The organism is Bacillus sp. SIMBA_154, assembly GCF_046536015.1.
Classification (GTDB): Bacteria; Bacillota; Bacilli; order Bacillales; family Bacillaceae; genus Bacillus; species Bacillus pumilus_P.
Window position 1 is genome coordinate 1 of the sequence record NZ_JAWJBV010000007.1, and the last position, 57,671, is coordinate 57,671.

53 protein-coding genes and 1 pseudogene are annotated in these 57,671 nt (G+C 42.8%); 36 read left to right on the forward strand and 18 right to left on the reverse strand.

Going from position 1 to position 57,671, the window contains the following annotated elements:
* Nucleotides 1-866, reverse strand: an 866-nt coding sequence (locus R0K30_RS11450) for a collagen-like domain-containing protein (protein ID WP_486304017.1), incomplete at its 3' end; no start/stop codon positions are given.
* A 183-nt stretch (nucleotides 867-1,049) separates the two neighbouring features.
* On the opposite strand from R0K30_RS11450, the gene R0K30_RS11455 reads away from it, so the two are divergent.
* A complete protein-coding gene (locus R0K30_RS11455) occupies nucleotides 1,050-2,066 on the forward strand; it encodes an LLM class flavin-dependent oxidoreductase (protein ID WP_099727848.1) in 1,017 nt (338 codons plus the stop codon).
* 37 nt (nucleotides 2,067-2,103) lie between these two features.
* Here R0K30_RS11455 and R0K30_RS11460 read toward each other — a convergent pair whose 3' ends face one another.
* Nucleotides 2,104-2,724 (reverse strand): acetate uptake transporter, encoded by a 621-nt coding sequence (locus tag R0K30_RS11460; protein ID WP_099727847.1) that lies wholly within the window; start codon nucleotides 2,722-2,724, stop codon nucleotides 2,104-2,106.
* A 142-nt stretch (nucleotides 2,725-2,866) separates the two neighbouring features.
* Here R0K30_RS11460 and R0K30_RS11465 point away from each other — a divergent pair, with 142 nt between their 5' ends.
* Nucleotides 2,867-3,688, forward strand: a complete 822-nt coding sequence (locus R0K30_RS11465) for a uroporphyrinogen-III synthase (protein WP_410610764.1) — start codon at nucleotides 2,867-2,869, stop codon at nucleotides 3,686-3,688.
* A gap of 39 nt (nucleotides 3,689-3,727) precedes the next feature.
* Here the strand turns inward: R0K30_RS11465 and uptA are convergent, their stop codons facing one another.
* Genes uptA through R0K30_RS11480 form a run of 3 tightly spaced genes read right to left on the reverse strand, consistent with a single transcriptional unit; the run spans nucleotide 3,728 to nucleotide 5,676 of the window.
* Entirely contained in the window at nucleotides 3,728-4,330 is a 603-nt protein-coding gene (gene uptA, locus R0K30_RS11470) for an undecaprenyl phosphate transporter UptA (RefSeq protein ID WP_099727845.1), read from the reverse strand.
* Between the two features lie 52 nt (nucleotides 4,331-4,382).
* Nucleotides 4,383-5,264, reverse strand: a complete 882-nt coding sequence (galU, locus tag R0K30_RS11475) for a UTP--glucose-1-phosphate uridylyltransferase GalU (RefSeq protein WP_099727844.1) — start codon at nucleotides 5,262-5,264, stop codon at nucleotides 4,383-4,385.
* A 4-nt stretch (nucleotides 5,265-5,268) separates the two neighbouring features.
* Nucleotides 5,269-5,676, reverse strand: coding sequence for a GtrA family protein (locus R0K30_RS11480; protein ID WP_230030253.1), 408 nt, complete (start codon nucleotides 5,674-5,676; stop codon nucleotides 5,269-5,271).
* A gap of 164 nt (nucleotides 5,677-5,840) precedes the next feature.
* Between R0K30_RS11480 and R0K30_RS11485 the strand changes: the two genes are divergently transcribed.
* Nucleotides 5,841-6,071, forward strand: coding sequence for an excisionase family DNA-binding protein (locus R0K30_RS11485; protein WP_099727842.1), 231 nt, complete (start codon nucleotides 5,841-5,843; stop codon nucleotides 6,069-6,071).
* Nucleotides 6,072-6,114: 43 nt separating this feature from the next.
* Here R0K30_RS11485 and R0K30_RS11490 read toward each other — a convergent pair whose 3' ends face one another.
* From R0K30_RS11490 to R0K30_RS11515, 6 genes are all read right to left on the reverse strand, one after another.
* The gene (locus tag R0K30_RS11490; protein ID WP_230030252.1) at nucleotides 6,115-7,215 is read right to left on the reverse strand and encodes a Ger(x)C family spore germination protein; all 1,101 of its coding nucleotides are present in this window, start codon (nucleotides 7,213-7,215) and stop codon (nucleotides 6,115-6,117) included.
* A complete protein-coding gene (locus R0K30_RS11495) occupies nucleotides 7,212-8,309 on the reverse strand; it encodes a GerAB/ArcD/ProY family transporter (RefSeq protein WP_099727840.1) in 1,098 nt (365 codons plus the stop codon). The genes R0K30_RS11490 and R0K30_RS11495 overlap by 4 nt, the downstream gene beginning before the upstream one ends.
* Before the next feature lie 12 nt (nucleotides 8,310-8,321).
* The gene (locus tag R0K30_RS11500; RefSeq protein WP_249705533.1) at nucleotides 8,322-9,809 is read right to left on the reverse strand and encodes a spore germination protein; all 1,488 of its coding nucleotides are present in this window, start codon (nucleotides 9,807-9,809) and stop codon (nucleotides 8,322-8,324) included.
* A 78-nt stretch (nucleotides 9,810-9,887) separates the two neighbouring features.
* Nucleotides 9,888-11,225, reverse strand: coding sequence for a (Fe-S)-binding protein (locus tag R0K30_RS11505; protein WP_410610769.1), 1,338 nt, complete (start codon nucleotides 11,223-11,225; stop codon nucleotides 9,888-9,890).
* On the reverse strand, nucleotides 11,222-12,628 hold the full coding sequence (glcD, locus tag R0K30_RS11510) for a glycolate oxidase subunit GlcD (RefSeq protein ID WP_327925202.1): 1,407 nt from the start codon (nucleotides 12,626-12,628) through the stop codon (nucleotides 11,222-11,224). The genes R0K30_RS11505 and glcD overlap by 4 nt, the downstream gene beginning before the upstream one ends.
* Before the next feature lie 77 nt (nucleotides 12,629-12,705).
* The gene (locus R0K30_RS11515) at nucleotides 12,706-13,839 is read right to left on the reverse strand and encodes a CdaR family transcriptional regulator (RefSeq protein WP_099727836.1); all 1,134 of its coding nucleotides are present in this window, start codon (nucleotides 13,837-13,839) and stop codon (nucleotides 12,706-12,708) included.
* Nucleotides 13,840-13,964: 125 nt separating this feature from the next.
* On the opposite strand from R0K30_RS11515, the gene R0K30_RS11520 reads away from it, so the two are divergent.
* On the forward strand, nucleotides 13,965-14,543 hold the full coding sequence (locus R0K30_RS11520) for a branched-chain amino acid aminotransferase (protein ID WP_099727835.1): 579 nt from the start codon (nucleotides 13,965-13,967) through the stop codon (nucleotides 14,541-14,543).
* 71 nt (nucleotides 14,544-14,614) lie between these two features.
* Here R0K30_RS11520 and R0K30_RS11525 read toward each other — a convergent pair whose 3' ends face one another.
* A complete protein-coding gene (locus tag R0K30_RS11525; RefSeq protein WP_410610772.1) occupies nucleotides 14,615-15,376 on the reverse strand; it encodes a DeoR/GlpR family DNA-binding transcription regulator in 762 nt (253 codons plus the stop codon).
* A 149-nt stretch (nucleotides 15,377-15,525) separates the two neighbouring features.
* Between R0K30_RS11525 and R0K30_RS11530 the strand changes: the two genes are divergently transcribed.
* The 10 genes from R0K30_RS11530 to R0K30_RS11575 all read left to right on the forward strand — a co-directional run bounded on the left by R0K30_RS11530 (nucleotide 15,526) and on the right by R0K30_RS11575 (nucleotide 27,656).
* Entirely contained in the window at nucleotides 15,526-16,332 is an 807-nt protein-coding gene (locus R0K30_RS11530) for a tyrosine-protein phosphatase (protein ID WP_099727908.1), read from the forward strand.
* A 24-nt stretch (nucleotides 16,333-16,356) separates the two neighbouring features.
* The gene (locus R0K30_RS11535; RefSeq protein WP_410610775.1) at nucleotides 16,357-17,895 is read left to right on the forward strand and encodes a glycoside hydrolase family 10-like protein; all 1,539 of its coding nucleotides are present in this window, start codon (nucleotides 16,357-16,359) and stop codon (nucleotides 17,893-17,895) included.
* Between the two features lie 161 nt (nucleotides 17,896-18,056).
* On the forward strand, nucleotides 18,057-19,199 hold the full coding sequence (locus tag R0K30_RS11540; protein WP_230030248.1) for an acyl-CoA dehydrogenase family protein: 1,143 nt from the start codon (nucleotides 18,057-18,059) through the stop codon (nucleotides 19,197-19,199).
* 42 nt (nucleotides 19,200-19,241) lie between these two features.
* Nucleotides 19,242-20,879 (forward strand): AMP-binding protein, encoded by a 1,638-nt coding sequence (locus R0K30_RS11545; RefSeq protein ID WP_410610777.1) that lies wholly within the window; start codon nucleotides 19,242-19,244, stop codon nucleotides 20,877-20,879.
* 8 nt (nucleotides 20,880-20,887) lie between these two features.
* On the forward strand, nucleotides 20,888-22,237 hold the full coding sequence (locus tag R0K30_RS11550) for an acetyl-CoA carboxylase biotin carboxylase subunit (protein ID WP_099727830.1): 1,350 nt from the start codon (nucleotides 20,888-20,890) through the stop codon (nucleotides 22,235-22,237).
* Nucleotides 22,234-22,449: an acetyl-CoA carboxylase biotin carboxyl carrier protein subunit gene (locus tag R0K30_RS11555; protein WP_410610780.1), complete on the forward strand. Its 216-nt coding sequence runs from the start codon at nucleotides 22,234-22,236 to the stop codon at nucleotides 22,447-22,449. The genes R0K30_RS11550 and R0K30_RS11555 overlap by 4 nt, the downstream gene beginning before the upstream one ends.
* Before the next feature lie 12 nt (nucleotides 22,450-22,461).
* Nucleotides 22,462-23,370 carry a hydroxymethylglutaryl-CoA lyase gene (locus tag R0K30_RS11560; RefSeq protein ID WP_099727828.1) on the forward strand — a complete coding sequence of 303 codons (909 nt, stop codon included), beginning with the start codon at nucleotides 22,462-22,464 and terminating at the stop codon, nucleotides 23,368-23,370.
* Nucleotides 23,371-23,382: 12 nt separating this feature from the next.
* Nucleotides 23,383-24,165, forward strand: coding sequence for an enoyl-CoA hydratase (locus tag R0K30_RS11565; protein ID WP_099727827.1), 783 nt, complete (start codon nucleotides 23,383-23,385; stop codon nucleotides 24,163-24,165).
* A gap of 18 nt (nucleotides 24,166-24,183) precedes the next feature.
* Nucleotides 24,184-25,707 (forward strand): acyl-CoA carboxylase subunit beta, encoded by a 1,524-nt coding sequence (locus R0K30_RS11570; protein WP_099727826.1) that lies wholly within the window; start codon nucleotides 24,184-24,186, stop codon nucleotides 25,705-25,707.
* Between the two features lie 17 nt (nucleotides 25,708-25,724).
* Nucleotides 25,725-27,656, forward strand: a complete 1,932-nt coding sequence (locus R0K30_RS11575; RefSeq protein ID WP_410610783.1) for an AMP-binding protein — start codon at nucleotides 25,725-25,727, stop codon at nucleotides 27,654-27,656.
* Nucleotides 27,657-27,685: 29 nt separating this feature from the next.
* Here the strand turns inward: R0K30_RS11575 and cysI are convergent, their stop codons facing one another.
* The 3 genes from cysI to R0K30_RS11590 form a co-directional block, all read right to left on the reverse strand.
* On the reverse strand, nucleotides 27,686-29,404 hold the full coding sequence (gene cysI / locus R0K30_RS11580) for an assimilatory sulfite reductase (NADPH) hemoprotein subunit (RefSeq protein ID WP_099727824.1): 1,719 nt from the start codon (nucleotides 29,402-29,404) through the stop codon (nucleotides 27,686-27,688).
* A 32-nt stretch (nucleotides 29,405-29,436) separates the two neighbouring features.
* Entirely contained in the window at nucleotides 29,437-31,254 is a 1,818-nt protein-coding gene (locus R0K30_RS11585; protein ID WP_230030243.1) for an assimilatory sulfite reductase (NADPH) flavoprotein subunit, read from the reverse strand.
* Between the two features lie 208 nt (nucleotides 31,255-31,462).
* Entirely contained in the window at nucleotides 31,463-32,890 is a 1,428-nt protein-coding gene (locus R0K30_RS11590; protein WP_230030242.1) for an aldehyde dehydrogenase family protein, read from the reverse strand.
* 200 nt (nucleotides 32,891-33,090) lie between these two features.
* Here R0K30_RS11590 and R0K30_RS11595 point away from each other — a divergent pair, with 200 nt between their 5' ends.
* Genes R0K30_RS11595 through R0K30_RS11605 form a run of 3 tightly spaced genes read left to right on the forward strand, consistent with a single transcriptional unit; the run spans nucleotide 33,091 to nucleotide 34,722 of the window.
* Nucleotides 33,091-33,516: a DMT family transporter gene (locus R0K30_RS11595; RefSeq protein WP_410610786.1), complete on the forward strand. Its 426-nt coding sequence runs from the start codon at nucleotides 33,091-33,093 to the stop codon at nucleotides 33,514-33,516.
* Between the two features lie 12 nt (nucleotides 33,517-33,528).
* The gene (locus tag R0K30_RS11600; protein WP_099727820.1) at nucleotides 33,529-34,215 is read left to right on the forward strand and encodes a Crp/Fnr family transcriptional regulator; all 687 of its coding nucleotides are present in this window, start codon (nucleotides 33,529-33,531) and stop codon (nucleotides 34,213-34,215) included.
* Between the two features lie 21 nt (nucleotides 34,216-34,236).
* The gene (locus R0K30_RS11605; protein WP_410610789.1) at nucleotides 34,237-34,722 is read left to right on the forward strand and encodes a DMT family transporter; all 486 of its coding nucleotides are present in this window, start codon (nucleotides 34,237-34,239) and stop codon (nucleotides 34,720-34,722) included.
* Between the two features lie 10 nt (nucleotides 34,723-34,732).
* On the opposite strand, the gene R0K30_RS11610 is transcribed toward R0K30_RS11605, so the two are convergent.
* Entirely contained in the window at nucleotides 34,733-36,139 is a 1,407-nt protein-coding gene (locus R0K30_RS11610; RefSeq protein ID WP_410610791.1) for a phospholipase D-like domain-containing protein, read from the reverse strand.
* Between the two features lie 161 nt (nucleotides 36,140-36,300).
* On the opposite strand from R0K30_RS11610, the gene R0K30_RS11615 reads away from it, so the two are divergent.
* The 5 genes from R0K30_RS11615 to R0K30_RS11635 all read left to right on the forward strand — a co-directional run bounded on the left by R0K30_RS11615 (nucleotide 36,301) and on the right by R0K30_RS11635 (nucleotide 40,894).
* On the forward strand, nucleotides 36,301-37,077 hold the full coding sequence (locus R0K30_RS11615; RefSeq protein ID WP_410610793.1) for a MurR/RpiR family transcriptional regulator: 777 nt from the start codon (nucleotides 36,301-36,303) through the stop codon (nucleotides 37,075-37,077).
* A gap of 129 nt (nucleotides 37,078-37,206) precedes the next feature.
* Nucleotides 37,207-38,121 (forward strand): 1-phosphofructokinase, encoded by a 915-nt coding sequence (pfkB, locus tag R0K30_RS11620; RefSeq protein WP_410610795.1) that lies wholly within the window; start codon nucleotides 37,207-37,209, stop codon nucleotides 38,119-38,121.
* 12 nt (nucleotides 38,122-38,133) lie between these two features.
* A complete protein-coding gene (locus R0K30_RS11625; RefSeq protein ID WP_256499628.1) occupies nucleotides 38,134-39,549 on the forward strand; it encodes a PTS fructose transporter subunit IIC in 1,416 nt (471 codons plus the stop codon).
* A gap of 14 nt (nucleotides 39,550-39,563) precedes the next feature.
* Complete coding sequence (locus tag R0K30_RS11630; RefSeq protein WP_230030238.1) at nucleotides 39,564-40,022, forward strand: PTS sugar transporter subunit IIA; 459 nt, start codon at nucleotides 39,564-39,566, stop codon at nucleotides 40,020-40,022.
* A 2-nt stretch (nucleotides 40,023-40,024) separates the two neighbouring features.
* The gene (locus R0K30_RS11635) at nucleotides 40,025-40,894 is read left to right on the forward strand and encodes a class II fructose-bisphosphate aldolase (protein WP_249705543.1); all 870 of its coding nucleotides are present in this window, start codon (nucleotides 40,025-40,027) and stop codon (nucleotides 40,892-40,894) included.
* A 41-nt stretch (nucleotides 40,895-40,935) separates the two neighbouring features.
* Here R0K30_RS11635 and R0K30_RS11640 read toward each other — a convergent pair whose 3' ends face one another.
* Entirely contained in the window at nucleotides 40,936-42,456 is a 1,521-nt protein-coding gene (locus R0K30_RS11640; protein WP_256499627.1) for an MDR family MFS transporter, read from the reverse strand.
* Between the two features lie 158 nt (nucleotides 42,457-42,614).
* Between R0K30_RS11640 and R0K30_RS11645 the strand changes: the two genes are divergently transcribed.
* From R0K30_RS11645 to R0K30_RS11665, 5 genes are all read left to right on the forward strand, one after another.
* A complete protein-coding gene (locus R0K30_RS11645) occupies nucleotides 42,615-43,046 on the forward strand; it encodes a MarR family winged helix-turn-helix transcriptional regulator (protein ID WP_367308231.1) in 432 nt (143 codons plus the stop codon).
* Nucleotides 43,047-43,405: 359 nt separating this feature from the next.
* Nucleotides 43,406-45,007 (forward strand): ribonuclease YeeF family protein, encoded by a 1,602-nt coding sequence (locus tag R0K30_RS11650; protein WP_410610800.1) that lies wholly within the window; start codon nucleotides 43,406-43,408, stop codon nucleotides 45,005-45,007.
* 16 nt (nucleotides 45,008-45,023) lie between these two features.
* Nucleotides 45,024-45,323, forward strand: coding sequence for a contact-dependent growth inhibition system immunity protein (locus tag R0K30_RS11655; protein WP_099728395.1), 300 nt, complete (start codon nucleotides 45,024-45,026; stop codon nucleotides 45,321-45,323).
* Between the two features lie 390 nt (nucleotides 45,324-45,713).
* The gene (locus tag R0K30_RS11660; RefSeq protein ID WP_410610802.1) at nucleotides 45,714-45,950 is read left to right on the forward strand and encodes a structural protein; all 237 of its coding nucleotides are present in this window, start codon (nucleotides 45,714-45,716) and stop codon (nucleotides 45,948-45,950) included.
* Between the two features lie 66 nt (nucleotides 45,951-46,016).
* Nucleotides 46,017-46,520 (forward strand): hypothetical protein, encoded by a 504-nt coding sequence (locus tag R0K30_RS11665; protein ID WP_099728394.1) that lies wholly within the window; start codon nucleotides 46,017-46,019, stop codon nucleotides 46,518-46,520.
* Nucleotides 46,521-46,611: 91 nt separating this feature from the next.
* Here R0K30_RS11665 and R0K30_RS11670 read toward each other — a convergent pair.
* Nucleotides 46,612-47,291: pseudogene (locus R0K30_RS11670) on the reverse strand (transposase); the annotation flags it as partial.
* Nucleotides 47,292-47,431: 140 nt separating this feature from the next.
* Here R0K30_RS11670 and R0K30_RS11675 point away from each other — a divergent pair.
* The 9 genes from R0K30_RS11675 (at nucleotide 47,432) to melA (ending at nucleotide 57,640) form a co-directional block, all read left to right on the forward strand.
* On the forward strand, nucleotides 47,432-49,504 hold the full coding sequence (locus R0K30_RS11675) for a BglG family transcription antiterminator (protein WP_410610939.1): 2,073 nt from the start codon (nucleotides 47,432-47,434) through the stop codon (nucleotides 49,502-49,504).
* Between the two features lie 15 nt (nucleotides 49,505-49,519).
* Entirely contained in the window at nucleotides 49,520-49,786 is a 267-nt protein-coding gene (locus R0K30_RS11680) for a PTS sugar transporter subunit IIB (protein ID WP_099728392.1), read from the forward strand.
* A 25-nt stretch (nucleotides 49,787-49,811) separates the two neighbouring features.
* The gene (ulaA, locus tag R0K30_RS11685) at nucleotides 49,812-51,074 is read left to right on the forward strand and encodes a PTS ascorbate transporter subunit IIC (protein ID WP_230030234.1); all 1,263 of its coding nucleotides are present in this window, start codon (nucleotides 49,812-49,814) and stop codon (nucleotides 51,072-51,074) included.
* Between the two features lie 18 nt (nucleotides 51,075-51,092).
* Nucleotides 51,093-51,785 (forward strand): D-allulose 6-phosphate 3-epimerase, encoded by a 693-nt coding sequence (alsE, locus tag R0K30_RS11690; RefSeq protein WP_410610806.1) that lies wholly within the window; start codon nucleotides 51,093-51,095, stop codon nucleotides 51,783-51,785.
* A gap of 186 nt (nucleotides 51,786-51,971) precedes the next feature.
* Complete coding sequence (locus R0K30_RS11695; RefSeq protein ID WP_410610808.1) at nucleotides 51,972-53,012, forward strand: LacI family DNA-binding transcriptional regulator; 1,041 nt, start codon at nucleotides 51,972-51,974, stop codon at nucleotides 53,010-53,012.
* A 217-nt stretch (nucleotides 53,013-53,229) separates the two neighbouring features.
* Nucleotides 53,230-54,486, forward strand: a complete 1,257-nt coding sequence (locus R0K30_RS11700; protein WP_099728388.1) for an ABC transporter substrate-binding protein — start codon at nucleotides 53,230-53,232, stop codon at nucleotides 54,484-54,486.
* A 30-nt stretch (nucleotides 54,487-54,516) separates the two neighbouring features.
* Nucleotides 54,517-55,449 (forward strand): carbohydrate ABC transporter permease, encoded by a 933-nt coding sequence (locus R0K30_RS11705; protein ID WP_249705545.1) that lies wholly within the window; start codon nucleotides 54,517-54,519, stop codon nucleotides 55,447-55,449.
* On the forward strand, nucleotides 55,449-56,279 hold the full coding sequence (locus R0K30_RS11710; protein WP_410610811.1) for a carbohydrate ABC transporter permease: 831 nt from the start codon (nucleotides 55,449-55,451) through the stop codon (nucleotides 56,277-56,279). Before R0K30_RS11705 ends, R0K30_RS11710 begins: the two co-directional genes overlap by 1 nt.
* 29 nt (nucleotides 56,280-56,308) lie before the next feature.
* Nucleotides 56,309-57,640: an alpha-glucosidase/alpha-galactosidase gene (melA, locus tag R0K30_RS11715; protein WP_410610813.1), complete on the forward strand. Its 1,332-nt coding sequence runs from the start codon at nucleotides 56,309-56,311 to the stop codon at nucleotides 57,638-57,640.
* Nucleotides 57,641-57,671 lie beyond the last annotated feature (31 nt).

Consider the following 57,671-nt stretch of genomic DNA (forward strand, 5'->3'; position numbering starts at 1 on the left):
CCAGTTGGTCCCGTAGGGCCAGTATCTCCGGTTGCGCCAGTTGGTCCAGTAGGGCCGGTATCTCCGGTTGCACCAGTGGCTCCAGTGGCTCCAGTAGGGCCAGTATCTCCGGTTGCGCCAGTTGGTCCAGTAGGGCCGGTATCTCCGGTTGCACCAGTGGCACCAGTAGGGCCAGTATCTCCGGTTGCGCCAGTTGGTCCAGTATCTCCGGTTGCACCAGTAGGACCGGTATCTCCGGTTGCACCAGTGGCACCAGTCGGACCAGTATCACCGGTGGCACCAGTAGGGCCGGTATCTCCGGTTGCACCAGTGGCACCAGTCGGACCAGTATCACCGGTGGCACCAGTAGGGCCAGTATCACCGGTTGCGCCAGTTGGTCCAGTAGGGCCGGTATCTCCTGTTACACCAGTTGGTCCAGTCGGACCAGTATCACCGGTTGCACCAGTGGCTCCAGTAGGACCGGTATCTCCGGTTGCACCAGTGGCACCAGTAACTCCCGTTGGACCAGTATCACCAGTGGCTCCAGTAGGACCAGTAACTCCGGTTGCACCAGTGGCACCAGTAGTAGGACCGGTATCTCCAGTTGCACCAGTAGCGCCAGCAGATCCGGTGGGTCCTGTAGGCCCTGTAGGCCCAGCGGGACCTGGGGGGCCTCTTCGTCCACCCCTTTGAATTGGTTTGGATTGTTTTTCTCCTTTTGCACTGTGACAGGGAGGATTTCCTTGAAGTCTATTTTGTTTCGAAAGTTCTTGTTTGATAAATGGACAGTCTCTTCTTTGAGGACGGTCATGACGTGATCTTTTGTAATGAGGCTGCTCATGATATTTACCGCAAAAGGGACATTTGTGATCGAATTGATTGTACAAATTGCCCATCTCCTAAAATTGATATTTCATTCTATGAGCAAATTTTTAAATCGGAAGTAAAACCTAGAAATTCATCATTTCGAAAATCATCGAATCAAATGATTTAAAAGTTAAACGATTTTATGTTATGGTGTTGAAAGTATGAAACTAGTATGATTTTTGACAGAAATGGGGACATCATTTATGAGTCAATCAGTTTTACAGCGCACTGCATATTCCGTTTTAAATTTATCCTCTGTAACAGAAGGCGGCACCATTAAAGAGTCTTTTGAGCATAGTATGGATCTAGCAAAAAAGGTGGAGAAGTGGGGCTATCATAGATACTGGCTTGCAGAACATCACAATATGGAAGGGGTTGCGAGTTCTGCAACGTCTGTTTTGATTGGATATATTGCGGGAGGAACCGAAAAAATTCGGGTGGGTTCTGGCGGTATTATGCTTCCAAACCACTCATCACTTATCATTGCAGAGCAGTTTGGAACACTTGAGACATTGTATCCGGGGAGAATTGATTTAGGTCTTGGCAGAGCACCGGGAACGGATCAGTTAACGGCAAGAGCTCTCAGACGTAATCTTCATAATGGAGAAGATTTCCCGGAGCAGCTTGAAGAGCTTCGGCAATATTTCAAACCGACCGGTCAGGTCAAAAAACATGTAAGGGCCGTTCCAGGTGAGGGACTGGAGATTCCCATTTGGCTCCTTGGTTCAAGCGGTTTTAGCGCAAGGCTTGCAGGAGAACTTGGGCTGCCATTTGCCTTTGCTGCACATTTTTCACCTAAAAATACAATTCCTGCATTAGAATTGTACAGACAATCATTTAAACCTTCTGATGTGTTAAAAGAGCCTTATGCCATGGTGGGTGTGACGGTTTTTGCTGCTGATCAAACAGAGCGAGCTGAATATTTGGCAACCTCCCATTATCAGCGGTTTTTGAGTCTCATTCGCAATACTCCAGGAAAACTCAAGGCCCCTGTTGACAGTATGGATGGCCTTTGGAGTCCTTATGAAAAAGCGATGGTTGATGAACAATTAAGTTCGACAATGATCGGGGATAAACAAAAGGTGAAAAAAGAATTGGAAGCCTTTATTGAAGCTACTCAAGCAGACGAAGTCATGATTAATTCTGATATGTTTGATCATCAAGAAAGAATGCGCTCTTATGAAATCATCGGAGAGATATTTCAAGAGGAACAAAAATAAGCATCAAAAAGAACTGCACAGAGCAGTTCTTTTTGATTTATGCTTTTATAAAAATGCGAAATGGTTGTCCAACTGGCAGCACAGTACGGCCAAAATGTGTATTGAGGACAACAGCTGCTGAACCATAAAACGAAAGCAGGGAAATGATCAGTTCTGAAACGCCTGCAATAGTATGGGTCACATCGTACATCACACCAAACGAGCTAAGGGAAAGACCGATAAATAAGAAATCAATAAAGACGAAAATCAAAAATAACACTTTATGTGTTTCCATTGCACCGATCGTCATAAACAAGCTGAAAATCAAATAACCAATAAAAGCAAAACCTAGTTGTTTTGGATCCGCAGCTCCCGCAAGCGTTTTCCCAAAAACGCCAGCTTGAATGAGCCAAGTCGTTCCAACGCCCATCCAAAAAAGACCGAATGCGCCAAAGGCAGTGGCACCAAAAGTATTCTGATGCTTTGAATCTTGTATGGACGCAATAAGCTGCGCGATTCCTCCAAGGAAGATAGCCCAAGGTAAAATAAGGGAAGTGCCATCTGTGATTCCTAGTTTTTGTGAGGACGCAACGAGCGTCACCATTGCTAAACCAAACAAACCAAGTGGTGTTGGGTCTGCAATTGATAATCGAATTGCTTGAACATTCTGTTTTTCCATAATGACCTCCTACAATTTGCACTTACAAAAGATACTCGAATTCCACAGAAACGTCAAGCTCTTTTTTAGTAGACACTTGCAACCTCTTCCAAATAAATCTATATTTAATACATATCATATGTAATAGAAAAAGAGGGATAGAATGAGTAAAGGCTTAGCTGGAAAAACGATTGCCATTTGTGGAACGAGAAAAACAGAAGAAATGCGTACACTTGTTGAAAAGCAAGGAGGACAAGCCGTTATTCGCTCTCTTCAAGGAACAGTGTTTTTAGCCAAAGAGGAGTTAAAACCAGGCATCGAAACCTTTGTGAAACAAGGGGCTGACTGGGTGATTTTAACAACAGGCATCGGCACAAATACATTAATTGAGAGTGCAGAAGAACTAACTCTCGGAGAAGCATTTATGAACATTTTATCAAAAGCCCACATCGCTTCAAGAGGGTACAAAACCTTTGCTGCTCTCAAAAAATACGGAATTCAGCCAGATGTTTCGGATGAAGATGGAACCGTTCGTGACCTCATCTCAAAGCTTGAAGACAAAGAGTTTCAAGGCAAACGGGTCATGGTTCAGCTTCACGGCGAAAATGCGCCAGCTCTCATGCAGTTTTTACATGATAAGGGGGCAGATGTTTTGCCGCTATTACCCTATCAGCACACGCCTCCTGAACCAGAGGCTGCTGAAACCTTGCTTCAAGAAATGAAAGGTGGGAAAGTCCATGCCGTCTGTTTTACGACCGCTGTCCAGGTTCATGCCTTTTTTAAACTAGCAGAAGAATGGGGCAGAAAAGAAGAACTGCAAAATCTATTTGAGCAGCAAGTACTGGCAGTGGCTGTCGGAAAAGTAACAGCTGAAGCTTTAAAAGAAGAGGGAATAGACCGCATTCTTGCCCCGTCACTTGAGAGAATGGGTGCAATGATTATGGAATTATCCCAATATATGAAAAAGCAATCGACACCCTCATAGCAAAAACGCCTTTCACAGAATCAGTGGAAGGCGTTTTCGTTAGATTGTCCGTTTTCGATTTGTACGCATTTTTTTTAGCATGAAATACAGAACGATAAGGACGATGGCGATGGCCATAATAGGTGTTGTATAAGTGTGAGCAACGCTTTGAATGTGATCCCACTTTGTCCCGAGCTGCATCCCGAGATAGATAAATAAGATGGACCAAGGGATAGCGGCTAATCCCGTCAAAAGAACAAATTTGAAAAATGGCATCTTGGCAATGCCGGCTGGAATCGAGATGGCATGGCGCACAACAGGGATAAAGCGCGCTGTAAACACCACACCTGTTCCATATCGGTCAAACCATCGCTCTGCAGTGGCAATATGATGCTCATGGATGAATAAATATTTTCCGTACTTTGTTAAAAAAGGTCTTCCGCCGTAAAGACCAATCCAGTAAATAAAGCACTGAGCAAGCGTGCCTCCAATGACCCCAGCAATAACAGCCCCAACAAAACCAATGGTTCCTGTTGATACCATATATCCGCCATAAGCAAGGACAATTTCACTCGGAATAATTTCAATCATGAGTCCAAGTGCAACACCTACGTAACCAAGGCTTGTCAGCCATGTTAAAATTTCATTAAAAAAGGTTCCCATTCATTTCACACTGCCTTTAAATACGATTTTCTTCAAGCATTCTTATAAGAGCCTATGCTTGTTTTGCTTCTCTCATGAGTATGCTTTCTATATATGCTAGCATGGCTGGTCTCATATCATGACGCATTAATCCAATTTCAGTCGCTGCCTTAAAACAGCCAAGCTTATCTCCAACATCAAATCTCAAACCATCTAATCGTCTAGCATAAATGGGTGATTGATGTGCAATCTCTTTCAGAGCGTCTGTCAGCTGTATTTCGTTACCAGCACCTCTGTCGATTCTTTCTAACACAGAAAAAATCGATGGGGTTAAAAGATACCTGCCCATCACGGCTAAATCGGAAGGTGCCTCATGAATGGCTGGCTTTTCCACCAAGTCTGTGACTTCAAACACATGCCCTTCTAATCTAGCTGGTCTTATCATACCATACTTACTGACATCTAGACGATCTACTTGCTGAACACCCATTACCTCTGTTTGTTTGTCTTCATAGACTTCCATGAGCTGAGAGAGGGCGGGCTTGTCTGATACCATCACATCATCACCTAAAAGAACAGCAAAAGGATCATTTCCGGTAAAGTGACGTGCACATAACACTGCATGTCCGAGACCTAGAGGTTCCTTCTGACGAATATAATGAATATTGGCCATATCCGCAATATGCTTGATTTCAGCCAGCTGTTCCTTTTTCCCTTTTTCGAGTAAATTTTGCTCTAGCTCAATGGACCGGTCAAAGTGATCTTCAATCGATTTTTTATTCCTTCCTGTAATAATGAGGATATCTTCAATGCCTGATTGAACTGCCTCTTCGACAATATATTGAATGGCAGGTTTATCGACGATGGGCAGCATTTCCTTCGGCTGTGCTTTAGTCGCTGGTAAAAAACGTGTGCCTAACCCGGCTGCTGGTATAATGGCTTTTTTAATGTTCATTGAATCATCGCTCCATTTCTGATTGTTGATTTTCTGTTTGAAAGACCCAAACGCGGCTTCCAGTAAAAGTGATCATAAGACCAAGAAGGGTGCCGACCAATTTACTGATGAATAATGAGAAATCTGCTAGTTGCATGACATATAAGACGAAGTAGGTAAGAAAACACGCTGCCCCATTGACAGTCATCCATTTGATCCATTCCCACTTGTCAGCTTTCTTTTTCACTTGAAATGTCCATTTTCGATTCCAAAAATAGCTGTTCATCATCCCTGCACTATAGGAAAGGCACTGCGCGAGGAAGGGGGGTACAAAGCAGGCCGTTAGAAAGAAGAAAAAGATGAAGTCAATGAGCGTATTGCCTGCTCCTACAATTGAAAACGCGGCATAGGTTCGAATGTTTTTCCTTGTCATGTGAAGAATGGTCACCTCCTATAAATTGTGTGTATTAATACTGTACAAAAGGGAGTTGACGAATCAGTGAAGAAAAGATGAAAAAAACATGAACAGGCTGTATCCGTTTTTCCAGCAGCTCGTGATATAATTTGTAAGATGAAACGAACTGGTGGTGCACATACATGTATTTAACAATCGCAGAAACAGCTGAATACCTAGAAGTATCAGAAGCGTATATTGAAAAATTAATCCAGCAAAAAAAGATCCGCTACGTATTTGATGGGGAATCTTACCTGATTTATCAAGGGCAGTTTCAAACACATATGAAGCAGCTTGAACAATACAAAGAGCTCGTCCAAGAGATCTTAAATGAACCGATACCTGATGACCCGGATGTAAAAGATGAAGATTAAAAAAAGACTGTCTGAGAAGGGAAGACCCTTTTCACAGTCTTTTTTATTGGCTAACTCCTGTTTGGACAACCTTCATCTGGCATTTGATTTGTACATCCGCATCAGGGTAGATTTCCTGCCATTTCTCAGGTGTCATTGCTTTGTCTTTAGAACGATACCTCAGACCAAGTCCAAGCGGATCTATTTTTTGCCTTTTAAATGACTGAACAAGGTCTTGTCCTTGCTGAGCCACACGCTTCTCAATTTCTTTTTCGACATGCTGCAAGATCGAAGGTGAATCAATTTTTTTGGACTTCATGAATTCTTTTAATTCACCTTTAAGCTTGATGTCAATGGTGATGTGAGGCTTTTTTGTGAGATTTTCAGTTGGTTTGATATGATAGGACGCATGTGATTTGATATTTTCAATGACGACATGGGTCTTCGCCTTATCATTCAATCGAAATTCATAAATGCCGTTTTTATGATTTTCAATCATGGCTTTAAATGCAAACGTTTTTTCTCCAGGGATATGACCTACCATTTTTTCTTGATTAAAAAGTGCGACACCAGAGACTTTGATGGCATTACTTGTTTTTTTGATGTAAGGGAGGTATGCATCAACACCTTTTGCAAGCATCTGGTTCATAAAAATGTGCTGATTGGTGACCGGTTCATTGCCATTTCGCATATTTTGAGCTAACAGGTCTGAAATATACATACCAACATTTAAATTGGTTTGATTCATTTTTGTGTGCAAGACATCTTCAACCTCTCCTTCAACGATTGCAAAAACTTGTCTTGACCCAATAATAGGGTCGCGGTAAATGTAATTCATCAAATCAATCATCCCGACTTCTTTTGCTAGCTTTTCACTAATTAAAATAACAAGCACTTGTCCCATGACAACTGGGAAGGGGGATTTTTCTGAAACGAGAAACTGAATATTACTAATGGTATTTGACTTAGCGCTTAATATTTGATAGTTTCCTTGCTCTTCACTTTTAAAGACTGGGAAGACAAAAAAGCCCTTCATTTCTCCATCTTCCACTAAATCAAATCCTGCCGCCTGAGAGATATTTAATTCATCTAAAAGGCGAGGCTGTGCACAGCTAGTTAAGAAAAGACTAAATAACATGAGACCCACGAGAACATAATGTTTCATGCTCGTTTTTTCACCCACCTTTTTTTCAGCATCAATCCAATAATCATACATACAATCAATCCATATACAAGCATGTATCCGCTGTATTCCACCCATTTGTTAAAGGATTCAAAAGAGGTAGCTCCGACAAAAAACGAAAACATTACCAAAATAAGAACGCTGAGAACAATTAACGTGATACGCTGACTCGTATGAAATACTTGTTTCGCCATTCTGCTGGCTGCCCATAATGGAATGGCGATATTTGGTATAACTAGTAGAAGCCATAGGGACACTTCAATAAATTCAAAGCGCTGGATAAAGGGAAGTTTCACGATGCTAGTTAACGTCAATGTCGGCCATTTCGTGAGTTCAAGCTGAGCACTTGAGTAATACGCAATAGATACGAGAAAAACAAGCAAATTGAGGGATGTGGTCAATAATGCCCCCATATGGGCGAATTTTTGAGACGTTTTTGCATTTTTAATAAAGGGATAATAGACAAGCAGCGTTTCAAAACCAAACATGGATAAAGAGGCATCTTTGACTCCCGCCATGATTTGCGAGAAAGAATGATCAAACATTGGGAACATAAAGCGAATGTGACTATATTTCATGACATAAAAGCAGATAAAGGTCATCCAGTACGTTAGGACAATGCTAAAGTAAGCCCAGCCAGCGATTGTTCTAAAACCGCCAGTATGTATGTAATAGACAAGCAGCAGCAATACAGACGCAAACAAAAGACCGGGGATTTCTTTAAACAGCCACACATGGATCACATCCATATAATGGACGAGAACGGTCAACGACAAAAATGAAAAATAGAAGATATAGAGAATATTGAATAATTGCCCAATCCATTTGCCAAACACGTATTGTGTAATATCACCAAATTCATTAGAAGGGGCCTTGCGAAACATAAAATAAATCAGAAAAATCATCAGATTAACGCTGATGCCGGAAATAAGAATGGCGATCCAGCCATCATTATTCATTGAACGAACAAGATTCGTTTGAAAATTTAAAATGCCGACACCTACTTGATTGGCATTGATGAGAAAAAACACAAAAAAAGGGGAGATTTGAAATTTTTCTTTAACAGAAGAGCCCATACTTTCACTTCCTTATTCGTAAAAATCATTTTTCCCCTTCCGGCCTTGCTTAGGCTTTGGCTGGTGAATGGTTCTATTTTCTCCACGTAAATTATCCGGTCTTTTATTCAAAAAGCGGAGCTGAGGACGAATCAAGCTGCCCTTTAAATCAGCCAGACGAAGTGGATAAATAGGTTCTAGATAAGGCCGGCCAATAGAGGTTAATTTCATTAAATGGGTAAGAAGAAAAGATCCCATCATAGCAATTCCTAATGCACCCCAAATCTGTGCCGAGAAAAGAAAAGGGAATCTCAAAAGCCGAATGGTAGTCCCCATTTTGTATATAGGTGTGACAAAAGAGGCAAGAGCAGACAGGGCGACAATAATGAGTAAGATATTGCTTGTTAAGCCTGCTGCCACCGCAGCCTGCCCGATGACAATCCCTCCAACAATCCCAAGTGTCTGTCCGACCTTTGCTGGCAGGCGAGACCCGGCTTCTCTAAGTAATTCAATGGAAATCTCTAAAAATAATGCTTCGATAATCGGCGGAAATGGGACAAGATAGCGTGAGGCCACAATCGTTTCTAATAAATCCTTAGGAATCAGTTCATAATGAAAGGTTAAAACGGCTACATATAAAGGCGTCGCAAAAATAGAAAATATCACTGCAAATATACGTAATAGCCTAAAGCAGGAGGCGGCAATCCATGACATGTTATAATCTTCCATTGTTGAAAAATACTCAAGTAAAATCGTCGGGGCAAGCAAGACATGAGGCGACCCATCTACCATGATGGCAATTTTTCCTTCCGTAAGACCTGAAGAAACTCGGTCTGGTCTTTCTGTATTTAAGAACAATGGAAAAATCGTATTGGACACATCATAAAGCATTTGAGCCAGATAATTCGCATCTAAAATTTGATCATAATCGACGTCCTCAATTCGCTGAAGAACGGTTTCTATGTTTTGCGGGTTGGCGATTTCTTCGATATATAACACGGCTACTTTTGTTTGAGTAAGGGTGCCAACGGTCTTTTCGGCCACTTTGAGGTCCGGCGTCGGAAGCCGTCGCCTAAGCAAGTTTAAGTTGGTATCCAGAACCTCAACAAACGCTTCCTGTGCACTAATAATGCCAAATTCAATCTCAGGTGGACCCACTTGTCTGCCTTTTTTTTCTTCAATCGGCAAAAGAAGCGTTTTAGCCCAGTCCGTCTCGAGTCGAATGGCAATACTGCCTCGATGAAGGGCTTGTTCCACTTCTTGAAGGTCACTCGTGATCACAGCCTGTTCAATCGGGATGTGTTCTTTTAGCTCCTCCAGAGTGGGTGTCAGATGCAATTGTTTGATGAAGGGCAGAATTTGTTCATGTAGTAGATTTCCATTGATTAAGGATCGAAAAAAAGAAATTCGATAAAGAAAACCTTCACTGCGAGATAACTCATTTGTAAAATCAGAGGAACGCGATAATGCCTCAAATACTGAATTCGGGTCCTTCTGATGTTGTTTGTTTTTTTTCAGCATTTGAACCATCTACTTCCGCAATTTGCATCTATTATCCAACCAATCGTCTGAAGATATGCATGAAAAAAGCGTTCAGCTTTATGAGCTGGACGCTTCTTTTCTATATTGGACGGCTTCTAATAATAAGTCAGCGAGATGAACAGCCCTCATGCTGGGCGAGTGCCCTGAGCGTTTGATCCCTGCCACCATTTGCAATTGACAGCCTGGATTAGATGTGACAATGGCAGCAGCCGTTGTTTGACTTGCTTCCGTCATTTTATGATCTAAAATTTGCATCGACATTTTTGGCTGCAAGATGTTGTAAATTCCTGCCGAGCCGCAGCAGCGATCTGCATCCTTCATTTCTTTGAACGAAACACCATGAATAGCCTTCATGAGCACCCTTGGCGCACTTTGTACACCCATTCCATTCCGTAAATGACAAGAGTCTTGATAGGTGATGACTTGCTCAGGCAAAGCCAAAGGAATGCGGTGATGAAACGCCAGCTCCACTAGAATGTCTGATATATCCATGATTTTCTTTGAGAAGGCTTCACTTCGCTTTTGAAAAGCCGGATCATCGTGAAGCAAATGATCGTAATCACTTAAAAAGGCACCACATCCGCCCGCATTCATGACAATCGCATCTACATCCGTCTCCTCAAAGGCTTCAATATTCTGCTTTGCTAACTGTTTCGCTTGCTCTTTTTCTCCACTATGGCCATGAAGCGCTCCGCAGCACGTCTGAATAGGAGGGACGACAACGTCGCAGCCTGACAGCTGCAGAAGCTGGATCGTCGCTTCATTTGTACTGGAAAAAACCGTGTCCATTAAACAGCCAGAAAAAAATGCTACACGTTTTCTTGCTGGGCTGGTGGCTTTGTATTCATTCAAACGGCTTTTCTTTTGACGCGGCACCTTTGGGAGTGCCTGTTCCATCAGCTGTAAATGCGAAGGAAGCACCTTCAGCATGCCAGTCTTACGGGCAGCAGTTTGCAGACCAGATGTTTGATAAAATCGAAGAAGACCTGCAGCTTGCCGCATACGGCTTTGTGAAGGGAAAAGACCTTTAAAAACAGCATGCCTCATCAATTTAACAGGAAACGATTGTTTTTTATGCTGCTGAATGATGTCTCTTGCATCTTCAAGTAATCGCCCATACTTGACGCCAGAAGGGCAGACCGGTTCACATGCACGGCAGCCAAGACAAAGATTAAGTGAATGTTCGACATCTTCATCTGGTTCAATCACACCGTCTCTTACCGCCTTCATTAAAGCAATTCGGCCGCGGGGAGAGTGCGTTTCTTGTTGTCCGGATTCAATATAGGTAGGGCAGGAAGGGAGGCAGAAGCCGCAGCGCATACAATTGAGCAGCTCCTTTTCATCCATTTGCTGCTGGAATTTTTGCTGAATCTCTTTTTGTTTAGAGGAATTCATGAGACCACCACCCGCTTTCTTGCAGTCCCAAACACTTTATCAGGGTTCATGATATTTGCAGGGTCAAGTGCCTGTTTAATCGCTCTCATTGCCGCGATTCCTTCTTTTTTGACCTTTAGCTCCAAATAAGGAGCTTTCATGAGACCAACGCCATGTTCTCCGGTAATGGTGCCGCCAAGTGAGACCGCTTTTTCAAAAATGGCTTGAAAGGCTTCTTCCACACGTTCCATTTCTTCTTTGTTTCTTGCATCTGCTGCACAAGTGGGGTGTAAGTTTCCATCACCTGCATGCCCAAACGTACAAATTTTCACCTGATACTCTCGCGCAATTTCTTCGATCGCACGCACCATGTTGGCAATTTCAGAACGAGGTACTGTGGCATCTTCTAAAATCGTTGTGGGGCTTAACCGGGCAAGGGCAGATAAAGCAGAGCGTCTCGCCGTTAAGAGCGCACTTGCCTCTTCTTCAGAATGTGCGATATTGACGCTTTTTGCACCGTGCTTCTGACAAACTTCTGCGATTGTTTGCATATCACGGGAAACCGCCTCAGGATTGCCGTCCTGTTCGATTAATAGCACCGCTTGAACGTCAGTAGGCAGACCAATTTTCGCAAAATCTTCAACGACTTCAAGAGTTGGCTGATCCATAAATTCTAATGTGGCGGGGATGATCCGCTCTGCAATAATGGCCGAGACAGAAGTAGCGGCTTCCTCTAGGCTTTCGTATAAGCAAAGCATCGTTTGTTTTGTTTCTGGAAGCGGCAAGAGCTTCAGCGTTGCTTCTGTGACAATCCCTAGCGTTCCTTCTGAACCAACGAATAAACGGGTCATATCATATCCAGCCACGTCCTTTGCGAGCTTGCCGCCTGTTTTGATGATGTCACCGTTTGGCAGAACCACTTCAAGACCAAGGACATAATCTCTTGTCACACCATACTTTAAGCCTCTTAGACCACCTGAATTTTCATTAATATTTCCGCCTAATGTGGAGATTTTCATAGAGCTTGGATCAGGTGGATAGAAGAGACCTCTTTCCTCTACTTGGCGAATGAGCTCCTGCGTAATCAAGCCAGGCTGCACCGTTGCGGTGAGGTTTTCTTCGTCTATTTCTAATAATTGGTTCATTCTTGTAAACAGCATCACAAGGCCGCCTTTTGCGGGACAAGTTCCTGCGCAAAGATTGGTTCCTGATCCTCTTGGCACGATCGGCACGTTGTATAAGGTGCAAAGCTGGACTATTTGCTTTACTTCCTCGGCTGTGTGAGGACTCACGATGGCATCTGGCATATGCTGAAAATTCGGTGTCGCATCATAAGAGTAGGCAAGACGATCCGCCTTGCTGTCTTGTACATAAGACGCACCGACAACCTTTTTTAATTGATTTGAAAATTCAGAATCTAACATGTACATGCACTCCCACTGATTTGACGTATCATTTCTTCCAGTATAAAAAAAGAACCGCATCATGCCTATGGACGATTCTACAAAATATCGGACTGTTTTTTTGATTTTTTTGTATCATGATCTAACAGCATCAATGCTAAATAAAAGAGCATCGCATCTTGCATGCGCTTTGGATCAAGTGTCGTTAAATCTTGGATGCGTTTTAACCTGTAATGCAGCGTATTAATATGTACATGCATCGCTCCAGCTGTATATTTCAATGAGTAATCCGATGTCATGAGTACCCGCAATGTTTTCACCAGCTCAGGATAGGGGAGAAGGGGCGCAATCGTTCGATCAAGGAACACTTCTTTCGTTTCCTGACTAACTTCCTCGATAAAAAGCTCAAGCGTCAAATCTTCATCAAACACAATCGGTGTATCAGCATGCGCCAATTTTAATGCACGAAAGGCTTGATGAAAGGATTGCTTCATCAAATGAGAAGCTGCTGGTTTCCCCGCACCAATCAATATCTTCGAGGTGGACAGCGCTGAGAGCGAGGCATGCATGTGAAAAAGGCGCTGCTGCAAAGCGTCACGATCTTCCGCAGTTGTTTGCAGCATGAGCAAAAAACGCGCATGTCCCCAGCGCACGATGATCTCCTGCTTGGTGAGATGCAGCACAGCCTTCATCGCTTTGTATTGATCCTGTTTCATAAATGATTCATCCTGACAATCGATCAGGACAACCGCACGCTGCTTTTGAACATCAAGCTGAAGCCGCTTCGCCTTTTCAGTGATATCAATGGATGTCTCCGGCAGATGAAGCCAGTCGAATACAAACGCTTCTAGCTGCCGTTCATCTGTTTCAGACTCTTGAAAAAATTCATGTTCTTGTATGAGCAGCTCTGTCATTTTTCGTAATATTTCGCCAAAAGGGGACACATGTACAGGGTCTCCTGTCATCCCAATTACACCAATGACCTCTTGCTCAAAGTAAATAGGCAGATTGATGCCAGCTTTGACGCCTTTCATATGCTGTTCATCATTCTTTGTGAGGATTCGTTTCTGCCCTTCCAAGGACGTAACATATGCCCCTTCATGAAATTGACCAATGCGCGCTGGATCTGTTGCCGCAATGATGGTACCGTTTGTTTGTGCGATGATGACTTCCTCAGTCAGCACTTTTTTGACCTCGTCTACGATTTTTTCTGCCAGTGTCATTGTGAGCAAAACGTACCCCTCCGAGATGTTTCTTTTTACACTATGATACCATCATCTACTGGGACATATCTTTCTTTTCGTGTGTTATGCTAAAATAATAAACGCAAATGAAGTAGATGAAAGGAGACATAGCCATGTCATTGCAAAATCGCTTACAAGATTTATTGAAAGAAGGGCAGGCGCTGACAGACTTTGAATATGACGAAGCGGCGCGTCACAATTGGGCGTTAGAAGGTGCAAGAATAAAGGAAGAAGCACGCTTTGGCGATGTATATATAGAGCGTGTGGACAAGGAATCAGAGGATTTGATTCAAACGGAAGCCTCCTCATTTTTAAACACACCGCTTACATATGTAAAAACACAACAAAAAGAATTCATTTATATCGAATCGAAGTGGTTTGATGTGGTGAAAGTCGATGGATTAGCCATTGAATGGGACGAAGTGTTTCAAACGTATACCGTGTTATTCGGATTAAAACGTCCTAAAAAAGACACAGGCATTCTAAAGGAAATGCTGTCGCAATTAAATGGTGCTCAGCTTCAATTTAATGGACAAGATGGCTTATTTGATGTGAATTTACAGCTTCTTGAGCTTGAGGACATCCAAGAAGATACGTCTTTCATCGACGTCATCTCGGCAGTGTACCGATTTTTATTCCACTTCATTATACAGCTTGAGATGAACGAATCAAAAAACGGCTCAAATTCCTGAGCCGTTTTTTTTAGCAGCCTTTCTTTTCTCCGTTTTGGACCGTAGAAAGCTGTTACTAGCCTTCGTGTCTCCTAAGTTGCTGAAGGCGTGACAAACCGCACATCATGCTCTTTTCCATATTGAAGATAATCTTCATTTGGCTGCTTATTGGTCACGACGACATCAATATCTTGTAAATCACAAAACGTGGTCAGTGCATAATGATCGAATTTACTGTCATCGACTAATAAAAACGTTTTTGCACTTTTTTGAACGAGTGTTTTTTTAATATCCGTTTCAAGCGGGGAAGAATTCGTGACCCCGTGATCAATGGATAAACCAGTTGACGCAATAAATGCTTTATTGACATTATATGCTTTTAGACGTTCTACACTTTGATAGCCAACGAAAGAATTCGTTTTTCGCTCAAGCATCCCGCCAGTCGAAAAGATGGTGAGATTCTCAAAAGGCATCGCCTGTGTAATGAAATCTACGTTATTTGTCACAACGGTCACCTGTTTTTCCGTCAAATACGGAAGCATCTCGAGCGTCGTCGTACCAGAATCAACAAAGATCATATCGCCATTTTCGACAAAAGCGGCGGCGGTCTGACCGATCAATTGTTTTTTACTCAGCTGACGTGTCTTACGCTCTTGATACACCACTAACGTTGAGTGGTTCACAGCCACACCGCCATATACTTTCTTTAGTACGCCGGATTCAACCAATGTTTGAACATCCCGGCGTATCGTGTTTTTGGAGACGCCAAAATGCGCCACTAGCTCATCAAGTGAGGCAGATTCCTGGTCAAACACGTACTCTTTGATTTGCTGGATCCGTTTTGTTTTTATCATGCTACAATCTCCAATCAATCCGAATGTCTTTTTTTCATTATACCAATAATTCCTCTTACATGATGATCCGTCATCTGCTTCTCTTTTCTCCTTTTCTATAAAAGCGTATGATAGAGAAAGGAATGATGAAGGAAAGGACTTTAACTTCTATGAATCAGTCAAACAACCCATTTTCAAAGCTTGCAAATTTTAGAGAAGTAGGGGGACTTCAAACAACAGACGAGATGGTGATCAAGCCGGGAATGCTTTATCGATCCGCAGATTTATCCCGTCTGACAAAACACGATATCGCGATGTTCTCGAAGCTTGGGATTCAAACCGTTTGTGACCTCCGTACAACCTCAGAACGTAAATCACATCCACCAAAGATCAAGGAACACGACAAAATCGTCCATATCCCTATGCAGCCTGACAGTATGATGCCTAGTAAATGGACCATGTTTCGTATGCTGGTAGCAGAAGCAAAGTCTCTATCATTTACGCCGATCATGAAAGATTTATATCAAAGTATGCTCACCGAACGAAAAAAAGAGATTCAGCAGTTGTTCACATTACTGTCAGATGAAAAAAATTATCCGCTGATGCTTCACTGTACGAGCGGAAAGGACCGTACGGGTTTTTTATCTGCCCTTATTCAATTAGCTGCCGGTGTACCGGTACATATCGTTTTAAGTGAATACATGCGTTCAAATGAAGGAGTGCAAATGCTTGTCAAAAGGCAGGAACGATTTGTCCGAATGATGAGTTTATACCGGGTATCAAAAAAGCAAATTCAGCCGCTGCTTGGTGTGCAGCAAGATTATCTTGAAGATGTGCTAAACGAGATGATGGATACATACGGGAGTGCAGAGCGGTATTTAATCGAAGCCTGCGAAGTACCTGAAGCTCAGCTCAAAGCAATGAAAAACATCCTGCTTACACCATCTGCTGGCATTCCATCACAAATCGCAGAATAAACTTGATATGAGGTGATGCAAAACATGCTGAAAAAGATCAGTATGATGTTTCTGACAATGACTTTGATGTTTATATTCTTATTGATTCCATCTAGCAGTCTAGCTCGTCCAATGCCAAAAGGGAAGCTTGAAAGCAGCAGAGAGATGCGTGCGGTTTGGGTCGCATCGGTTTATAACTTGGATTGGCCTTCAAAGAAAGGACTGTCTGCCGCAGACCAGAAACAAGAGTTCATCCATCTGTTAGATGAGATTAAAGCGATGAATATGAACGCCATCATCATGCAAATTAAACCAACAGCAGATGCCTTTTACCCTTCGGCATTCGGACCGTGGTCAGAATATTTGACCGGGACGCAAGGGAAAGATCCTGGATATGACCCGCTTCAATTCATGATAGAAGAAGCACATAAACGCGGCCTGGAATTTCATGCTTGGTTTAACCCTTATCGAATCACAATGAATCATACAGACCTCAGCCGATTATCAGCCGATCACCCAGCAAGAAAACATCCTGATTGGACTCTTGCTTATGGAAATCAGCTTTATTACAATCCAGGCATTCCTGATGCTCAGGACTTCATTGTAGGCGGCATAGAAGAAGTAGTGAAAATCTATGATATTGATGCGGTGCATATGGATGATTATTTTTACCCGAATAAAATTGCTGGTGTGCCATTTCCAGATCAAGAAACATATGAAACATATGGAAAAAAATCATTCCCGCATATAGAAGATTGGCGAAGAGATAATGTGAACCAATTGGTGCAGCAAATCAACGAAACCATTAAGAAAGAAAAGCCGTATGTGAAATTTGGCATTAGCCCGTTTGGTGTATGGCGCAATATAAAAGATGATCCAACTGGTTCAAACACCACAGCGGGGATGACCAATTATGATGATTTGTATGCTGATACAAGAGAGTGGATTCAGCAGCACAATATCGACTATGTCACCCCGCAAATTTACTGGAGCATCGGCTTTCAGGCAGCCGCCTATGATGTGCTGACGAAATGGTGGTCAAATGAAGTGAAGGGAGAGCCCGTTCACCTATACATTGGTCAGGCGACTTATAAAATCAATCAGAACAGTGATCCCGCTTGGTCTGATCCCGAGGAATATTTTCGCCAAATCGAGCTGAACAGGGAGTCTCCACTCGTGCAGGGAAGCATGCATTTTAGTCTAAAGGATATCAATCGTAACCCTTTGAATGTAAAGGATCGATTAATAGAGGAGACATATAGCAAACCGGCTCTCATTCCAGAAATGCCGTGGCTTCATCAGAAAGCTCCAAAAAAACCAATCATCCAATCTGTGAAAAAGACAGCAGATGGCGCGGCTTTACAGATCAAAAATGACCCACATTCTACTGCATCCTATTATGCGGTCTATCGATTGACGAATAAAGGGACGTATGAATTACTGCAAACGGTCAGAAAAGAAAAAGGCACGATGACACCTGTCAAAGACCTTTCAGTGAAGCAGAAGAAGAGTGCTACCTACAAAGTAACGGCTCTTAATCGCCTTCATCATGAAAGTAAGCCTTCTACAAAAACAGTAAAATAACGAAAAAAAGCATGAATGAGAACTTTCTTTCATTTATGCTTTTTTCATTTCCTCTTTTTTTCTACTAATCTTATTTTAATTTTCTGAATTCAATCAAGCTTGGCATGAAGCAGCTACTTGATTAATAAATATGATAGAGAAGAGACAAAGGGGGAAGCAAGATGGACTTTGAATTAACGAAAGAACAACAAATGATCCGTCAGATGGTCAAAGAATTCGCAAAAGCAGAAATTGCACCGCTCGCTCAAACGATTGATGAACAGGCAGTATTTCCTGTCAAAACATTTCAAAAAATGGGGGAGCTAGGCTTTATGGGCATACCCTTTCCAGAAAAATATGGAGGCTCGGGTGGAGATACGATATCGTATGCACTGGCTGTAGAAGAAATCGGAAAACAGTGTGCCAGTACAGGTCTTAGCTATGCCGCTGCTGTCTCCTTAGGTGCAAGCCCGCTTTATTATTTCGGTACAGAGGAGCAAAAGATGGATCACCTTGTCCCGCTAGCATCTGGAACAGCACTCGGTTCCTTCGGATTAACAGAACCAAACGCAGGTTCAGATGCAAAAGGAACGAAAACAAAAGCGATCAAAGACGGACAAGAATACATCATCAGCGGGGAGAAGTGCTGGATCACAAATGCCAATTTTGCCAGAACCATTATCGTCACCGCTGTTACGGATCATGATGAGCACGGCCGCCCGGTCATCTCAGCCTTCATTGTTGAGAAAGGACAAAAAGGGCTATCAATTACAAATCCATATGACAAAATGGGGGTGCGCGGATCAGATACGGCTGAAATCATTTTAAACGAAGTGCGCGTACCAGCGCATCATATATTAGGAGACCCAAACAAAGGATTCAAGCAGTTTTTATATACATTAGACGGAGGACGAATTTCGATTGCCGCCCTTTCTGTTGGAATCGCGCAAGCGGCACTTGACGCCTCGCTTTCCTATGCAAAAGAAAGAAAGCAATTTGGTCAGACCCTCTCATCCTTTCAAGCCATTCAGTTTAAGCTGGCGGATATGGCGATGCAAATAGAGCTCGCAAGACAAATGGTATGGAAAGCCGCTTGGCTGAAAGATAACGGCAAGCCGTTTACAAAGGAAGCAGCCTATGCCAAGCTTTTCGCTTCTGAAATGGCGACAAAAGCAAGTCTTGATGCAGTCCAAATTCACGGCGGAACAGGCTACATGAAAGAATGCGGTGTTGAACGACTCGTGAGAGATGCCAAGCTGATGGAAATCGGAGAAGGGACATCTGAAATTCAGCGGCTCGTCATCGCAAGACAACTGTTAGCGTAACACCGCAATGAAAACGCTTACTATTTGTGAGGGAGGAAAGCAATGATGTCGATTCAGCCACAGACGATCGGCTCCCTATTAAGAGAAAAAAAGGAGCAGCACCCAGAACATGAAGCCATTGTTTATCCAGAACGTTCTTTACGTTATTCATACGAAGCGTTTTATAGAGAGGTCAAGGAAACAGGTAAAGGTCTAATGGCAATAGGGGTTCAAAAGGGGGATCATCTCGCCATCATGGCACCAAATGTACCTGAATGGCTCATTCTGCAATTCGCCTGCGCCTCCATTGGAGCTGTTCTTGTCACCGTGAATACGAATTTTCAATCACAGGAACTCGCTTATTTACTAAAGCACTCTGATAGTAAAATGCTGTTTATCGTAGACGGGGTCAAAGAGACATCCTATGTCAGAATGATTGAAGAGCTGATCCCGGAGCTTCAAACAGCTCATCAAGATGAGATCACATCCGCATCATTTCCTTATTTAAAAAGATGCGTATATATTGGCCAGCACGTACCAAACGGCATGCGCAGCTGGGACAGTATTCAAGTTGCTGCCAAAAGAACCGCAGATCATGAATGGGAGAAACGAATGGATGCGCTGCTGCCTGATGATGTGATAAATATGCAATATACCTCGGGCACAACCGGCTACCCAAAAGGAGTCATGCTCAGCCATACCAACATCGTCTGCAATGCCAGCCAAATCGCAGATTGCATGAAGCTCACCCAACAAGACCGAATGTGTATCCCAGTACCCTTCTTTCATTGCTTTGGCTCTGTGCTTGGCGTGCTTGCTTGTCTGACAAAAGGAGGAACGATCATCCCAGTTGAATCTTTCCATCCAGAGCGTGTGCTGCAAACAGTTGAAATAGAAAAGTGTACCGTTCTTCACGGCGTCCCGACGATGTTCATCGCAGAGCTGGATCATCCGAATTTTCTCCATTACGATCTGTCCACATTACGAACGGGTATTATGGCCGGCTCACTTTGCCCATCCCATGTGATGAAGGCAGTCATTGAAAAAATGGGAATGAGGGAGCTCACGATTGCCTATGGTCAGACCGAAAGCTCTCCTGTCATTACCCAAACAAGAACCGATGATTCATTTGAAAGACGGGTTCAAACGGTCGGTCGGTCGCTTCCTCACATCGAAGTGAAAATCGCCAGACCAGGCACGTCGAGTGAGGTGCCAAGAGGAGAGCAGGGGGAACTGTGTACAAGAGGCTATCATGTCATGAAAGGCTACTATAAAAATGAAGAAGCAACAAATGAAGTCATTGATAAGGACGGGTGGCTTCATACGGGGGATTTAGCTGAGATGGATCATGACGGCTATGTGAAAATCACAGGCCGCCTGAAAGATATGATCATCAGAGGCGGAGAGAATGTGTATCCAAAAGAGATTGAGGACGTTCTTTACACTCATCCGGCCATTCTTGACGCACAGGTCGTTGGCATTCCTGACGAGACATACGGAGAAGAAGCAGCCGCATTCATTCGGCTCAAACAAGGGAGTACGGTCACGATTGAGACATTAACCAGCTATTGTCAGTCCCAAATGGCACGCTACAAAATCCCGAAATACTTTTTCATTACAGATGAGTATCCAATGACCGCCTCAGGAAAGATTCAAAAATTTCGACTGAAAAAGCAGGCGCTTGATCTAATAAAGGAGTGAAGTCAGAGATGTTTCAACAAGTACTGATCGCCAATCGAGGCGAAATAGCTCGTAGAATTATTCGGACCTGTAAACGGCTCGGGATCAAAACAGTCGCCGTTTATTCAGAGGCAGATCAGCATGCACTTCATGTGCAAGAAGCAGATAGCGCATTTCCGATCGGAGGCGCAAAAGTATCTGAAAGCTATTTAAATGTGGAGGCAATCATCAAGGTTGCCAAACAAACAAATACAGATGCCATCCATCCTGGATATGGTCTTTTATCAGAAAACGCCGCTTTTGCTGAGCGCTGCCGCAACGAAGGAATGGCCTTTATTGGACCATCTGCACACGTCATCCAGCAAATGGGGAATAAAATTGAAGCGAGAAAAACGATGGAACAGGCGGGCATCCCAATCGTTCCGGGAGTTTCAGCTCCACTGCATGACGCAGATGAAGGGGTCAGTAAAGCGCAGTCACTCGGTTATCCGGTCATGCTAAAGGCATCAAGCGGAGGCGGCGGGATTGGCATGCAGCTCGTTCGAAATGACGAGGAGCTGTACAGAGCGTTTGAAGGAAATCAAAAAAGGGCGCAAAGCTTTTTCAATGATGGTACTTTGTATATGGAAAAGGTGATTGAACACGCGCGGCACATTGAAATTCAAGTCCTCTTTGATTCCTTCGGCCACGGGGTTCACTTATTTGAACGAGACTGCTCACTCCAGAGAAGACACCAGAAAATTATTGAAGAAGCACCAGCCGCCTGTCTCGATGACTCAGTGAGACTTCAAATGGGGCAAATGGCCGTCAAAGCAGCCAAAGCGATTGGCTATGAAAATGCAGGAACGATTGAATGTTTAGTCGATCAAAATCAACAATTTTATTTCCTAGAAATGAACACGAGATTGCAAGTAGAGCACCCTGTCACTGAAGAAATCACAGGAATTGACCTTGTCGAGGAGCAGCTGAAAATCGCTGCATCAGAGCCGATTTCCTTCAATCAGGAGGATATTCATCAAATCGGGCATGCCATCGAAGTCCGAATCTATGCTGAAGATCCAGTCACATTTTATCCATCACCAGGTACAATCACTACACTTTCTGCACCAGCCGCCCCGTATATACGCCATGAGTCAAGTGTGACAAGCGGGAGCGTCATTACCCCATTTTACGATCCAATGATTGCAAAAATGATTGTTTACGGTGATACAAGAAAACTAGCAATAGAACGATTAAAAGCAGCATTACAAGCATATGAAATAGGAGGGATCAAAACGAATTTACCACTTTTAAGGGAAATGGCCGGATCATCTGCGTTCTTACATGGAAGGATCACAACCGATTTTCTGATGAAAAAAAGGGAGGAAAACCGTTCATGAAAACCGTCACGATACAAATGGCCGGGAACTTATGGAAGCTTCTTGTGACACAAGGTGATGAAGTGCAAAAAGGACAGGAAGTCGCCATCTTAGAATCGATGAAAATGGAGATTCCGATCGTTGCAGAAGAGGAAGGTGTGATCAGCAAAGTGTATAAGGCAGAGGGTGAATTTGTCGATGAGGGAGAGGTGCTACTGGAGCTGACAGAATAGGAGGGAAGCCAAATGGCATTACCAAAAAGTGTGCTTATCAGAGAGGTCGGCCCGCGGGACGGACTGCAAAATGAATCAGCTTGGCTGGACACAAACGAGAAGCGAACATGGATTGATTTACTCGCGGCAGCCCATCTCCCTTATATTGAGGTCACATCATTTGTCCATCCGAAATGGGTTCCAGCCTTAAAAGACGCCAAACAATTAGCCCAATCCTTACACAAAAAAGACGATACCACCTATGCCGCACTTATTCCTAATGAAAAAGGCTTAGCCTATTTCTTTGAAGCAAATCTTGATGTAGGCGCTATGTTTATCTCTTCGAGTGAAACACATAACAAGAAGAATATGAATCAATCCATACATGAAACCCTTCCTGTCATCAAACAAATGACAGCAGATTTAAAAGCAGAAGGACGAAATACTCGCGCATATATTTCTACCGTGTTTGGCTGCCCTTATGAAAAACAAGTGTCAATGGATCAAGTGCTGCGGTTAACGGATATTCTGCTCTCCTACGGCATCGATGAAATATCACTCGGTGACACCATCGGAGAAGCCCATCCGCTGCAAGTAGAAAGACGATTAGACATTTTACTAGAGCGTTTTCCTGCTGATAAAATCGCTCTTCATTTTCATGATACGAAGGGGATGGGTCTTGCGAATATATATACGGCATTAAAGGCTGGAATCACGATATTTGATTCCTCTAGCGGCGGGCTTGGCGGCTGTCCATATGCACCTGGCTCTAGCGGGAATGTGGCGACAGAAGATGTGGTGCATATGCTTCAAAAACTGGGGATTGAAACAAATATCGACCTTCCTGGATTGATTAAAGCAGCAGAATGGATTGAAACAAAAGTAGATCGAACCCTGCCTAGTCACTGCTTACGTGCTTTTCACTCTCATACTACTTCATAAAGGATGAATGACATGACATCATTGGTCAATTTTTCGATACAAGATGAGCAGATTGGCATCATGACCTTAAACAGGCCAGAACAAGCGAATTCCCTATCTGCTGCGATGCTCGAGGAGATTAATCAAACCATTCAAGCAATCAAACACGATGAAAGCATCCGCTGTTTGCTCATAACAGGAGCTGGCTCTAAAGTCTTTTGCGCAGGAGCAGATTTAAAAGAACGACGATTGATGACAGAAGAAGAAGCCAAAGAAGCCGTTCTTACGATTCAGCAAACCTTTACTGAGATTGAAGCCCTGCCTATACCTGTCATTGCCGTGATGAACGGACACGCACTCGGCGGAGGTCTTGAGCTAGCGCTGGCTTGTGATCTTCGCATCGCAAGAGCCGAAGCCAGGCTCGGCCTGCCAGAAACAGGACTAGCTATCATACCAGGGGCAGGAGGGACGCAGCGTCTCCCGCGCCTCATCGGACTCGGTAAAGCAAAGGAACTCATTTTCACAGGGTCTTCATTACAAGCAGAAGAAGCCATTCAAATTGGGCTGATTGAGCACATCTCTTTAGCAGATGCTCTCATGAATGACGCCATTTCTCTCGCAAAACAAATCTCTAAAAACGGACCAATTGCTTTAAAAGAAGCGAAACAAGCGATTCAAATGAGCCTTGATCACGCTTTACGTACAGGTCTGATGAAAGAATACGAAGCCTATGTACGGCTCATTGATACAGAAGATCGAATGGAAGGTCTTCAGGCTTTCCAAGAAAAACGAACGCCTCATTACAGAGGCAACTAGCAAGAAAGGGGAATGGACATGATCGAAGAATATGAAGTGAAAAAACAGCGGATTGTAAAAGGCGGCGCCGAACGATACCATCAAAAAAACAAAGAAAAAGGAAAATTGTTCGTCCGTGATCGGCTCCAGTTATTATTAGATCAGGATTCTTTTATTGAGGATGCGATGTTTGCCGAATGTCAAGATGAACATTTACCAGCAGATGGTGTCGTCACAGGGACGGGACGCATGAATGGACAAACCGTATGCCTCATGGCAAATGATTCTACCGTCAAAGCGGGATCATGGGGCGTCAAAACGGTAGAAAAAATCATTAGAATCCAAGAAACAGCCGAGAAGCTCAACTGTCCGATGCTGTATTTAGTCGATTCAGCTGGAGCCAGAATCACAGATCAGATCGCCATGTTTCCAGGCAGGAGGGGGGCAGGGCGCATTTTTTATAACCAAGTCAAGCTGTCTGGACGTATCCCGCAAATTTGTTTACTATTCGGTCCTTCTGCGGCCGGCGGTGCTTACATCCCTGCTTTTTGTGATATCGTCGTCATGGTTGAAGGAAATGCCTCCATGTATTTAGGCTCTCCGCGCATGGCCGAAATGGTGATTGGAGAAAAAGTATCCCTTGAAGAAATGGGCGGGGCAAAAATGCATTGCAGCATTTCTGGGTGCGGGGATGTATTAGCACAAACAGAGGAAGAGGCCATTCAAATCGCGCGTGATTATTTAACCTACATGCCTGCCAACTATACGGAAAGACCAAAAACGATAGCCGCAAAAGCACCTAAACCATCTGAGATATCCATCCAAAACCTCATCCCTAAAGGTCAGAATACGCCTTTCGATATGTATCAACTCATTGATTTACTCATCGATGAAGGATCATTTTTTGAAATCAAAAAGCTGTTTGCCGCAGAGCTTATCACAGGCTTTGGCCGCATGAATGGTCAGCCTGTCGGTCTTATTGCCAACCAGCCGAGGGTGAAAGGCGGCGTATTATTTCATGACTCGGCTGACAAAGCCGCCAAGTTTATTCAGCTATGTGACGCCTTTCATCTTCCACTTCTCTTTCTTGCGGATATCCCGGGGTTTATGATTGGAACAAAAGTAGAACAAGCGGGCATTATTCGTCACGGGGCGAAAATGATTTCCGCTATGTCAGAGGCGACCGTACCGAAGATATCCGTCATCGTGCGTAAAGCATACGGTGCAGGGTTATATGCAATGGCAGGGCCTGCCTTTGAGCCAGATTGCTGTCTTGCTCTTCCATCTGCCCAAATTGCTGTGATGGGGCCAGAAGCCGCAGTAAATGCTGTCTATGCGAATAAAATTGCCGCACTGCCTGCCGAAGAGAGAGCCTCATTTATACAAGAGAAACGCAAGGAATACCAGGAAGATATGAATATATACGAGCTTGCCTCTGAAATGATTGTCGACGGCGTCATCCCATTTGACCGTTTAAGAGCTGAACTGTGTAATAGATTACAAGCCTATACCTCTAAAGAGATGACATTTACGAGACGAAAACATCCGGTTTATCCGGTCTAAAGGGAGGCGTCCTCAAGATGAACCTGAAACCAGCATGGATACCGGGAGAGCAGATGATCAAAAAAACACGTCTTTGCAAGTGGATGCACTCACTTGGTTTTTCTACTTATGACGCATTCTATCAAGCTAGTATCGAGCGCACAGAATGGTTTTGGAAAGAAGCTGAAAAAGCCATCGGCATTCAGTGGAAGGTGCCGTATGAAGCCGCATTAGGTCAAGAGTCATTCATGTGGCCAAAGTGGTATAAAGGCGGCCAATTGAACATCACCGAAACGGCCGTGGACAAATGGGCGGAGAAAGAAGAGACCAAACATCAACCAGCGCTGATTTGGGGAAATGAAGCTGGGAAAGAACAGAGTTGGTCCTACCTCCATCTTCAGGAAAAAGTCAATCGTCTCGCAGCTGGTTTTTTGAAGAGAGGGCTTCAAAAAGGGGATGTGGCGATCGTCTATATGCCTATGCTTCCTGAAACGGTTGCCGTCATGCTTGCCTTTGCAAAGATTGGAGTGATCTTTAGTCCGGTCTTCTCGGGCTATGGAAGTGAGCCTCTTGCCGTACGCATTCGTGCTTCAGGTGCAACCATTGTCGTCACAGGGCATGAAATGACGCGCCGGGGGAAAACCATCAACATGCGAGAATGTGTAGCTGATGCAATCAAAAAAACAAATACCGTCAAAACAGTCATTGTGCATGCTTCCTCTGATACTGAATATCAAGATGATGTAAGACTAAATGATGTATTAAAAGAACAGCCGATAAAAGATACGACCTATGTCACAAATGAAGACCCTCTCATGATCTTGTACACCTCTGGAACAACTGGCACGCCAAAAGGAGCCGTTCATACACACGCAGGCTTTCCTGTAAAAGCGGCTTTTGATGCTGGTCTTTGTATGGATGTCGCAATAGGAGACCGGCTGTTCTGGCTCACAGACATGGGCTGGATGATGGGACCGTTTCTAGTCTTTGGCGGCTTGATCAATGGAGCCGCGATTGTTCTATATGACGGCGCACCGGATTATCCAGATCAGCAGCATCTTTGGTCATTCATCCACCAGCAGAAAGTCACCCATTTTGGGCTTTCGCCTACATTTGTTCGTTCTGCGATGCAGCAAAACCTTGCAGAGATTGAATTGACGCATGTCAAAGCCATCATTTCTACCGGTGAACCTTGGAATGAAGCACCGTGGCAATGGCTTTTTGACACAATCGGTCAAAAGAACATCCCCATCTTAAACTATTCAGGGGGGACCGAAGTGTCTGGTGGCATTGTAGGAAGTACTTTGCTTCGTCCAATCAAACCGATTCTTTTTAATACGGCGATTTTAGGCATGGCGGCAGATGTGTATAACGAATCAGGTCAGAGCGTCATGAATGAAGTAGGGGAGCTTGTTGTGAAAAAGCCTTGGGTCGGCATGACTTGTGGTTTTTGGAATGAGCCTGAGCGTTATGAAGACACGTATTTCAAACGATTTGACGGGGTATGGACACATGGTGATTGGGTCATGCAAACAGAGGACGGAGCATTCCATATCACGGGCAGATCGGATGATGTCATTAATACAGCAGGCAAACGCGTCGGTCCATCTGAAATTGAATCCATCCTTGTGGGACATACGGCCGTGCACGAAGCCGCTGTAATTGGGGTAACGGATGAGGTAAAGGGAGAGGCGCTCGTGTGTTTCATAGTGACCAGTTCACAATCTTTTGAAGAAGCCAAGCTCATTCAAGAGCTCAAAGCACATGTTGGTTCACATGCGGGAAAAGCGCTCATACCAAAAGAGATTCATCTCATTTCAGCTTTACCGAAAACAAGAAACGGAAAAATTGTCCGGCGTTTATTAAAAGGGGCGTATGAACAGAAGCCTTCACCAGATCTTTCTTCACTAGAAAACCCAAATGTGTATAAGAGCATTTCCGCATACCTGAAAAGGAAACAGAATCAATAGAAAAAAGACAGGAAGGATCCCTGTCTTTTTTACTGCACATGAAAATTCGTTCCATCGGTTGTTTCTTTGACAATACCTGCCCGTATCACAAAATCACCGAAATGTTCATTTTCTTCTCGTTCTTTTGCGTAGCGAGGGAGCAAAGAGCCAAGCTCGCTTAAAATGTCTTCCTCACCCACATTTTCCCGGTACAGTTTACTTAACCTGCTGCCATCAAACGCAGCGCCAAGATACATGTTGTATTTGCCAGGTGATTTTCCGATAAAGCCAATTTCACCTAAAGCATGACGGGCACATCCATTTGGACATCCAGTCATTCGAATGGTGATTTCTTTATCACTTAAGCCGTTTTCTTCTACAATCTCTTCAATTCTGTCAATCAAGCGAGGGAGGTAGCGTTCTGCTTCTGCCATTGCTAAGCCGCATGTTGGAAGAGAAACGCAAGCCATTGAACTGCGGCGCAGTGCAGAGTGCTGCTGGCCGTCTGACAAACCGAATTCCTGTATCAGCTGCTCGATTTGTTTCTTTTTATGAGATGTGACATTTCCAATGATTAAATTTTGATTCGCTGTTAAGCGGAAGTCACCCGTATGAATCTTTGCAATTTCACGAATGCCTGTCATCAGCGGATAATCATCATAATCTGTGATGCGCCCGCCTTCAACAAACATCGTATAATGCCATCTTCCGTTAATGCCCTTTACCCAGCCATAGCGGTCACCGTTATGATCAAAGTGATAACCTCTTGCGTCTAAAAGGGCAAATCCAAGGCGGCGTTCAAGCTCTTCTTTTACATTCTGAAGGCCGAGCCGGTCCACTGTATATTTAAAGCGGGCATTTTTTCTTACTGAACGGTTTCCGTAGTCACGCTGAATGGTGATCACTTGTTTGGCAATCTCCACAACCTGCTCAGGTGTACAAAAACCGATGACCTTTGCAAGTTGAGGGTAGGTCGCTGTATCACCGTGAGTCATACCCATTCCGCCGCCAATCGCGACATTAAAGCCGACTAATTGATCATGTTCGATAATCGCAATGAAGCCTAGATCCTGTGAAAAGACATCAATATCGTTAGCAGGAGGGACCGCAACGCCAATCTTGAATTTTCTTGGTAAATAAAGCGGACCATACATCGGCTCAACTTCAGTGTCTGGCGTTGCCGCTACTTTTTCCTCATCAAGCCAAATCTCGTGATACGCTCTTGTTTGTGGAAGCAGGTCATCACTTAATTTTTTTGCCAGCTCGTACACATCATGGTGCACTTCTGATTGATAGGGATTTGAAGTACACATGACATTCCGATTCACATCCCCGCAAGCAGCGATCGTATCAAGCATGGTGGAATGAATGTCTTGAATGGTCTTTTTCATGTTCCATTTTAAAATACCGTGAAGCTGGAAGGTTTCACGAGTTGTCAGCTTTAACGTACCGTTGCCGTATTTGTGAGCAAGCTCATCCATCACAAGCCACTGCTTTGATGTGGCGATTCCGCCAGGCAGGCGTACGCGCAGCATAAATTGATAGGCAGGTTCAAGCTTTTGTTTTTGCCGTTCATTTCTAAGGTCACGATCGTCCTGCAAGTAGCTGCCGTGATGCTTCATCAGCCGGTTGTCATCATCAGGAATTCCCGCTGAAATCGGATCAAGCATGACTTCTTTTAACGTACCCCGTAAATAATCACTTTTTTCTTTAATTTCCTCTACGTCGCTCGGAGGTCCATCCGGCGCTGTTAATGCTGTCTTCACCATGTCGTAAAAGCTCCTTTCTTTCAAGCATCAAATCAATAGACGTCACGCTGATAGCGTTTTTGCTGCTGTAAATTAGCAAGATAGCTTTCTGCTTTCTCTTTGCTCATCGCACCTTCTTCTTGAATGATCGATAGAAGGGTACCATGAACATCATGCGCCATATGCTTTTCATCACCGCAAACATAGACATAGGCACCTTGCTCAAGCCATTCGAATAATTCTTTACTGTGTTTCTTCATTTGGTGCTGGACATATACCTTTTCCTCTGAATCTCTTGAGAAAGCCACGTCCATTTTCGTTAAGACGCCATCCTTTAACCACTTTTGCCATTCTGTTTGGTATAAGAAATCCGTCACAAAATGCTGATCACCGAAGAATAACCATGACTTTCCGTTTGCACCGATTTCCTCGCGTTCCTGCATAAATGAACGGAAAGGGGCGATGCCTGTGCCTGGTCCTACCATAATGATCGGTGCATCAGTATCGTGAGGAAGTTTAAAGTTTTGGTTGTGCTGAATATAAACAGGTAACGTATCACCTGGCTGCAAGCGCTCTGCACATAAAATCGAGCAGACCCCTTGACGTTCTCTCCCGTGTGCATCATATCTCACAGCACCTATTGTCAAATGAACCTCTTCGTCATTTGCTTTTAGACTGCTTGCAATCGAATATAGACGTGCAGGGATTTTTCTTAAAATAGACGTGAAATCTGCTGCTGTTCCTTCAAAAGGACCAAAATCGCGAGCCGCATCTAATAAGTCTCGGCCTGCTATATACGCTTTTAGCTTTTCTTCGTTTCCTTCTTCTAAAAGGGCCTGCAAGTCTTCACTTTTCGTGAATGCCGCGATCTTTTGAAGAAGAGGTTTTGTTAATACTGTAATCTCAAAGTGCGAGGTAAGTGCTTCTTTTAAAGGAAGAGTGTCTCCGTTTTTATGAGCGGTTACGGCTTCCTCTGCATTCCATCCGCATGTCTTGATTAGTTCCTCAACAAGCGTAGGATCATTTGTCGGATAAATGCCAAGACTGTCGCCCGGCTCATAAACAAGTCCTGATCCTTCAAGAGAAAGCTCCAAATGGCGGGTTTCTTTGTTAGATCCGCGGCCATTCAGGTTAATATTTTCAAGCACCTCAGCATAAAAGGGATTCGTTCTTGAGTATTCAGAAGCAGCTTTACTTATTTCTCCCGCTGATTCTTGCGGTAGTATTGCTGCTTCACCTTCGCTTAGAGAAGATGTCACCCCTTGAAGCCATTCAGAGAACGGTTCATCATAATCAAGGTCACAGTCGACCCGGTCGAAAAGACGCGTTCCACCAAGTTCTTTTAAGCGCTCGTCAAATTCTTTCCCCGTCTGACAGAAGAATTCGTATGAGCTGTCGCCTAGTGAAAGAACAGAGAAGCTTAAATGATCAAGCTTTGGCGCACGTCTGCCGTGGACATATTCATGGAAAGAAAGGGCATTATCAGGCGGATCTCCCTCGCCATGTGTGCTGACGATCACCAGTAAATTGTTTATTTTTTTCAGATTATTTGGTTTAAAATCTGACATAGAAGAGAGCGTCACTTGAAAACCTTTCTCTTCAAGATGCTGCGCTGTCTTTTTCGCTAAACCTTCGGAATTGCCTGTTTGCGAGCCATAAAGTACGGTCACATCTTTACTGACAGACTGTGCAGGTACTGCGGCGGAAGGAGTAGGGGCCAGAGTGGCCGTTTCTGATCCGGCTAGAGCTGCCTGTGCTGATAAATAACCGGTAAGCCAAATTTTTTGTTGATCTGTTAAAGTCGGAAGCAGCTGATTGAGTAGTTCTGCCTGCTGCTGGCTAAACGGACTGTTCAATACATGAAGTTGCAACGATATCCACCTCACAAGGAATATAAACATAGATTAATTCGATAGGAATTATATATATAGGTTCAATTTGAACTTTACCGAAAGTTTGCCATTAAGTAAAATATATAATATTGATTGTCATGATTAAGATTTCTAATGACAAAGAACGTACGAATAGGGGAGGGCATAAAAAAGGAAAACGGATGGCCGTTTTCCTTTTTTATCTGACTTATGCAGTTGGAAGCCCCATCACAGCTTTCACTTCTAAATATTCCTCGATACCGAAATCTCCCCATTCTCTTCCGATACCAGATTGCTTAAAGCCTCCAAATGGGGCAAAGTAATCTGTTTCGGCATTGTTAATGGTGATTTGGCCAGCACGAATATGTTCAGCGACATATTTTAATGTTTTTTCATCTTTTCCAACAACATATCCGGCAAGGCCATAAACCGTATCATTGGCGATGTCAAGGGCATGATCTAGGTCCTGATACGTGATGACACTCATCACTGGTCCAAATATTTCTTCTTGTGCAATGGCCATATCATTTTTCACATTTGTGAAAATCGTATGCTTCGTGAAATATCCTTTGTCAATGCCGTCCGGCTTACCAGTTCCGCCTGCAAGGAGGGTAGCGCCTTCTTCGATTCCTTTTTCAATATAAGACTGCACGGTATCCCATTGTTTTTTGGATACGAGCGGGCCAGTGGCGTGATCTTCTCTCGGATCACCAACTGTAAACTTCGGCAGGGCATTCAGCAGCGCTTTTTCAAACGAATCTTTCATCGATTCTGGAATGAGAACTCGTGTGGCTGCCGAACACACTTGACCTGTATTCATCGCAATATGATGAACGGCGGTTTCAGCTGCCTCATCCATATCTGCATCACCTAAAACGATAAGAGGGGATTTCCCGCCAAGCTCAAGGGCCACTTTCTTCATATTGTCTGCAGCATTTTCCATAATTTTAGAGCCGACGGCACCTGAACCAGTAAATGAAACAAAATCAATATCAGGATGTGAGCTAATGCCGTCCCCAATGACTTCACCGGTTCCGTTCACGAGGTTGAAGACACCTTTTGGTACGCCTGCTTCATCAATGATTTCTGCAAGAATCATCGCAGCAAATGGTGTAATTTCCGCAGGCTTTAAGACAACGGGTGAGCCTGCTGCAATCGCACCAGCAATTTTAAGTGATGTTTGATTTGTTGGGAAATTCCACGGTGTAATCAGTCCGCTGACGCCAATGGCTTCTTTTATAATGGTATGACCGCCGCGGTCCTCGGTAAATGTATAGGATTTAAGTGCTTCTGCTGCTTTAGAGAAGTGTTCATGTCCCATTTTGTAATGAACCTCTTCTGATACTTTAAGCGGAGCACCGAGCTCTTGTGTCATGACTTCTACAAGTTCATCCTTGCGCTTTTCATACCCGCGCACAATGTTTTCCAGCATCTCTACTCGTTCATTTCGAGACGTCTTTGAGAAAGAAGGAAACGCGGCACGAGCTGCCTTGACGGCCTTATCTAAATCTTCTTTTGTTCCTAAGCTAATTGTGCCAATGACTTCCTCTGTAGCGGGATTAATCACTTCCGTCGTTTCGTTTCCTGTTGAAGCGACCCATTCTCCATTAATAAAATGTTTCTCTTGATTTCTCATTCTGACATGTCTCCTTTTTATATGTGATTCAATTCGATATTCTGTTTTCAGCTGATATAAAACTGTACCCACTGTGAAAAATCTAAAACGAAGAAAAAAGTTTCTGATATAATACGCAAAGTGGGACATATGTCCTTTTCAATATCAGGGCATCTATCATTTAATAGAACTAGACTGAAAAAGAAGGAGCATTTGAAAGAATGAAAGGTGTTATTTTCGCATTATTAGGAGGCGCTTGTATTACACTGCAAGGCGTAGCCAACGCAAGAATCAGCCAGGATATCGGCACATGGCAGGCGGCAACTATCACGCAGCTAACCGGTTTTATCATCTCTCTATTCATTTTACTCATCGTACGGGATGGGCACTTTCGAGAATATCAAAAGGTGCAGCCACTCTATTTAATTGGCGGGGCATTTGCAGCCATTATAATTTTTAATGAAGTCACCGCGATTCAAATGATTGGTGTGACACTCACCATCGCTGCTTTACTGATAGCACAGCTTGCGTTTACCTTTGCAATTGATGCAAAAGGATGGTTTGGTGTACAGAAGAAGAAAATGAAATGGCCTCATTATGCAGGAATTCTTTTGATGATTGCGGGCGTGATCATTTTAAAGCTATAAAGGAGGGATCATATGGAGGAGCTGCACGATGAATCTCTTTTTTCCTCTTATATCAAGGCGCATCATTTACAAAACGTCTTTCATCAGAACTTGATGTCACATGTGACGTTGTGGCGCTATGAACAGGGTGAGCTGATTTGTTCAAAAGGGGATAAGAGGGAGTACTTGTACTTGTTAGTGAAAGGAAAATTAAAGATTTTCACCACCACAAAGGAAGGGAAAACCTTTATTCTTTGCTTTAAAAATCCTCTTGAAGCGATTGGAGATATTGAATATGTCCAGCAGACGGATATGGTCAATACAGTCGAAGCTGTCACAGAAGTACATATACTAAGAATTTCCCATCAAGCGCTCATGCACCATGCGAAGGATGACCCTCATGTTTTAACCTTTTTGCTAAAAGGCATCACAAACAAATTTTATACAAAATCAAACGATTTAAGCTTCCACCTTTTATATCCTGTGGAGGTCAGGCTCGCAAGCTATTTATTATCTGTTTTAACAGATGACGACACTACGCGAACGCGCCCTCTGCGTCTCACTGATGCGGCGAGCTTAATTGGGACGAGCTACCGTCATATTAATCGGGTCATTCAGCAATTCAGGGAAAAAGGGCTGATTGAAAGGCGAAGAGGAAAGATTACGATTCGTGACCGAAAAGGGCTTTTAGAAATAGCAGAGCACAACATTTATGAATAGAAGAAACGAAGGGATTTATATATGATCATAGGAATAATATTAGCGATCACAGCTGGTGCACTCGTCAGCTTACAAACCATTTTTAATAGTAAAGTCAATGAGCATACAGGCTCTTGGTCAACAACGACACTTGTTCTTGGAATGGGCTTTATTGCTTCACTCTTTATGGGTCTTATGTTAGAAGGAACTGGCATGTTTCAATTAAGGCATATGGAAGCCTGGTACTGGGTAAGCGGAGCCATTGGGGTAGGGGTTGTCATCTGCCTTGTTCAGAGCATCAAACGTCTAGGCCCCACTTATGGGATCTCGATTGTCCTCACCTCACAGCTAGGCTGCGCGCTTTTGTTTGATTCGCTTGGCTGGCTTGGGTTAGAAAAAGTGACATTTTCTTTTACAAAACTATTAGGTGTCATTGTGATTGTTGCTGGGATCTTGGTGTTTAAATTGACCAAATTGGAGTCAGCAGAAGAGGGTCAATCGCAAGAAAAAGGGCTGCCACAAAAGTAGCTGCCCTTTTTCAGATCAATCGCCGCCAAATAACGGTTATCGTCGATAAGCCATTTAAAAGGAGCCTTTTCATCAAAGGCTTTTTTTTCTTCCCATAGTTGCTCGTTTTATATTCTGTTCGGTCTTTAGCCACGAGGACACTATAGGCGATTTTCCGCTCGATTGCCTGCGTAAGAGATAACGCAAACGGTGCGCTATCAATGACCAAAATCGATTCTGTATTTAAAAAACTGGACCTTGCATCTAAATTATATGTCCCGATAATACTTAAGTAATCATCAATGACCATCGATTTCCCATGAATCGAATACGGGCCTTCATATTCATACAAATGAACGCCAGTTTTCATCAGTTCCTTTTTCGTGCTTAAATATCCTGCAAAAGCCAAAGGATTTGGTGTTGCTGTAAGAGAATTCGTGACGAGCGTCGTTTGAATGTCTTCAGCTAAGGGAGTAAGTCCATCTTTCATGGGACGTGTTGGTATCACATAAGGCGTCTGTATGAGAACAGAACGCTTTGCCCGGTGAGCTAGATCGTTTAATTTTTTCAGCACGAGAGGACGCTTATTGAAGCGCTCCACTGGATTTGTGAAAAATGCAATCTGTTTCACACAAGTGGCATCTGCTGTCCAATCAAAGGAGGACATGACAAAAGGTTCTTTCGTGTGCATCGCTTCGTGATAGGATCTGAGCAGCTGCTTTCTCAGTTTTAACCCTTTTTTCGCTTTTTGCTTAGAGAACACATCTTTCGTTCTTTTCGTAAAGTTATGATTCCATAGATAAACGAAATATTGCTCCATTTCATCTAATACTTTTCCCTTTTTGGCGTTATAGAGCAGCACATCACGGTCATAAGCAAAGTTTTTCGGCGGCTGATCTGCAAAGTATTTATCACCGATATTTCTTCCGCCCATCACTGCGACTCTTCCATCAGCCAAAAGCAGCTTATCATGAAGACGGTTATGCCACGTCCAAGGCTTGAACAAACGAAAGGGCTCATAAAAACGAATCGCCATGTTCGGATGATTTGCTACGGCATAGCGCAAATGCTTCAGCGGCCCACGCAGGCTATGGCAGATGCCATCTAATAATAGCTGAACCTTCACTCCTCGATCAGCTGCCTCAATTAAAGCACCAAGTACCCATTCGGCTGTTTTTCCCTTTTGAATGGAATAATAACTCAGACGAATCACCTTTTTAGCCTCACGAATCATTTGGATTCTGACTTGACCCGACTCAAACCCGTCGTCAAGAAGCATGACTTGATTTGTGCCTTGGTCGTCTCCTGAGATAGAAGAGGCTTTATAAATGCAATGCTCCTTGCATGTTTTTTGTACCGGTAAATAAAACAAAACAAATGCGGTCAAAAATACATATACCACATATAGAAGAATTAGAAAAATGAAGAGATGAAGCATAGTCATCAGCTCCTTTCGCACAGACACTACTTTTTTTAGTTTATGTTAAAAATAAAATTCCACTCATTTTCGCCTTCTAATAAAAAATTACAGGACAAAAGAATCAACTTGTTTTCACAGGACATTTAATTATAGTATGAAATAAGTAAGGGGGAATCGCATTGAAAGAACCATTATTTAATATTCCAAGTGATGTGTATCAAACATTAAGTGAAACAGAACGGTACTTACTCCATTATATTCACCAGCATTTAGAGGACATCTCCACCTTATCCATCGTCACTTTAAGTGAAAGAGCCAATGTGTCGACAGCCACTATTGTCAGACTGATGAAGAAAATTGGTTACAATGGCTATACATCCTTTAAATATCGATTGAAACAAGAAAAGAAAATGACAGATGAAAGCGACCAGCTAAAAAATATTGATGAAGACATCAAACTGGCGATTCGTAAAAATGAAGAAGAGGTTTTAAAGACGATACAGCTGCAAAGTATTGGGCAAATTGAAGATGCCGTTCAAAAAATACATGATGCAGATAAAATTTATATTTTTGGCAGAGGCTTCTCAGAGATGATTGCCAAAGAGATGACCATCAAATTACAGCTCATCGGAAAAACATGTGAAGTGCACGACGATCCGAATATCATTCGACTAAAATCGCGTGACATTGATAAAAACGAACTTACCATCTTTGTTTCATTAAATGGAGAAACAGCAGAACTCGTTGAAGCCTGTCAAAATCTAAGCATGAAGCAGGTCACAACCATTACCGTCACAACAAGAATTGATTCTACATTAAGTAAAATATCAGACATGACACTAGTCGGATATAAAGGCGAACAATCTTTCTTCCCAGATTATGAAGTCCGCTCCCGCCTGTCTCTTCATGTCATTGCCCGCATTTTACTAGACGCCTACGTGATCCGAATGAAATAACCGATAAGAAGCCTTCTAGACTTTGTGCTGGAAGGCTTTTCCTCATGAAAACCTTTACACAATCTGAAAACATTTTCATTGAATCGTATGAGATACTTTCTTTAGAGAAAAGAAAGAAGGTGAAACCAATTGATTTATACCTGCACCTTAAATCCTGCTATTGACCTATATATTGCATTAAAAGAAATGCGGGCAAATACAGTGAACCGCACAGAAGATGAGGATTATCAGCCGAATGGAAAAGGCGTCAATGTGTCGATTATGCTAAAAAAATATGGCGTTAACAGCACTGCATTAGGCTTTATTGCCGGGTTTTCTGGTTCTTATATTGAGCAATCCTTAAAAGATCTTTCCATTCCAACAGATTTTATCCCGGTTGAAGGAATTACGCGCATTAACGTTTTTATCAATACAACAGAAGAATACAAGCTTGTGAATCAAGGTCCTGCCATTCAGGCAAAAGCACTTCACGCCTTTCGTGAGAAAATTTCAGCAATCCCGCAGGACGGTATCCTCATTATGTCAGGCAGTCTGCCAAAGGGCGTACCAGCCAGCATTTTTTCAGAAGTAGCTGCAATTTGTCATCAAAACAACGTCAAATTCATTTTAGATACAAGCTCTATAGCGGTTCTTGAGACGCTTCAGTACAATCCGTATTTATTAAAACCAAATGAAGAAGAATTGGCCGCTTTTTTCGGCAAAACACATCATTTATCAGAAACAGAACTCATTCAATCCGGAGAAAAACTCATCGAGATGGGTGCAGAGCAAGTACTCATTTCCCGCGGAGGAGAAGGGGCTCTATTCATCACGAAGGAAGACGTGTTAAAAGGAAACGCACCAACAGGCACGGTAGTAAACACAGCTTGTTCAGGAGATGCCATGCTCGCAGCATTTATTAGTAAACAGCTTGAAGGACATTCAGCCGAAGAATGCTTACGCTACGGGATTGCAACAGGAGCATCTACCGCATTTTCAAAAGGCTTAAGTGATTTACATGATATCAAGTCGCTGATAGAGCAAATTCACATTCACAACATATAAGGGGGAGTCAACATGAGCCGTAAAAAAATTGTCGCTGCAACCGGCTGTCCAACAGGCATTGCGCACACATTTATGGCAGCTGAGGCCTTAAAAATAGCTGCTGAGCAATTAGGGGTCGACATCAAAGTCGAAACGCATGGTCAAGTAGGAATTGAAAACGCTTTAACGGACCAAGACATTATGGAAGCTGATGGAGTCATTGTTGCAGCTGACAAAGATGTGCACACAGACCGTTTTCATGGAAAACCACTCATAGAAGTGCCTGTATCTAAAGGAATTCGCACGCCAGCTGAGCTGATCCAGAGTATTTTAAATGGAGATGCACCTATTCATCAAGTGAAAGGCAGGGCTGCTGTTACCGAGAATACATCTGCACCTTCACCCACTCAGCAAAAGACGTCAAATAAATGGATACACACCATCTATAAGCACTTAATGAACGGTGTATCACACATGCTTCCATTTGTCGTAGGCGGCGGGGTTTTAATTGCCCTTTCTTTTCTATTTGGCATCTACTCTGCTGACCCTCAGCATGAAACGTATCATCCGTTTGCTGCCTATTTGAAAAGCATTGGCGGACTCGGCTTTAGCTTAATGGTTCCGATTTTAGCAGCATTTATCGCTGATTCGATCGCAAGACGGCCAGGGATGGTTGTTGGATTTATAGGAGGGCTGCTTGCAAACGATGGAGGTGCCGGTTTCTTAGGTGGTATTATCGCAGGTTTTGCAGCAGGATATATCATTCTATTGCTTCAATTCATGCTTCAAAAATTACCTGCATCACTTGATGGATTAAAATCGATCTTCATCTATCCCGTCATCGGTATTTTCTTGATAGGGGCTGTGATGACTCCTCTATTAGTTCCAATTACAGGGTTAAATAATTCACTAATGGATTTTCTCTCATCCGTTCAATCCACGAATCCGCTGCTCTTAGGCTTAATTGTTGGGGCTATGTGTGGATTTGATATGGGTGGACCTTTTAACAAAGCAGCCTATGTGACAGGAACGGCTTTACTTGCAGAAGGCAATCTTTATTTCATGGCAGGTGTGTCTGCTGCATGCATTACACCGCCGCTTATCATTGCGATTGCGACAACGATTTTCCGAAAACATTTCACACCACAAGAACGAAATGCAGGGGCGATCAACTATATTCTAGGTGCTACACATATTACCGAAGGGGCCATCCCGTTTGCGGCCAAAAACCCAGTCGTTGTCCTGCCGATTATTATGTTTGGTTCGGCCATCTCTGCTATTTTGACTTATTTGTTTGGCGTACAGGTTCCTGCACCGCATGGCGGATTCCTTGTCCTACCAGTCGTCACAGGCGCATTTCAGTGGGTGCTTTCCATATTGATCGGATCTATGATCGGTGCGATTCTATACGGACTTTACCGTAAAAAAATAGACAAAGCCGCAGTTTAATAGGGGGAAGAGAAATGATGGAACATATTTATATGAATCTTCATGAAACAGCTTCTTCACAGGCAGGCGTTTTCGCAGCCATTGCTGACATTGCCTGCAAAGCAGGTATTTGCACATCGCCAGAGGATGTCAAAGAAGGCTTAGCTGAAAGGGAAGCTCTTAGTACAACAGGCTTTCAAGATGGATTTGCCATTCCGCATACACAGACAGACGCCATCACGAAACCAGCACTAGTGATCGTCCGCACTGAAACCGGAATTGAATGGGACGCTTTTGATGGAAAGCCTTGCTTTTTCTTTTTATCCTTACTGATCCCAAAAAATGAAGCAGGGACCACTCATTTAAAAGCACTTTCTGCTCTTTCACGAGGCTTAATGGATGAAGCGAAACGTCAAAAGCTGCTCGAAACAAGAACAAATGAAGAAATGCTCGCTGTATTAAAAACAGAAATTTTGACTAGAGAGGATGTTTGACCATGCCTTTACTTTCAACAACACCGATGCTTGAAGCTGCAAAAAAAGAAAAATACGGAATTGTCGCATTCAATGTGCACTCCTTTGACAGTATTTATTGGGTGCTCGAAACGGCAGCTGAATTAAAGTCACCTGTGATTTTGCAAACGACGGTCGGAACGGTTCAATCTCTTGGAGCAAAAGCCATTGCAGATACAGTGAAGGCGGCAGCTGACCAATATCAAATCCCAATCGGTCTTCACCTGGATCATTGTACTGACTTTGATGTGATTCTCACCTGTATCAGGGCGGGTTATACATCCGTTATGATCGATGCATCGATGCATTCGTATGAAGAAAATGTACGCCGCACAAAAGAAGTGGTTGATCTTGCATTAAAAGTAGGTGTGAATGTAGAAGCCGAGCTAGGCAAGGTAGGCGGCGTAGAAGATGACATCGTGGTAGATGAAAAGGATGCTGAAAAAGCCATTCCATCAGAGTGCCGTCAATTTATAGAAGAAACAGGGGTACCCACTTTAGCGCCTGCGATCGGCACCGCCCACGGCATTTATAAAGGGGTACCGGATATTGATTTTGACCGCATTGAACAAATTGCAGCGCTTGTCAATGTACCACTTGTCCTGCACGGAGGTTCAGCTGTACCAGAAGAGGATGTCAGAAGATGTGTCACACTTGGTATGGCTAAGGTCAATGTCTCAACTGAACTAAAAAACGCCTACTCCGAAGCCATTCGTGATCATTTCTCAAACGAACCCGAAAGCTTAGATCCGCGTATGTATTTACAAAAAGCAAAACAAGCAGCAAAGGACATGGTCACATCTAAAATACGGATCGTTGGCAGTGAAGGCAAAGCCCATCTTTTATATCAATGAGACGAAAAAAAGCAGAGCCACCATCGCTCTGCTTTTTCACATTATTCACTTTCTTTCATTTCGTTTGATGTGCGTACTCGTGCATTCCCCATAAATACGACCGTAATCGCCGCAAGTGCAATCGGGAATAAAGCAATCATAAATACGTACGTAATACTTTGTGACATCGCATCGATGACTTTATTTAAAATATCAGGCGGAATTTGTGAGCGGGCACCCTCTTGGAAAATGGCTTGCGGATCGCCAATTTGAGAAGGGGCTCCTTTCATTCCGCTGAAGGCATCTGCTAAACGATTCGTCAGGACATTTGTTTGAATCGTCCCGAAAACCGTCACACCTAACGTCATCCCAAGTGATCTCATAAACGAATTGGTTGAGTTTGCACTGCCGCGATAGCGCGGAGAGAGATCATTCATTGAAGCAGATGGCAGAAGGGAGAAGCTAAAGCCGACACCAAAGCCTGATATCATCATAAAGAGCGTGAGCCAGAGTCTTGCTGTATCTGGTGACATGTTGGCAAGCAGCATCATCCCAGCGAAAAATGAAATCACAGAAATGGTCATAAGGCGTCTGAAAGGTACTTTCGTCTGCATCGTTCCGCCAATCATACTGCCAATGACGGACCCTATCATCATCGGAGTTAAAATGAAGCCTGCACTTGTCGCAGATTCACCGTACACTGCCTGCACGAAAATAGGGATAAAGACGGCAAGAATAATAAACGTCCCGCCATATAAAAACGCTAAAATTTGAGATGTCGCAAATAAACGATTTTTAAACATCCAAAATGAAATAATCGGTTCCTCAGCTTTACGCTCAACGATAAAAAAGATGGTACCGAAGACAACAAATACAGCAAATAGTGTTAGGATTTGTACGGAATCCCAAGCATAAGATTTACCACCAAGCTCAAGTGCGAACATCAAGCTTACAACTGAAACGACAAGAGTAATGGCACCTGACCAGTCGATTTTCTGCTTACGATGCTCAAGCGATTCCTGATAGTATCTGGCGATCAAGATCACACTGACGATACCGATTGGCACGTTAATATAGAAAACCCAATGCCAGCCGATCGAATCCGTAATAATGGCACCTAACAGCGGGCCAAGTACACTTGATAAACCAAATACTGCACCAAACATACCTGACATTTTTCCGCGCTTTTCAGGCGGGAAGATATCAAAGATAATCGTAAATGCGATCGGAAGCAGTGCACCGCCTCCAAGCCCTTGAATGGCTCGGTAAATAATGAGCTGATCCATCGTTTGTGCAATACCACACAGCGCAGATCCAATTAAAAAGAAAATAAGTCCAAACAGAAAAAAACGCTTTCGACCATACATATCAGAAAGCTTTCCATAAATCGGCATTCCGGCCATCACTGCCACCATGTAAGAAGCGGTCACCCAAGCAAATTTATCAAAACTGCCTAAATCTGCTACGATGCTCCCCATCGCTGTTGCGACAATGGTATTGTCCATCGCTGCCATAAAAATACCTAACAGCAAACCGATGACAACGAAGCGAGTGGATGCCTTGCCTTTATCCACAGTATTCATTTCATTTACCTCCTGCTTACGTTCTCTTCTTTTTTTTGCTATGATCAATTTAATCATTAAGTAAGAGAACATTTATCTTGATGATCAAGATAAATTGATTTTAAAGGGAGGAGAACAAGTTGTCAATAAAGAACGGGGCTGAAGACAGAGCAGACCTGATGATTCATACGATGAGGCGACTTGCCACACGAACGGTTTTGTTCCACCAAGCGGCCGCTCAATCGCTCGGCCTTTTCCCAACAGATCTCAAATCAGCCGATTTATTAAACGAACTGGGACCACTCACAGCAGGCGAATTAAGTGAAAAAACAGGTCTTAGCTCAGGTGCCGTCACGGCTCTTATTGACCGGCTTGAAAAAGCAGGCTACGCCAAAAGGGAGAAGGACCCAAAAGACAAGCGAAGGGTCATCATTGTTCCAATGACTGCGGGGAAATCACAGGTGAAAAAACTCTTCCAATCCTTATCGGCATCAACAAAACAGCTCACAAACGAATACAAACCAGAAGAAGTAGATTTAATTATTCAATTTATTTCCGAAGCAGCAGATATTATGGATCAAGAGCTGCAATTGCTTAAGTCTAAATCGTAAGAAAGCACACTGTTGGAGGTGTGCTTTTCTATGAAATAAAATAGCGAGGATTACGATTGGCTCGATTAGTGACATCATCCTTGCCATGGAAGTGCTCTATAACACTTGTTTACAATGGAGCAACTCAAACGGTTTTAATCAAAGGATGGTTGTGAAAATTTCCTCTTAATTATTACTGACGAATACGAGGCTAAAGCGTTCTAATAAAACACTGATCATTTACATATTAAGTACTGTTTTTGTATCTATATTCCTATTTAATGACAAACTTTATGTTGGTAAAATTGACCTTGTCATTGAATAAGAAGGAGTGAATTCTGCTGGGGAAGATACTTGATGCAAAAGCACTAACAAGTGCCATGGACGCAAGGGCAAAACACTACCAGGAACTCCGCGAACAAATGGTAGATTTAAAAAAGGCATTAAAAGGTGTTGCCAATCTCGGTGATGATTTCACTGGAAAAGGCGCCGATAACATTAAAAGTTTTTACAAAGAACTAGCAGGTAATGTGGACATGTTTATCAGTTTTATTGATAAGCAAAAAGCCTTTCATGAAGGTGTTTCGGGTACATTGGATGATACAAGCTTTGGCGGCGATACTTTTGTAGAAGAACACTTTTTAGACAACGCAGTCCATATGGGCATCAAAAATACCAAAAGCATTGTGAAGGATCAAAAAAAGGCACTCAAAACGATTTTTCAAGATATCGATGACCTCATTTCTCTAGAAGTATTTGATAGCCAAACCTTTGATGAAAAGATCGCAGATGCAGAAGACGAACGGAAAAAGACGGTTAAAGATTTGATAGAGCTTGATCAAAATTTAAAAGATGAATATGCTTTGTCAGAGACTGAGGAGAAGGCTACAATGGCATTGTACGCAGAAATGATGAATGCGACAAATGACGGAAAATCCATTTCGCCTATGAATTTTGACAAGAAAGCGTATCAAAATAGTGAAATTTACAAGGCAAAAAGCGATATTGAGAAGCAAACTTCTGAATATCTTAAAATTAAAGAAGAACAAGAAGAAGCCCGCGAGATCGCGAAAGAACAAGAAGCACTCGCAAATCGTCCTTGGTATGAAAAAGCCCTCGATTATGGCGGAAATATCGTCAATGAACTGACAGGCGTAAACGATGCAAAACGTGCCGCCACCGGTGTAGACCCGATCACAGGAGAACAGCTCACCGCAGGCCAGCGAGTCGCCGCAGGCGGTATGGCCGCAGCAGGCTATATCCCTGTCGTCGGCTGGGCAGGGCGCATATTCAAAGGCGGAAAAGCCGTCTATAAAACGACCCAATCCACATCAGCCGCAGTCAGAGCAGTCGACATTTACAAGACATCACAAAAGTCCTTTGACGCCTTAAAAACATCCCAAAAAGGCTTATATGGCCTCACCGCAACCAACGGCTTCAGCGAAGCGATTACAGGCCGAGACATGTTTGGAAACAAGATCTCAAAAGAACAGCAGGAAGCGAGTATGAATGCAGCTCTTGGAATGCTTTTACCGTTTGGAGCAAAAGGGTTTCATGGTAAGATGGGAATCAAGAAAGGTGAGAAAAATTCTTTATCTCCAGGTAATGGATTAGCTACACATGAATCCAGAGGCGGGCACTTAATAGAGAGACATGTTGGGAAAACAGATGAAGAACTATTAGAAAGGCTGAAAAGTAATCCTAAAATTACGGGTTCTTCTACTTTTAACGATAGAATGACTGCGGAACGAGTTGCTGATTCAGTTCTGGGTGACCCTAAGAGTATTGATAAAATACAAAAATGGTTATCAGACCCCAACAGTAGACCTATATTACCATTAAAATATAAGGGTGATGGAGAGGTAATTGGCAGAAGTGTTTCGAGAAATTCAGAAGTAGTCGAGAATGTTACAAATGCAAAAATTATATTGAAAAAAGATGAGAATGGCGGTTTTATTTTAACAGGATACCCTGTTAAATAGAAAGAAGGGTGATAAAATGAATGAGAGCTACAGTTATTTAGAGGAGTTAGAAGATTTTTTAGGTGGGACATTTCATCAGGATATCGATTCACCAGAAGAAGCGTTAGATGAGTTTATTCATGAAGCTAGCAAAGAATGTCTGCTGTCTACTATAAGGGATTGTCAGGATTTTTTGAATAGTAATTTAACAATACAGGAAAAAGAAAGCTTTATCGAAAATAATGCAGAAATCTACTTTCCGGCGATCTCATTAACCCCTCTACAGTGGTTTAATAAAATAATAGAGAAAATGGAAGAAGCATTGAAAATGAAGTAACTAAATGAACCTTGATGGGCTATGCCTTTCAAGGTTTTTTATGTTTATTGGACTTCATACCGACAAAAACGGGCATAAAAAGGGAACTTTTTTAGTGCGAATCATCGTACGTTTAAAACAAGCAATAAGAACTGAATTGAAGGAAGAACCTGCGTACGCTAATCATTGAGCACTTTAAGGCTTGATTGCGTCCATTTTTTGATTGGGAGACGTGCCTTTCCCTTATCAATGGAGTATCTGGATATGGAACAAAGGTGTTGAGGAATGTGGCCATACGAGAGGGAGATGATAAGCTTTGATGTATCTGCAAATCCAACAAAAGCGAATCACATTTCAGGAAAGGACATGGCTATGTTTGTTGCGGTTCAGAGTCACAATGATTAAATTTATGTGCCAAACCTTATTCCTCAACGAAAAGTTGCAGGGGAATGGGTCACAATCAAAACGAATTCACCTAACCCGCTTAACCCAGGCGAAAAGCTGTTTGATGAATTAAATATTAATGAATCCCTTGATAACAAGAAAGGCACTTATCGATTCAAGATTGATGTAGAACGTTACGACAAGAATGGTAATCATGTTGAAACAGTCGGTACATTCTACACATCAGAATTTTACGTTAAATAAAACCATTTCACTGAATACCTGGAAATTTTCAAATCACCTCCGATATATGTTTAGGAGGTGATTCTTATGAATGAAATTAACAAAACCAACGAATCTTCATCATTTGGCCAGAGTAAATACATGCAGATTTATTTGAAACAATTTGGGAAGGATATGCATAAAACAACTATTAATCAACAAACAGCATTTAAAGAGAGAATTAAAAAGGATCATGATAGTAAAAAAATTAAAATGCTTTTGGGTAGGGTTGAAGATATGTTAGATAATAAGAAATCTTCTAATCATTTAACTACAGCCTTTTTTGGAATCGTGTCTTTTGGATTTGCAAGTTTAATGAATTATAGTATTAATCCAATAAAAGAAATACATGTAAGCGGGCCATATATTCTTATCATAATTACACTTACTATTGTTCTTTTGTTTTGGGTCAAGACTGTTTTGGATGAAAAAAAAGAACTCGATGAATTGAGTCGTTATAAACGATTATTACAAGAATGTTTAGATGAAATATCTGAAAAGAAAAGCAAAAGACGTTTCTTAAAATTAACAAACAAGTACCGAACACCTTAGGAGATAAGGTGTTTCAGACCGTAGACAAACCCCACCTTTACTTGAAGTAAAGTGGGGGTTTCACTTATTTTGATAAAATATATCAGTTGGCTTACGCTGGACATGGTCCTTTCCATGTCCAGTTTGCTAGTTTTTTGAGATTCATGGCATCGAAAGTAAGCATCGCCTGCATCGAAACTTTTTTCAGTCCTCGAAGTTTCGTCCATCGCATACCATGCTTTTCTTTTGCATCCGCAAAAACGCGTTCAATATGTGCGTCATACACGTATTCATTCTTTTTTAAGTAACCAGCTTTTGTTCTCGGACGAGTGTAAGGCATGACAGGTCTTATCTCTTGATCCATTAAAAACTTAGCAATGTAAGGTGTTTTATATCCAGCATCTACTGCGACTACATTTGGTTTTCCGACTTTCTCTGTCACCTTTGATACAAGTGAATCTAACATACGACTATCATGAACATTTCCACCTGTGACCAGTGACCCTAAAATAAATCCTTTTGAATCACAAGCTGTATGAAATGAATAAGCAAATGACTTTTCACGTTCATCCTTTACATAGTAGCCACTCTCTGGATCAGTTGTACTGACCTTGATTTCTTTTTTCTCTTCTTGATCTGTAGGGGTAAGGGCTTTTTTCCATGTTCTTCACGATCAATATTGATCTCCTCATAAAGCTGATTTTGATAACTTCTCGTCTCTACTCGAACGATTTTCTTTTCAGATATTTTCTTATTGGCATCCGCTTTTATATGACTGGAATCGCTGAAAGCACACTCAATCGGGTGTGCTTTTTCTTATGGAAAAATGGGAACCCACAAGCTGCGCATCAAAAGCTGAAGACATTTGGACTTCTTTGCCGCCAGTCAGTTGATTAAACTTATAACCAAAGGGAAGAAGGGAGGGATTCCATCTGTATTTAACCAAAAGGGGCACCACTTTATTATCGATGCTGCTTCACACGACATCTTATCTATCAATCGAAGACTTACAGAATCGACTGAATGTCTCTACTCGAACCGTCTACTCCGACATCAAACGAATGAATAACTGGCTCGAAACACATCAGCTTAGCCGTGTTCAGCGAAAAGAACAGTTTGGCTACTATTTAAATCCAAGTGAGAAAGAAGCGATTCTGAAAAAAGCAGACACCATTCTCGTCGGTCATGATTATGAACCATGTGTAAAGGAAAGGCGTGCGATTCTGCTCTTATCCATTGCGTGCAGCGAGAAACGCTTAAGGATTGATGATTTCATAGAGATGACAAAGGTAAGCCGGAATACATTGCTTGAAGATATGAAACAGCTAAAAGAGGCGCTTTCAAAGCAGCAGCTCACCCTTCATTATCAGGCAGCCTGCGGCTATTTTTTATCAGGTGACGAAAGAGCGATTCGATTGGCTTTAAAGCCCTATATCCACTTCATTCGAACAATGATCAAAAACGAAAAAACGTTTCCTTCGTTTTGGTTAAAGGGCCCTATTTCATATAAGCGGTTACACCTTCTCCTCCAGCACTCAGAACAAGAACTTAAGCTCGAGTTTGCAGATGACATGCTGGATCAGCTGTCTTTGGATCTCTTTTTCTACTTCAAGCGGATGAAGCTAGGACGTGCTGTGCATCTTTCAAACGAAGAAAAGCGTACATTGCAGGAAACAGATGAATGCTTGGCTGCTATTCGCTTCATGGCACAGATTCAAAAAGAAACCAGTCTTCATGTTCATGATGATGAAATCTATTTTCTTAGCACGCTATGGCTCAGCGCAAAGAAACAAAAGCTTCCATCAAGTAAAAAACCTGAAGAGCATCTCATTCGTACCATCGCCAGACAAATGATATTTGACTTTCAGCGGTATGCTTGTATTTCCTTTCAAGAGCCAGAAGCCTTAGAGAAAAACTTAACCATGCATTTAATTCCGGCCTATTACAGGCTCATCTATCACGTTGGGATCATCAATGAATTAACAGATTCGATGAAAAAAGCACAGCCAGAGGTGTTTGAAATCACTCAAAAGGTCGCATGCCATTTAGAAAAGGCGACCTGTTCAAAGATGAGCGACCACGAAATTGCGTATGTTGCGATGCATTTTGGCGGCTGGATGAGAAGAGAAGGGATTTCACCGATTGAGAGGCGTTCTGTATACATTGTCTGCGGCGAAGGAATTGGCACAAGTCACATGCTGAAAACACAGCTGCTTGAATTAATCGGCTACATCGAGGTACGCGCTCTGTTATCTAAGCGTTCATATGAAGAATTGTCATCCATCGATGCCGACTTTGTTGTATCAACAACACCGATTTCGTTTAAAGGAAAACCCGTTCACGTCGTTCACCCTATTCTTACCGCCTATGAGAAAAAAATATTGCTCCAATATGGGGATGGCGGGGAAACCAGGCTTGATGAGCAAAGGGTAGACGTTTTATTCAACATCATTCAGCAGCATACCATCGTACAAAATGAAAAAGCACTGCTTCGTGATCTTAAGGAGCTGCTTCATCCCGAATATGTATCCCATCAGAAAGGGTGGAAAGCAGTGTTAAACGATTTATTAACAGAAGAAACCATTCAGCTCCAGCAAACCGCAGAAACGTGGCAAGAGGCCCTCACAAAAGCAGCGCAGCCTTTACTCGATCAAAATGCCATTCAGGGAGGTTATGTGGAAGCCATGATTCAGTCCGTTCATCAAAATGGGCCTTATATTGTGATTGCACCACAAGTGGCGATTCCGCATGCCAGACCAGAGGACGGCGTGAACACATTAAGCATGTCACTCATGTCATTCAAACAGCCTGTTTACTTTTCAAAGGATGAAAAAAAGCAGGTTCGACTCGTCATCGTGCTAGCTGCCATTGACAGTATGACTCACCTGAAAGCACTCAAACAGCTGACCATGCTGCTAAGTGATGAAAAACGAATCCAACAATTAATTGAAGCAGAGGAATTAGCATCGATTCAAGAACTAATTGATCAATTTTCACAAGTATAAAGGGGGAAAAAGAGAATGAAAAAAATTCTTGTTGTGTGCGGAAACGGATTAGGAAGCAGCTTTATTGTAGAAATGAATGTCAAAAAAGCTTTAGAAGAGTTAGGCCTTTTAGCTAAAGTGGATCATACCGATCTCAGTACAAGTAAAAATGAAAAAGCCGATCTGTATATCGGAGCAAAAGACATTATTGATCAACTGGATGACGGTACAAGAAAGGTTGCTGGATTAAATAACTTGTTAGACCAGGAATCCATTAAAGACGTTCTTCGCAAACACATATAAGTCAGGAAAAAGGGGGATTCACATCATGATAGAACTGATCATGAACGATATATTGGGCACGCCTGCAATTCTCATCGGTTTGTTTGCACTAGCCGGTTTACTTTTGCAGAAAAAATCAGCCGCAGATACCGTGTCAGGCACCTTGAAAACAACCATGGGATTCTTAATATTAGGAGCCGGCGCCACAGTCGTGTCTGATTCACTTGGTGTTTTTCGAAAAATGTTTGAAGCAGCCTTTCACATTCAAGGAGTTGTTCCAAATACAGATGCCATGGCGGCCATTGCCCAAAAGGAATTCGGTACACAGACAGCGCTCATTATGATTTTTGGCATGCTGGTCAATCTGTTACTGGCAAAATTCACACCCTTTAAATACGTCTTTTTAACAGGTCACCATACCTTATATATGGCTGCGATGCTCGCAGTCGTTCTCTCAACAGCCGGAATGCACGGAGCGCTCCTTGTCACCACCGGTTCGATCATATTAGGTACAGCTATGGTGATTGCACCCGCTATCCTTCAGCCCTATACAAGGAAAGTCACCGGAAACGATGATCTCGCGCTCGGCCACTTCAGTACCTTCGGTTATTTTACAGCGGGAATGATCGGCAAATGGGTAGGCCGTCCAGAGAAATCAACAGAGACCATTCAAGTGCCTAAATCACTCGGCTTTCTAAGAGATACATCTGTTGCAATTTCGATCACAATGGCTTTGCTGTTCTTTGCGATCGCACCGTTTGCAGGGATTTCCTTTATAGAACAGATCAGCGGAGGCACGAATTTCGCCGTCTTTATTCTCATCCAGGCCATTACCTTTGCAGCTGGTGTATATATTATTTTAGCAGGGGTTCGGATGGCAATTGGTGAAATCGTGCCTGCTTTTAAAGGGATTGCCGATCGCTTTGTGAAAGGAGCAAAGCCGGCACTTGATGCGCCAACCGTTTTTCCATTTGCTCCAAATGCGGTCATCATCGGTTTTTTATGCAGCTTTGCAGGAGGAATTTTGTCCATTTTCCTTTTGCCTTTGTTTGGTTTAACTGTGATTGTCCCTGGTCTTGTCCCGCACTTTTTTTGCGGTGCTACAGCAGGAGTGTATGGCAATGCAACAGGAGGGGTGAGAGGTGCTGTCGCCGGGGCATTTGTGAATGGATTACTTCTTTCATTCTTACCTGCTTGTTTACTCCCTGTGTTAGGAACTCTTGGCTTTGAAGGGACAACTTTTGGAGATACAGACTTCGGTATCATCGGAATCTTGATTGGAATGATCAAGTTTTTATTTCATCTTTAAAAAAGGAGGAGGCTGAAAATGACAGCCATTTTTTCACCTTCACTGATGTGCATGGATTTAACGCACTTCCGTGAACAAATTCATCTTCTTAACACGAGAGCAAATCGGTATCATGTCGACATCATGGATGGTCATTACGTGAAGAATATCACCTTATCACCCTTTTTCATTGAACAGCTTCGGAAACTGACAGATGTACCGATTGATGTTCATCTTATGGCCGAACACCCCCAGGAATTTTTAATCGATGCATGTATTGATGCAGGCGCAACCATGATTTGTTTACACCCAGAAGTCGTGCAAAAAGACGGCTTTCGAATCATCCGGCATATCCACCAAAGAGAGTGTGAGGTCGGCTTTGTCTTAAATCCTGCCACACCAGTTGCGGCGTTAGATGCTTTTATTCATTTAATAGACCGAGTGACGATCATGACGATCGATCCAGGCTTTGCCGGACAGCCTTTTATTCAAGAAATGCTTCAGAAAATCAAAGAGGTGAAGGATGTAAAAGAGAAGGGAGGATACTCGTTTTCAATCGAAGTAGACGGCTCTTGTAATGAAAACACCTTCCGCCTCCTTGCTGAGGCTGGAAATGAGATCTACATCATCGGCACCTCAGGCTTATTTGGCCTTCATGAACAACTCGACACCGCCTGGGAAACAATGAAGCAATTATTTGCAAAAGAAACAGCCACAATTGAATCACCTTAGTAAAAGAGAGGATGAAATCCATCCTCTTTTTTACTTAAATTTACTAAAAGCACTGCACATTCACCAACACATACTCAAAAACATGACTAAAAGCGCAAATTTATAATTGAAAGCGCTTTATTTATGTGTTATTCTTCAAATATCTTTAGTAAACATTTAGTCAAATAAGCCGTGAGGAGTTTGCCTATGACCACACTCAAAGATATTGCTCATGATGCAAAAGTGTCCGTTTCTACTGTATCCCGTGTGTTAAATGGCGACCAAACGCTAGCCGTTTCACACGCAACAAGACAAAACATCCTCGACATAGCCAAAAAATTAAACTATACCCCAGTGAGAGCAAGAAAAGCCGATCAACCAGAAGGAAAAAGCCCATCTGTATCCCCAGTCATCGGTGTCGTTGTCGCACAATCCATTGATGAAGAATTAAATGATCCCTTTTTTTCATCCATTCGAAAAGGAATCGAAAAAGAATATGCCAAACAAGACCTGTCCACCCTCCATACATTTCGCCTGAGAAGCATGGACAAAGGTGAGATGCTAAAGGATATAGACGGTTTGATCGTCATTGGACGAATCAGCCCCGATACTGTTGAAAAAATGACAAATCGCATGGAGCACATTGTTTTTATCAATCATTATGCAGATGAAGATTTGTATGATTGCGTACATGTGGACTTTGTAAGAGCGGCTGATCGCGGGATTCGTCACCTGCAATCTCTCGGCTACACACACCTAGGCTATATCGGCGGGAAAGAACGGGAACATTATTTCGAAGGGAACGCTGTCATTGAGGACGAAAGACAAACGACTTTTATGAAAAGAATGCAAGAGGCAGGAGGTCTTCATATGGATGACATCCACATTGGTGAATACTCCATGCAAGAAGGCTATACGCTTATGCAGCAAGCCATCCAAAAAGGAAATCTCCCAGAAGCCTTTTTTATCGGAAGTGACTCCATGGCGATCGGTGCTATGCGCGCTCTACATGAAGCGGGTCGCCGTGTGCCTCTAGATGTCTCCATTGTTGGGTTTAATGACATTGAAGCCGCTTCATTTTCAAGCCCCACGCTCACGACCGTCAAAGTGTATACAGAAGAAATGGGGGAAGTTGGTCTAAAGCTTTTGCTTGAACGGATACGAGGAAGAAAGCTGCCTCTAAAAGTCGTCGTACCAACTAAGCTCATTAAACGGGGCAGCACATGCCCCATCCATGAAAGGGGGTGAACCAAGATTTCAGTAAACAAAAAAGAGACAAAAAAGCAGAAAGGAAGCTGCTAAGCATGATGGCCAGATCATGCTGAAAACAAGGCAACTTACCGATATGCTCTCTTATCTCTTTGAAAAGAATAGAATTCCAGTATAATGGACTTCTTTTGTTTCCGCAACTGCATGAATTCTACCTATTATCGTCTGAATTTTCAGTGATCAAAAGGAGGAAACCATGAATAAAAAAATCATGATGATGTGTGCAGCCTTTTTCTTGACCGTTATTTTGTCTGCTTGCGGCAATAACGGCGCGTCTGAAGCAAACGGAAAGGTCACCCTGACTCTATTTTCCACGATGAGTAACAGCGGGGAAAGAAAAGCGTTTGAAGAAGTGATTCGTGATTTTGAAAAAGAACATGAAAGCATTCGGATCGATGCCAATTTCCCTGGCAACAGCTACGAAGATATGATACGCGTCAAAATGGGGGCAAACGATATGCCTGACCTATTTGATACACATGGCTGGGCGAAATTGCGCTATAGCGAGTATGTGGCTGATTTAAAGGAGATGGACTGGGTCAAACAGCTTGATCCTTCACTCGACCAGATATTAAAGGACAAAGATGGCAAAGTGTATGCCTATCCGCTGAATCAAGCCAAGGACGGGCTCAGTTTTAATGCCAATCTTTTAAAAGAATACGGCATTGAAGTACCTAAAACACTAAATGAACTCAAAAGTGCTTTACAAACGGTCAAAGAAAAAAGCAAGGGAGATGTTGTGCCGCTCTGGATACCGGGAGGGGATAATTCAAATATCGCCCAAGTCTTTGATGAACTAGCCACGCCTTTATTAATCACCGATCAAAAACATCAATACGGTAAAGAACTTGAAAACGGATCATTTGATTGGTCTAACTATACACCGCTTGCACAGTTCATGAAGGAGCTGAAGGATCAAGACCTTTTAAACAAAGATGTCCTTACAGCGAAACTATCACAAGCTCCTGAGCTGATGGCGCAAAACAAAATCGCTTTCACTTTTGTCGGGGGATCTCTAGGTCCTGAAGCGACAGAGCTCAATCAATCGATCAAAGTAGGGACGATGCCTGTTCCTGCCATTCATGAAGGAGATAAGCAAAGCTGGATTGGCGGAGAACGGTTTACTGTCGCTGCATGGAAGGAATCCAAACATCTAAAAGAAGCAAAACAATTCATCGACTTTTTAGCAAAACCAGAAAATGCGAAGAAAATTGCAGAGGGCACATCCTCTGAAACCGCCTTAAAGCAGGTGAAAGCCAAAAACTATTACTCTACGTTTTACGAGCAATACGAACATATCAAGATTGAACCATATTTTGACCGAAAATACTTACCGAGCGGTATGTGGGCTGTCATGGCAACAACTGGTCAAGAATTATTAGCAGGCTCTATCACACCAGAACAATTATCAAAGAAAATGGAAGAGGAATATAAGCGCCTGAAAAAACAATAGCTGTCTTATGCTGAAACAGGAGTGAAGCCAATGAGTGACATCACAAAAGAAAAACAGGCGGCGACATTCACCTCTTTTCCTAAACAGAAGATGAAAAAAAGCCAGAATTCATCACTTTGGTGGATGTACATGCCAGCTGTTCTCGTGGTCAGTACCTTTATCATCTATCCCTTTTTTAACGGGATTCAGCTTTCTTTTACAAATTGGAACGGTTTCTCGCAAAATGATGAGTGGATTGGACTTGATCAATACAAACGGCTGCTTCAAGACCCTACAACATGGCTTGTTGTCAAAAACACGCTTCTTTACGGAATCGGGAGCACAATTTTACAAAATATCATTGGACTTGGATATGCTCTCCTGCTACATCAAAGCTTAAAGATGAGAGCCATCACAAGAACGGTGATCTATTTACCCGTCATGATCAGCCCAATTGCCATGGGCTATATTTGGTATTTTGTGTTTGCCTACCAAGGTGGTGCATTAAACGATGTTGTGACACTTTTTGGATTTGACCAAATGAATGCGCTCGGCAATCCGCAATTAAACACATGGATCATTGTGTTTGTCAATACGTATCAATTCGTCGGTATTGCAATGATCATTTATTTAGCAGGACTTCAAAGTATTCCAAAGGATTACTATGAAGCGGCACAATTAGATGGCGCGTCAAGCCTCCAGCAATTCAGGCAGATCACATTGCCGCTTTTAATGCCGTCCATCACCATTAATGTTGTGCTCAATGTCATTGGCGGACTCAAGCTGTTCGATGTCATTGTAGCACTCACTGGCGGCGGACCTGGAGATTCCTCACAATCGATGTCGACCTTTATGTATGATCTATATTTCAAACGTCAGGATGCAGGCTATGCAGCGACGCAAGGTGTTTTCATGGCAGTCATCATCCTTGTCATTAGTGTTACAGCACTGATCTATTTCAAACGAAAGGAGACCGAGGTGTGATGGATAACGCCTATAAACGCAAGAAAAGATGGTACTACTTACTGGCGCTATTGATTACATTGCTTCATTTGATTCCATTTTATATTTTGGTAACGACATCACTAAAGGGCATAGGAGATTTCAGCTCAAAATGGCTGTTTCCATCAACACTCCATTTTGAAAACTTTCGCATTGCATGGACAGAGGCACAGCTTGGCCAGTCCTTTTTGAATACAGTGATCATTACGTTCAGCTCGGCGGTATTACTCATCATTCTTGGATCTCTTGCAGCCTATCCGCTCGCAAGAAGGGTGACAAAGCTCAATAAAGCGGTGTATCTTTTATTCATTGCGATTATGGTCATTCCGCCGCTCACAGCCCTCGTTCCACTATATAAAATGGTCGTTCAAATCGGGATGATGAACACCTATCAGATCGCTATTTTAAACAATGTGGCCGCTTTTTTGCCGCTGACGATTTTTTTATACGCAGGTTTTATCCGTTCGACCATTCCGAAGGAGCTTGAAGAAGCAGCTCGTATTGATGGAGCGGGGACACTCAGAGTTTTTTTCACCATCATTTTTCCGCTGCTGAAGCCAATTACCGCTTCTGTTTTAATCATTGCCTGTGTGTATATTTGGAACGACTATCAATTTGCCATCTTCTTTTTGCAAGATAAAGAGATGCATACACTCACTGTCGCCTTATCCAATTTTTTTGGTCAAAATCAGCATCAGCTCCAGCTTGTTGGCGCCGCCGCTCTCATTGCGATGCTGCCAATGGTCACGATGTTTTTACTTTTGCAAAAATATTTTATTGCAGGGCTTTCCCAAGGCTCTGTCAAAGGGTAATCCAACATTTGTAAAAAGGAGAGTCGTCTATGTCTAAAATTACATTTATCGGTGCAGGGAGTACCGTCTTTGCTAAAAATATATTAGGAGATTGTCTGTTCGTCCCCGCACTTGCCGGCTTTCAATTCGCATTATATGATATCGACCACAACCGGCTGAAAGAATCAGAAACGATGCTGCGGCACTTAAAAGAAAACTACGCTGCAAATGTGACGATTCAGTCCTATCACAATCGTAAAGAAGCCTTAAAGAATGCGAAATATGTCATCAATGCCATCCAGGTTGGAGGCTATCAGCCTAGTACTGTCATTGATTTTGAGATTCCTAAAAAATATGGGTTAAGACAAACGATTGCTGATACGGTTGGCATCGGCGGCATCTTCCGTTCCCTTCGAACCATTCCTGTGATGCTAGACTTTGCAAAGGATATGGAAGAGGTTTGCCCAAATGCCTTATTGTTAAATTACACAAATCCAATGGCCACACTGACAGGCGCCATGCTGCGTTATACACCGATCCAAACGGTTGGTCTTTGCCATAGTGTGCAGGTGTGTACAAAGGATCTGTTTGACTCACTTGAAATGGACCATGAAGGCATTGAAGAAAAAATTGCCGGCATTAACCACATGGCATGGTTATTAGAGGTGAAACGGGACGGAAAAGACTTGTATCCAGAAATCAAAAGAAGAGCAAAAGAAAAGCAGCAATCGCGGCATCATGATATGGTTCGTTTTGAGCTAATGGATAAATTCGGCTACTATGTCACAGAATCCTCAGAGCATAATGCCGAATACCATCCTTATTTCATTAAATCACGCTATCCAGAACTGATCGGTCAGTTTAACATTCCGCTCGATGAATATCCGAGGCGCTGCGAGGAACAAATCAACAATTGGAATACAATGAAGCATGATCTTGTGGGGAATACACAAATCACGCATACTCGCTCTAAAGAATATGGTTCACGTATTATTGAAGCCATCGAAACCAACGCTCCCTTTAAATTTGGTGGGAATGTACTGAACACAGGAGGCCTCATTCACAACCTACCTGAAAAAGCCTGTGTAGAAGTGCCGTGTGTTGCAGATCGAAGCGGCATCATGCCATGTTATGTCGGAGAGATACCTGAACAATTGGCTGGACTCAACCGAACCAACATCAGCTCACAGCTCATAACGATTGAAGCTGCGATCAGCGGCAAAAAAGAGCACATCTATCAAGCGGCTTTACTAGACCCACATACAAGTGCTGAACTTTCGATTGATGACACCATCAAATTATGTGATGAATTAATTGAAGCTCATGGAGAGATGCTGCCAAATTATACAGAAGCGAATCAATATACCGTATCAACGAAATAACTGAAATGAACCAGCCTTTACCTGATGCACA

What these genes read in the sequence shown, in the direction of transcription:
- R0K30_RS11630 (WP_230030238.1), top strand. Translation starts at nt 39,564, where the DNA reads ATGATGGAACATATTTATATGAATCTTCATGAAACAGCTTCTTCACAG.
- R0K30_RS11545 (WP_410610777.1), top strand. Translation starts at nt 19,242, where the DNA reads ATGATGTCGATTCAGCCACAGACGATCGGCTCCCTATTAAGAGAAAAA.
- R0K30_RS11650 (WP_410610800.1), top strand. Translation starts at nt 43,406, where the DNA reads ATGGACGCAAGGGCAAAACACTACCAGGAACTCCGCGAACAAATGGTA.
- R0K30_RS11575 (WP_410610783.1), top strand. Translation starts at nt 25,725, where the DNA reads ATGAACCTGAAACCAGCATGGATACCGGGAGAGCAGATGATCAAAAAA.
- uptA (WP_099727845.1), bottom strand. Translation starts at nt 4,330, where the DNA reads ATGGGAACCTTTTTTAATGAAATTTTAACATGGCTGACAAGCCTTGGT.
- R0K30_RS11645 (WP_367308231.1), top strand. Translation starts at nt 42,615, where the DNA reads ATGATTCATACGATGAGGCGACTTGCCACACGAACGGTTTTGTTCCAC.
- R0K30_RS11570 (WP_099727826.1), top strand. Translation starts at nt 24,184, where the DNA reads ATGATCGAAGAATATGAAGTGAAAAAACAGCGGATTGTAAAAGGCGGC.
- ulaA (WP_230030234.1), top strand. Translation starts at nt 49,812, where the DNA reads ATGATAGAACTGATCATGAACGATATATTGGGCACGCCTGCAATTCTC.
- cysI (WP_099727824.1), bottom strand. Translation starts at nt 29,404, where the DNA reads ATGGTGAAGACAGCATTAACAGCGCCGGATGGACCTCCGAGCGACGTA.
- R0K30_RS11635 (WP_249705543.1), top strand. Translation starts at nt 40,025, where the DNA reads ATGCCTTTACTTTCAACAACACCGATGCTTGAAGCTGCAAAAAAAGAA.
- alsE (WP_410610806.1), top strand. Translation starts at nt 51,093, where the DNA reads ATGACAGCCATTTTTTCACCTTCACTGATGTGCATGGATTTAACGCAC.
- glcD (WP_327925202.1), bottom strand. Translation starts at nt 12,628, where the DNA reads ATGTTAGATTCTGAATTTTCAAATCAATTAAAAAAGGTTGTCGGTGCG.
- R0K30_RS11625 (WP_256499628.1), top strand. Translation starts at nt 38,134, where the DNA reads ATGAGCCGTAAAAAAATTGTCGCTGCAACCGGCTGTCCAACAGGCATT.
- R0K30_RS11560 (WP_099727828.1), top strand. Translation starts at nt 22,462, where the DNA reads ATGGCATTACCAAAAAGTGTGCTTATCAGAGAGGTCGGCCCGCGGGAC.
- R0K30_RS11655 (WP_099728395.1), top strand. Translation starts at nt 45,024, where the DNA reads ATGAATGAGAGCTACAGTTATTTAGAGGAGTTAGAAGATTTTTTAGGT.
- galU (WP_099727844.1), bottom strand. Translation starts at nt 5,264, where the DNA reads ATGAACATTAAAAAAGCCATTATACCAGCAGCCGGGTTAGGCACACGT.
- R0K30_RS11705 (WP_249705545.1), top strand. Translation starts at nt 54,517, where the DNA reads ATGAGTGACATCACAAAAGAAAAACAGGCGGCGACATTCACCTCTTTT.
- R0K30_RS11480 (WP_230030253.1), bottom strand. Translation starts at nt 5,676, where the DNA reads ATGACAAGGAAAAACATTCGAACCTATGCCGCGTTTTCAATTGTAGGA.
- R0K30_RS11600 (WP_099727820.1), top strand. Translation starts at nt 33,529, where the DNA reads ATGGAGGAGCTGCACGATGAATCTCTTTTTTCCTCTTATATCAAGGCG.
- R0K30_RS11555 (WP_410610780.1), top strand. Translation starts at nt 22,234, where the DNA reads ATGAAAACCGTCACGATACAAATGGCCGGGAACTTATGGAAGCTTCTT.
- R0K30_RS11695 (WP_410610808.1), top strand. Translation starts at nt 51,972, where the DNA reads ATGACCACACTCAAAGATATTGCTCATGATGCAAAAGTGTCCGTTTCT.
- R0K30_RS11520 (WP_099727835.1), top strand. Translation starts at nt 13,965, where the DNA reads ATGTCATTGCAAAATCGCTTACAAGATTTATTGAAAGAAGGGCAGGCG.
- R0K30_RS11505 (WP_410610769.1), bottom strand. Translation starts at nt 11,225, where the DNA reads ATGAATTCCTCTAAACAAAAAGAGATTCAGCAAAAATTCCAGCAGCAA.
- melA (WP_410610813.1), top strand. Translation starts at nt 56,309, where the DNA reads ATGTCTAAAATTACATTTATCGGTGCAGGGAGTACCGTCTTTGCTAAA.
- R0K30_RS11710 (WP_410610811.1), top strand. Translation starts at nt 55,449, where the DNA reads ATGGATAACGCCTATAAACGCAAGAAAAGATGGTACTACTTACTGGCG.
- R0K30_RS11605 (WP_410610789.1), top strand. Translation starts at nt 34,237, where the DNA reads ATGATCATAGGAATAATATTAGCGATCACAGCTGGTGCACTCGTCAGC.
- R0K30_RS11595 (WP_410610786.1), top strand. Translation starts at nt 33,091, where the DNA reads ATGAAAGGTGTTATTTTCGCATTATTAGGAGGCGCTTGTATTACACTG.
- R0K30_RS11565 (WP_099727827.1), top strand. Translation starts at nt 23,383, where the DNA reads ATGACATCATTGGTCAATTTTTCGATACAAGATGAGCAGATTGGCATC.
- R0K30_RS11525 (WP_410610772.1), bottom strand. Translation starts at nt 15,376, where the DNA reads ATGATAAAAACAAAACGGATCCAGCAAATCAAAGAGTACGTGTTTGAC.
- R0K30_RS11465 (WP_410610764.1), top strand. Translation starts at nt 2,867, where the DNA reads ATGAGTAAAGGCTTAGCTGGAAAAACGATTGCCATTTGTGGAACGAGA.
- R0K30_RS11700 (WP_099728388.1), top strand. Translation starts at nt 53,230, where the DNA reads ATGAATAAAAAAATCATGATGATGTGTGCAGCCTTTTTCTTGACCGTT.
- R0K30_RS11490 (WP_230030252.1), bottom strand. Translation starts at nt 7,215, where the DNA reads ATGAAACATTATGTTCTCGTGGGTCTCATGTTATTTAGTCTTTTCTTA.
- R0K30_RS11535 (WP_410610775.1), top strand. Translation starts at nt 16,357, where the DNA reads ATGCTGAAAAAGATCAGTATGATGTTTCTGACAATGACTTTGATGTTT.
- R0K30_RS11550 (WP_099727830.1), top strand. Translation starts at nt 20,888, where the DNA reads ATGTTTCAACAAGTACTGATCGCCAATCGAGGCGAAATAGCTCGTAGA.
- R0K30_RS11530 (WP_099727908.1), top strand. Translation starts at nt 15,526, where the DNA reads ATGAATCAGTCAAACAACCCATTTTCAAAGCTTGCAAATTTTAGAGAA.
- R0K30_RS11485 (WP_099727842.1), top strand. Translation starts at nt 5,841, where the DNA reads ATGTATTTAACAATCGCAGAAACAGCTGAATACCTAGAAGTATCAGAA.
- R0K30_RS11460 (WP_099727847.1), bottom strand. Translation starts at nt 2,724, where the DNA reads ATGGAAAAACAGAATGTTCAAGCAATTCGATTATCAATTGCAGACCCA.
- R0K30_RS11665 (WP_099728394.1), top strand. Translation starts at nt 46,017, where the DNA reads ATGAATGAAATTAACAAAACCAACGAATCTTCATCATTTGGCCAGAGT.
- R0K30_RS11610 (WP_410610791.1), bottom strand. Translation starts at nt 36,139, where the DNA reads ATGCTTCATCTCTTCATTTTTCTAATTCTTCTATATGTGGTATATGTA.
- R0K30_RS11455 (WP_099727848.1), top strand. Translation starts at nt 1,050, where the DNA reads ATGAGTCAATCAGTTTTACAGCGCACTGCATATTCCGTTTTAAATTTA.
- R0K30_RS11590 (WP_230030242.1), bottom strand. Translation starts at nt 32,890, where the DNA reads ATGAGAAATCAAGAGAAACATTTTATTAATGGAGAATGGGTCGCTTCA.
- R0K30_RS11500 (WP_249705533.1), bottom strand. Translation starts at nt 9,809, where the DNA reads ATGCTGAAAAAAAACAAACAACATCAGAAGGACCCGAATTCAGTATTT.
- R0K30_RS11640 (WP_256499627.1), bottom strand. Translation starts at nt 42,456, where the DNA reads ATGAATACTGTGGATAAAGGCAAGGCATCCACTCGCTTCGTTGTCATC.
- R0K30_RS11495 (WP_099727840.1), bottom strand. Translation starts at nt 8,309, where the DNA reads ATGGGCTCTTCTGTTAAAGAAAAATTTCAAATCTCCCCTTTTTTTGTG.
- R0K30_RS11540 (WP_230030248.1), top strand. Translation starts at nt 18,057, where the DNA reads ATGGACTTTGAATTAACGAAAGAACAACAAATGATCCGTCAGATGGTC.
- R0K30_RS11680 (WP_099728392.1), top strand. Translation starts at nt 49,520, where the DNA reads ATGAAAAAAATTCTTGTTGTGTGCGGAAACGGATTAGGAAGCAGCTTT.